This window comes from Undibacterium sp. Di26W, assembly GCF_049340265.1.
In the GTDB taxonomy this organism is placed as follows: Bacteria; Pseudomonadota; Gammaproteobacteria; order Burkholderiales; family Burkholderiaceae_D; genus Undibacterium.
This window is the reverse complement of sequence record NZ_JBMPOR010000014.1, coordinates 1-57,671: the sequence shown is the minus strand read 5'-3', so window position 1 is coordinate 57,671 and position 57,671 is coordinate 1. Positions and strand designations below refer to the sequence as shown.

The following is a 57,671-nucleotide window of genomic DNA, read 5'->3' as shown; positions in this document are numbered from 1 at the left end:
GATATAGCTATCGACATAACCAATCGATACTTTCAACATGCCTGTTTTTGGATGACCTGTCGCCCCTCGAATGGCAACACGGTCCCTGCCAATTTCGGTGATAGTTACACCGGAAAAATCCGCTACTACGTCAGGAGTGAGATAGGCAGCCGGGTCATGAATTTCATATAGCAATTGTTCCTTGCAAGTGGCTGCCGTGACGCTACCGCCCGAACCAGCGACCTTGGTAATGATGACACTGCCATCTTCAGAGACTTCGCCAATTGGAAAGCCCAACCGCGCCAGATTGGCGACGTCCTTGTAACCAGGATCGGCAAAATATCCACCGGTAATCTGTCCTGCGCACTCCAGCAAATGCCCCACCAGTGTGCCTTGGCCAAGGCGGTGCCAGTCGTCCATCGGCCAACCAAATGCATGGATGAGCGGTGCGAGCACCAAGGCAGGATCCGCCACGCGTCCTGTCACGATCACATCTGCACCTTGAGCCAGTGCATCCACAAGAGGTTGCGCACCAAGATAGGCATTCGCTGACAGCAACCTGCTCCCCAATTCTGTTACAAGCGATCCAGTATCGTCGAGATAGTTTCCATCTTGTACAACGGTCAGGACATCATCGCCGGAAACGGCTGCTATTTTCAGTTTTTCCAAGCCTAGCGTTCTGGCGATTTCCTTGATTTTTTCCACGGCCGCAAGCGGATTTGCAGCACCCATATTGGTAATGATCTTGATGCCTTTTTCATTGCAGATGCGTAAAACTGCATGCATCCTGTCCGCGAGCAAAGGATCATAGCCAAGCGTCGAATCTTTCATCTTCAATTGCTGAGCGAGGGCAATGGTACGTTCGGCCAGGCATTCAAAAATCAGATAGTCGATTTCCCCTTTTTCAGCTAATTCGATTGCTGGCTCAATACGATCGCCCGAGTAGCCCGCACCAGCCCCAATGCGTATGTTTTTTTTCATGGTCTTTTTCTTTCAGTTTCGAATGACATCAAAGCGGGAAAATGCCGAAGGTAACGCAGGCAATGGTCATCACGATTGATGCGCCAAACAGGTACTTGAATGTATATTTCTGGTGATCGGCCAAATCAATGCCGGCCAAACCGGCAACCAGAAAAGTGGCCGGTGTCAGTGGGCTGACGGGAAACCCAGTGGTCATTTGTCCAAGCAGTGCGGCTTGTCCAACCTGAATCGACGGTACGCCCAATAGATGTCCGACTTCGGCGATGACTGGCAGCACACCAAAGTAGAACGAATCCGGGTCAAATAACAAGGACAGAGGCATCGATAAAAACCCCAATGCGACGGGGATATGCACCGCCATCTCTGGCGGCACAAAACCAACAGCTGTCTTCGCCATGGCGGTAAGCATGCCCGACTTGGTCATGATGCCGGTAAAGACACCTGCGGCAAACAAAATGCTGGCCATCAGGAGGGCAGCTTTCGCATGGGCATCAACACGTGCCCGCTGCATGTCGACATTAGGGTAGTTAATTATCAACGCCAAAACGACACCAATCATGAACATTACAACCGGATCTACCTTGCCGCTAATCATTACACCAAGGACCGCGACTGTCAGCGCAATGTTGATCCAGAAATTTTTGGGTCGGCGAATCTGTTTTTCTAATTCAGTCAGTTCTTGCATGTGAACGAAGCCGACAGGTGCCCCCTTGGTCAAGCCAAGCCGGATTTCTTCTTTCCGTCCCAGCCAATACGAGACTCCAAAGACATAAGCCAGACCGATCAACTGAATCGGGATCAAAGGCGTAAAGATTTCGCTTACCGGAATATGAAGCGCAGCCGAGGCACGGATCACCGGTCCTGTCCAGGGCAGAAAGTTAACACCAGCTGCAAGCGACGCAACGCATGCCAGAATGCGCTTGTCAATGCCAAGCCGGGTGTACAGTGGAAGCATGGCGGGGATTGTCACGAGAAATGTCACTGCGCCAGAACCGTCAAGATGGATCAACAGCGCCAGCAAGGCAGTGCCGGGCACGATTCGCGTCGGGCGGCTTCCGACGACGCGCAATATACCGCTGATAACAGGATCGAGCATACCCGCGTCGGTGACGATCCCGAAAAACAAAATCGCAAACACGAACATGCCTGCCACCGGCGCTATATTGGTAATCCCAGCAATGATAAATTTGGATGTCCCAAGACCGAATCCGCCGACCAATGCAGCAATAATCGGAATCGCAATAAGTGCCACTAAAGGTGACATCTTTTTGGTGAGGATGACCGCGAGTAAGACTGCGATCGTGATGAAACCGAGCAGTGCCAGCATGTTTGTCTCCGTTATATTAAAAATTGACGATGACTATCTGTGTAGTCAATACAACGATTCTGGCCCAAGCCATTTATATAGTAAAATTGATTTTTGCAATTAATTAACCTGATTTTTCAATTAATTATGCAAGCCAATATTTCGACAAAACTACTTCATGCCTTTCTTGCCCTTGCGGAGGTCAAGCACTTTACGCGCGCTGCTGAGCGCTGCCATTTATCACAATCGGCGTTTAGTACCGTAATTCAAAAGCTGGAAGCGGCGGTTGCCGTGCAACTAGTCGAGCGCGATACGCGCAACGTTACCTTGACGCCGGAAGGCGAATTGTTTGTCGAAGTGGCCCGTGCGCTGGTGTCCGACATAGATGCCGCACTAAGCAATATGGCGGATTACATCGCCCGCCGCAAAGGAAGGGTCTCGATTGCAGCGCTGCCATCGCTGGCGGCAAACGGCTTACCTGGTGTCATTGCAGAGTACAAGACGCAGTTCCCCGGCATTACAGTGCAACTGTTCGATGCACTTTCAGACAAATGCCTGGGCTTACTGCGCGAAGGGAAAGTGGATTTTGCGCTGACTGCGCCGGGTGTGAATCTCTCTGAATTCGACACCAGGACACTGTGTAGCGATCCGTTCTATCTCGTTTGCCGCCGCGATCACCCACTGGCAAAGCGCCGCCGCATCAAGTTGACGGAGTTGGCGGGTTGTGAATTGATCCATTTGGCCAAATCGACCAGCGTACGCCAGCATGTTGATCTGCTCACGCGAGGGGTTGCAGTCACTCATACCGGTCTTGAAGTTGAGCATCTCGCCACGGTCGCAGGCTTGATCGAGCATGGGTTAGGAGTGAGCCTCGTACCGGAATTGACGTTATTTCAGTTCAGAAGCCTTAATCTGGTTGCCATACCGGTTGAAGCCAGGCAATTGGTGCGCCCGATTCTGATTGTCAAACAAAAGGACCGCTCGCTTTCAATTGCGACCAAAGGTATGCTGGATTTGATTGAGCTTCGACTGAAATCCGTCGGGACTTCAAGTTGGCATCGAAGAGGTGCAGAATCGGCCATCCACATATTTCCATGACTTTCCGGTCTTCCTGAGCTTCACCATCGATTCGCGGGACATGATCAGCATCCTGCAGAATCGCTACACAATATAGCAAAGTCGCTGTTTACTCTTCATCACCGGAATGCATTTTGCAAAGTCAAATATCAGTTTTGAATTCTCGTGCGCGTGTCTACACTTAGACAAATCAATGCTGTAAGTATTGCCAGGCCTATGTGCGTTAGATATAGCTGCTGAAAGTCAGCCAATTGCGGCGCATTGTGGCCCACAAATGCAACAGTCGCGGACACCCCAAGCACCGCCCCTATCTGACGCACCGATTGGTTGACTGCACTACCGATACCAAAACGCTCAGGTGCGAGCTGCGCCACTGCGGCGCCACTTAGAGAGGGCAACACCATACCGACTGCGGTGCCAGTCAAGACCATGGCTGGCAGCCAGATACCAAGGAAGTTGGGCACATTCCCTGCAAGAAGGTAGAGCCAAAGACCTCCCGCCGCGTAAAGCACGGAGCCGCCGACAAGCAGCGGGCGGTGTCCGATACGTGTTGCCCGACGCCCCGCAATGATGGCTACTGGTACGACGAGCAAGGGGCCAGGCGACACTGCCAGCCCTGCCATAGGCAGCGAATAATGCCAAATCTGCATCAGAAAGAAGAACAGACCGAAGAACATCATGGCAAATGCAATACCAAACACCAAAGTCGCTATGTTCACATTGCGATAAGTAGGGTCAGCAAACAGCGAAAGATCCAGCGCCGGGTGCGGTGTGTGCCGTGCCCAGGCCACGAAGCCCAACAGAACGCAAAAACCTACGAACATCAACCCCACAACCGCAGGCGAACGCCAACCCAGTGCTTCTGACTGCACGATGCCAAAGGCCAGTAAACCAACACCAGCCATCAACAGCGCCGTACCTGGAAGGTCAAACGACGTATCCATGTTTGCGTTACGCCACTCAGTGAGACGGTTACGGCCGTATACCCAGGCCACCAGCCCCAGCGGTAAATTGATGAAGAAGGCCCAACGCCAACCCAGCGAAGCCACCATGGCTGCGCCCACGCTCGGCCCCAATGCAGCAGCCAATCCACCGACCGCCCCCCACAAACTGACCGCCACCGCGCGTCGTTCGATTGAAAAAGCGCCCAGGACCAGTGCCAACGATGACGGAACGAGCAACGCAGCGCCTACTGCCTGTAGCACTCGCGCGCTCACCAGCACCCCCACGCCCGTGGCAAAGCCGCAGCCTGCCGATGCAAGCAGAAAGAGCATCAGACCAAGCAGGAAGATGCGCCTGCGCCCGTGCGTATCCGACAGCTTGCCGGCGGGTACCAGCAGTGCAGCATAAACAATCGTGTAGGCGTTAAGAACCCATGACATGTCTGCAGCAGTGCTGTCAGGGAAGCCCGCCCGCATTGCGCCAAAGGCAGCAAAAAGCACTGTTGTGTCGATCGAGACCAGAAATACAGCAATGCTGGCTACAAAAAACACAGGCCAGGGCGTGCCTGGTCGTGCGTCATTCATCCCAGCATTCCAAGGTACATCGGCGGTTCTGCGGTCAAACCTGCGTGTACACTGCGCGTCACTTCATCGGCCAACAGTTCGCTTTTTCCCGCTTCCAGTGCGGCAATTGCCAAACGCGCAATCTCGTCGGGGGAAGACTTGGGTCCAGGTACTCCCCGTGCCATGTCGGTATCCATGAAAGCCACGTGCAGCGACAGTACTTCAGTGCCCTGGGCCTTCAGTTCCTGCCGCATCGCATTGCTCAAGGCCCAGGCTGCGGCCTTGGAGGCGCTATAGCTGCCAGTAATACCTGGCAGCGTGGCCCAGCTCAACGCCGAGATCACGTTGATAACAGCACTGCTGCTTTGGGTAGCCATCGTCGGTGCGAAGGCCTGCACCATGCGTAGCGGACCGATTGCATTCGTCTCAAATTGCTGGTGTAACCGGTCGATGACCATGGGGTCGAGCACAGGACCGGAGCCACCTATACCAGCGTTGTTGATCAATAAAGTCACATCACCCAATTCGCGGGCAAGTGCCTCAATCTGATCAGGGCGGGTCACGTCCAGGCGCACCGGCACCACGCCCTCCAACGTGATGGTGGAAGGATCGCGCGCAGCAGCATAGACCTTGGCAGCACCAGCAGCCAGCAGTGCGCGGGCAAATGCAGAGCCCAGCCCCCGATTGGCGCCTGTGACGAGTGCAACTGAACCTTGGATTTTCATGATGATTTCCTTCAATTGGAATAAAAAGGCAGGAGTATTAATGACGCGATGCCAAATGAAGCATGACGTAGTGTTCATAATGACCAACACCGTTCTTCACAATGGGATCTTCCGACGTTAACGAGGAAATATCCTGGTCGTCGGTAATTTGGTAAAGCGAAACCCCGTAGCCACCATTGGCCTCGATCACCGGGCCATGGGCGACGATCAGCCCTTTCTCCAGGAGGTCATTTAAGAAAGCCCCATGCTGTCCCATCAATTTCTTTTCTTCGTCAGACATCGTTGCCAGGAAATCCGCACGCGGCGGAATAAATTTGCACAAATAGTATTTCATCGCTACACCTCATTAAAAATTGGTCACATTGCCGTTAATAATAGGCGATGAAATTTATTTCGCCGTTCTCACGCTGTTCAGTATCGAATTTTCAAACATTTTGGGAACATAGCTTTGCAGGAACAAAATCATGCCCGTCATTTTTCCCACAGGATTGCTGAATCTGGGTTCATTCGTATTGATCAGTTTTGAAATGGTGTTAACAACGGCATCGGGGGCCTCCGCTTCATCCATCCCTTTCTGTGTAGCTGCATTGACTTTTTTCCGGTACGAATCATAGTCGGCGATACTGCCCTTGTTAGCTGAAACCGAATTATTTCCAAGATTGGTTTTGAACCAGACTGGCTCAACCATGCTGACCTTGATATTGAAATGATCCAGCTCAAAACGCAAGGATTTAAAGTAACCCTGCACGGCATGTTTTGAGGCCGCGTAATAGGACAGATTCGGCGGGCCTATCAGACCCACTATAGAACTGACCGTGATGATTTGTCCATGTTTTTGAGCTCTGAAGTATGGCAACAAGGCATTGGTCACTTTAACCGTACCCCAGAAGTTGGTTTCAAACTGCTGCCTGCCAAGTTCAATAGATGTTTCTTCTGCGATGCCGGTAACCATGTAACCCGCATTATTGACCAATACATCTAACTGTTTAGTGTGCTGGAACAACTCTTCAGTGAACGACTTGACAGAATTGTCGTCATCGATATTCAGGCGCAGCAATTTGAATGCCAGCTTCCCGGCATATTTTTCAGGCTCACGGCTGGTACCAATGACATTGAAACCCTGCAGATGCAGCTTATTGGCAAGCATCAGTCCAAAGCCTGACGATGCGCCGGTGATGAGTACTGTCTTTTTCATGTTATTTCCTTTTCTGTTCATATGTTTTTTCCAGATATCATGCGCATAGGCAATCTCGTCACTGGATTTTGACCAACTGTGCTTGCCAATGCTCATGCGGTCATTGCTGCCACTCATTGCCAGACCACTCATTGCTAGACAAGTAAATGCTGCAGCTCACCATTCTTCACCAGTGCCTGCAGCTCACTGGTGCCGCCTATCAGCATACCGTTGGCGAAGATCATTGGAAAAGTAGGCCAGCCCGTCCACATTTTCAACGCTGTACGGCGACGCCAGCCGCTTAAATAACTGCCGTATTGCAAATACCGGTAGGGAATGCCTGCTGCATCCAGTAATTTTCTGGCATAGCGCGGAAAAGGATTCTGCGCCATGCCCACGACCACTAACTGGTGCGTTGCAATTGCTTTTTGCACCTCTTGCACAATATCCAAATGACTACCGGCAATCTGTTCCCGTATATGGCTATGAATTTTTTCTGTTGCGAGTATCTGGCGGTTCATTATTGTTATTCCTGTTTCTCGACGACGACTGAATCATGGTTATAAACTCCTGGTTTTACAAAGTGATGCGCTAATTAGTTTTTCAGAAATGTTTTGATATAACTGGACGCCAATTCAGGATACTGGTCTTGTGGTCCATGTCCTGCATCTGGAAATACAATAAACTGCGTCGTCGGCGCTTTTTTGATGAGCGGGTACCAGTTCTCGAACGAAAATGAAATATCGTGATCGCCAGAGATCACAAGTACTGGTGTTTTAAGAGTGGTATAGGCACCACGGAAATTTTCTGCATCTGCAACAATGGATGCGATGGGGGCAAAATATCGTTGCAATACCTCAGGACGTTCAGGAACCTTGGAGTAGTCCATGCGCTTCGAAATTCTCTCCAGCGATTTCTTTGCCGCTAACCTGCTTTTTTCAGATTTCGGCTCAAAAAATAAAGTGACATAATCCTCAAATCCCAGGTCTTTGTTTGCCTTCATGCCACTTTCAGCAAACTTGGGTTCCATCGCAACTTCATTTTTACCCATAGGATTATTATCAATGAGGATGGTTTTCAGAATTCTGTCAGGGTTATAAAAGGTCACATATTGCGCGACCCAGCCGCCGTAAGACCATCCCATGACATTAAATTTACCGATCTTCAAATAATCGGCAAGCTGAGTCACTTCTGCCGCCAAATCTTGCATGGTCAAAGGCAAAATGCCCTCTGAATAGCCGATACCCGACTGATCAAAAATGATCACTGTATTTTCTTGCGCCAACAAGTCAAGAAACAGGGGATCCCAGGTGTCCAGGGTTCCTCTGAAGCGGTTAATCAGTATGACTGGAGTGCCTTTACCCAATTTTCTGTAGCCAACTTTATGGTCACCAATATGGGCGTACTGTGTTTTGGCTTTTAATGCAGGAGACGATGAAGCTTGTACTGCACTATTTGCTGTCGAAAAGTTCTGTGAATAGCTGGCACTTGCCACTGACAGTAGCGCTGCAGCTAAAAGCGTAGAAACAAGTTTGATGCGTTTCATGTTAATGATTCTCCAAAAAAATATGGTCGGTGTTTGCGTATCTCTGAAGATCGGTTGCGAAGTAGAAACTTGAAAATCTGTGATCCAGCATCCGATTCAGGCTCTACTTTGCCCGCAAAACAGACGATTAACATTAGCTGAACGCGCCAGCTTAGTGGCAGAACGCGCCATGATGATTTAGCTAATCTGGCGCAATTTGCTATTGTGATGGCGTAATCGGCAACATAGAATGCAGATATGAAACAGGACATTAAATCTTCTTTGAGTGGTCGCCGTGGCGCTACGCTGGACTATGCAGTCTGGCCGGGTTGGCGTTTGTTGATGCAAGATGCAGGATTGGCGACTTCCCCGGTGTTGCGCCGCGCGCAGTTACCCGCTGATTTGTTTGCGCGTCAAAACGTTCGCTTGAGCTCGGCTGATTTTTTTAAGCTATGGGAAGCTATTGAAGCTGAGGCCAAATCCCTGGATGCGAACTTGCCAGCCCCATTACGAATCGCCCAGGTGATGTCCTCGGATTGGTTCGACCCGGAACTTTTCGCGGCATTATGCAGCAGCAATATTGGCTGCGCTATCGATAGAATTGCCAAGTATGTGAGATTGATTGCGCCGATGGTGATCAAAATCCAGCGTACCACTTCTCATGCTACCGTCACCATCGATTTTCTGGATCATACAACGCCCCCACCAAGTGTGTTCCTGGCATTCAAGCTGATATTTTTTGTGCAACTAGCACGACTGGCAACACGCAGCAATGTACAACCATTGAGTGTGAGTTTGCCTTACTCGCCGAATCTGGAAGCAGATTTGCTGACCTATCAATCGTATTTCGGTGTTCGCGTGACCAATACACCTGTGACCACCCTGGTATTCGCTGCTGCAGATGTTGAGCGCCCCTTCCTGACAGAAAACCACAAAATGTGGTTGTTCTTCGAGCCCTCTTTGCGTCAACGGCTGACCGACCTGGATAGAACGGCTGGCATGGCCGAGCGAGTACGAAGCACTCTCCTTGAGACATTGCCAGCAGGTGAGGTATCGATGCAGGTGGTTAGTCGGAAACTCGGGGTCAGTACCCGCACATTACAGCGCAAGCTGAAGGAAGAGGGAACTACTTTCCAGCAGACGTTGGACAGCTTGCGCGATTCTCTGGCGCACCATTACCTGCGCAACACGACCATGTCGAGTGCGGAAATCTCATTCTTATTAGGTTTCGAAGAATCCAATTCTTTTACGCGTGCATTTCTGGCATGGACCGGAAAAACACCGCAAACGGTACGAGCTGAAATTTGCTTGGATGACAGTCGTTCGCGTACTGATTCTTCTTGATTTTTACTGAAATTTGACGCAATTTAACATGTAAAAAAGCGTGTACTGCAGGCAAAGTCGTAGCAACCGCCTTTGTCAATTACCGACTATACCGGTATCAATGCCTGGTGCGCATGGCAGGGCCTTCACTTTCTTTGAACTGGGCCAACCGCTGTTACGCGCGGTGCGTGCAAAGACAAAAACTTTGCCATTCAATGCGTATGCTGATGATGTATATCCGGGTAATGCGGATGTTTGTGTCTTACCGGATGATGCTGGTGCGGATGAGCATGCGGCTCGCTGCCATCCCATTCCCTATCATGCTCGTGCAGGTGATGCAGGTCATGGGTATGCTCGTGCGCATGCAGGATAGGCTCATGGGTATGTTCATGTTCATGGTTTTCAGTCAGGTGCAGCCAGATACCTGCCACCATCAAAAATGCTGCCAGCCAGAACATGCTGCCTGGCCGTTCACTCAGCAGCAATAAGGACACAACTGTGCCTACAAACGGTGCTGCCGAAAAATAGGCCCCGGTACGTGCCGCGCCCAGATGCCGCAGCGCCAGTACGAACATGACCAGGCTAAGACCATAACCACAAAACCCGATCAGGCCCACCGACAGCAAGGTGTAAGCATGGGGTAATTGATAGCCGGATAACAGGGCTAGACTCAGATTCACACTACCGGCGATCAGCCCCTTGATACCTGCAATTTGCAAGGCATCACTGGCCGCCACCTTGCGCGTGAGGTTATTGTCAATTGCCCAGCACAGGCAAGCCGCGATGATGGCCAGTGCGCCCCAGGGCACGCCCAATACCGGCATTTGTTCCCAGGACAAAAGTGCACCTGCCACCACTATCAGCAGCATGCCCAGAAAAATGCGCCGGTCAAAATTTTCCTTGAAAACGAACCAGGCCAGCAATGCTGTCAATACGCCTTCCATGTTCAGCAACAGGGAAGTGGCCGAGGCCGGTGTCAGCGTTAAACCGGCCATCAACAACACTGGCCCGGCAATACCACCAGTGAGAATGGCAGCAGCAAGCCAGGGTACATCTGGCCGGGTGAGTGGCACGAATTTATCCTGCTTGCCACGAAAAATAGCCGCACGCACAATAAAAATCAGCAGCAGGCCCAAGCCACTACCCAGGTACAAGACCCCTGCCAGCATGACCGGAGCAATATCGGCGACCATGGTTTTGGCGAACGGGGTGCTGATGCCGAACAAGGCAGCAGCTAGCAATGCGTAAATAACACCTTTGTGCATCAAATTACTTTCATATGCTTTTTTGAAATCTGACACTGATTCATTGGTGCTCTCAATGGCAACCACTACCATGGCTACCGAGGTTACGCACAGGATGTTCTTCTGCTGTTCCCAAATTCTGCAAGATGCCGCAGTCTTTTGTTGCCTGCGTTGTTTTACACAAATTGCGCAAGGACTTTAATTGCAACTCCAGCCCCTTCAGTTCCTTGATACGATGGGCGACATGGCCGATATGCTTGTCCAGCAAGGCATTGACTTCGGAACAATTGTCTTCCGGCACATCGCGGAACTGCAGTAACTGGCGTATTTCATCCAGGGTCATATCCAGTGAACGACAATGCCGTATGAATTGCAGGCGTTCTGCGTGCACTTCGCCATACAGGCGGAAATTGCCTTGTGAACGGTTGGCCTGTGGCAGCAAGCCTTCTTTTTCATAGTAACGGATGGTTTCCACCAGACATCCAGAACGTTTTGCCAATTCGCCAATTTTCAATTCCATTTGCGTACCTCATTCATTTCAACATGAGCAGGACTTACACAAAATCGTCCCAGCAAGCAGCTGCAACGCAGCTGGGGCGGTTTTGCGTCAGTCCAACAGTAGTGCTTGACTCTATACCTGCTACAGGGTGTCTAATGCTCACTATACCCCCTTTTCGGAGCAAGCATGACGAACCGGCATCAACATGAACACGAGCACGAGCATGTGCACCCGCATCCCCACACACATGCAGACACACATGCAGACTCGCATGCACATGGTCATCAGCATGCTCACACCTGCTGCGATCACGGCAATGTCAAGGTAATTGAAGATGTGGCAACAACCACCTCAGATGTCGCCGCCCTGCCTGCCGGCACCTCCACCGTGGTGTATTCCATAGAAAACATGGATTGCCCTACTGAAGAGGGCCTGATCCGCAACAAGCTGTCCGGCATGCCTGGCATCATCAAGCTTCATTTCAATCTCATGCAGCGCAAATTGACTGTCAGCCATACGCTGGAAACCCAGGAGGCAATTCAAGCTATCCTGACATCCATCAGCATGCAGGCGGTGCTGGTAAGTGAGAACGGTCGCAGTAATCAGGATGCGGCAATCGCACCGGCAGCCAATACAAGCAATGCAGCCCGAAAATGGTGGTTGTTAGGTGCCGGTGCAGTGGCGGCCATACTGGCCGAGGTGTTTACCTACGTCGGCAGTTCGGAAATAGCTTCACCAGTCATTCTGTTATCCGTTTTTGCCATCCTTGTCAGTGGCACCAGCACGTATAAAAAAGGCTGGATTGCGCTGAAGAATTTCAATCTGAACATCAATGCCCTGATGACCATTGCAGTCACAGGCGCGGTCATCATCGGTCAGTGGCCGGAAGCAGCGATGGTCATGGTCTTGTTCAGCCTGTCTGAAGCCATAGAAGCCATGTCGCTGGACCGTGCCCGCAATGCCATACGTGGTCTGATGGCGATGACGCCTGAAAAAGCCAGTGTCTTGCAAGCGGATGGTAGCTGGCAAGAACTGGAAGCAAAATCGATCGTCATCGGCACCACGGTCCGGGTCGCCCCCGGTGAACGCATCCCGCTGGATGGTGAACTGAGCAAGGGACAGTCATCCGTCAACCAGGCCCCTATCACTGGCGAGAGCATACCCGTCGCCAAAATTGTCGGCGACAAGGTGTTTGCCGGTACCATCAATGAAACCGGGTCTTTTGAATACCGTGTGACGGCAGCGCAGACCGATTCCACGCTGTCACGCATCATCCATGCAGTGGAAGAAGCCCAGGGTAGCCGGGCACCGACGCAGCGCTTTGTCGATCAGTTTGCCAAGGTGTATACGCCCATCGTGTTTGTACTGGCGCTGGGTGTCATGATTATCCCACCGCTGCTGCTGGGCTTGCCGTGGATGGTATGGGTATACAAGGCACTGGTCTTGCTGGTGATTGCCTGCCCCTGTGCGCTGGTGGTTTCCACCCCGGTAACGGTGGTCAGCGGTTTGGCGGCTGCAGCAAAGGCTGGCATCCTGATCAAGGGTGGCGTTTATCTGGAAGAAGGCCGTAAGCTGAAATCGCTGGCGCTGGATAAAACCGGCACCATTACCCAGGGCAAGCCTGTCGTCACCGACATCAAGCTTCTGACTGGTGAACAACATACCGTGCTGCAGCTGGCAGCCAGCCTGGCGGGCCGCTCGGATCACCCGGTGTCAGGTGCCGTGACCGCACACTGGAAAACACAAGACAATGGCACTGCCGTATTTGAAGTCAGCGACTTCGAAGCATTGACCGGACGTGGCGTCAAAGGTCAAATTGACGGTAAATGGTATTACCTGGGTAATCACCGCCTGATAGAAGAATTACAGATTTGCAGCCCGACGACCGAGGCCGTGCTGTATACAATGGAAGCTGACGGCAAAACAGCAGTGATCATTGCAGATGAACAAGGACCACTTGCCATCATAGCCGTGGCAGATACCGTGCGCGAAAGCAGTCGTCAGGCGATTGCAGATTTGCATGCGCTGGGCATTCGTACCGTGATGCTGACCGGTGACAATGAACTGACCGCAAAAGCCATTGCAAAAGATGTCGGCATTGATGATGCCCGCGGCAATCTGCTGCCAGAAGATAAACTGGCCGCCATCAACGATGAACTGGCAAACCATGGCACGGTTGGGATGGTGGGTGACGGTATCAATGATGCCCCGGCGCTGGCCAAATCCAGCATAGGCTTTGCCATGGGTGCCGCCGGTACCGACACTGCACTGGAAACCGCCGATATCGCCCTGATGGATGATGACTTGCGCAAGATACCGCAATTCATACGCCTGAGCCGACGCACGGCTGCCATCCTGAAGCAGAACATCGCGCTGGCATTGGGTATCAAGCTGGTGTTCCTGATCATGGCCGTGATGGGCATTGCCACCTTGTGGATGGCTGTGTTTGCCGATATGGGGGCAAGTCTATTGGTGATTTTTAATGGGCTGCGCTTAGTACGTGGTGTCAAATAATTGATACAAATATCGCTTTTCTTGCCGGACCATCGACATAAAAAAGCCCAAAAGCAAATGCATGCTTTTGGGCTTTTTAAATCAATTAAATCTACCGGCAATAGCGATTACTCGACCGCCTTTACCATGTCTTCAATGACTTTCTTGGCATCGCCAAACACCATCATGGTTTTATCCATGTAGAACAATTCATTATCCAGACCTGCATAGCCAGAAGCCATGGAACGCTTGTTGACAATGACGGTCTTGGCTTTGTAGGCTTCCAGGATGGGCATGCCGGCGATCGGCGATTTCGGGTCTTTTGCCGCCGGGTTTACCACGTCATTCGCACCCAATACCAGTACCACGTCAGCCTGACCAAATTCGTTGTTGATGTCTTCCATCTCGAACACCTGGTCATACGGCACTTCGGCTTCTGCCAGCAAGACATTCATGTGACCAGGCATGCGCCCAGCCACCGGGTGAATTGCATACTTGACCGTGATACCTTTGTGCGTCAGTTTTTCTGTCAGTTCTTTCAAAGCATGCTGGGCACGTGCAACTGCCAGACCATAACCAGGAACGATGATGACTGTTTCTGCATTCCCGAGCAGGAAAGCGACGTCATCAGCAGAACCGGACTTGACCGCACGCTGCGCCTGGTCACCTGTAGCAGCAGTAGCCGCTTCGCCACCAAAACCACCCAGGATCACGTTGAAGAAGGAACGGTTCATGGCCTTGCACATGATATAAGACAGAATCGCACCAGAAGAACCCACCAGCGAACCAGCAATGATCAGCATGGAGTTATTCAGCGAAAAGCCGATACCCGCTGCCGCCCAACCGGAATAGCTGTTCAACATCGACACCACCACCGGCATATCTGCGCCGCCGATAGGAATGATGATCAGCACGCCCAGTACAAAGGCTATCGCTGTCATGACGACGAACGGTGCCCAGTTTTGTGTCACGCAGAAAGCAATACCGAAAGCCAGCATGGCTATCGCCAGTATCAGGTTCAACTGATGCTGGCCCGCGAAACTGACCGGTGCTCCCTGGAACAAACGAAACTTGTATTTGCCCGACAATTTGCCGAAAGCGATGACGGAACCAGAGAAAGTAATCGCACCGACAAAAGTACCGATAAACAATTCCAGACGATTACCGAAAGGAATAGGCTGGTCTCTTTCGACGATATTGAATACCCATGGTTCAGACACGACAGCCACGGCAATACACACCGCTGCCAGACCGATCAATGAGTGCATCGCTGCGACCAGTTCCGGCATCTTGGTCATTTCTACACGCTTCGCCAGCGTGGCACCAATGCCGCCACCCACCACCACGCCAATGATGACCAGGCCATAGCCCAGACCTGCACCAGCGCTTTCGTTTTTCAGTTTAACGATCAGGGCAATGGTAGTCGCGACCGCGATTGCCATGCCTATCATACCGAAGCTGTTACCCCGGCGTGCCGTGGATGGATGGGACAAACCCTTGAGGGCCTGGATAAAGCAGACGGATGCGATCAGATAGAGCATCGTTACCAGATTCATGCTCATTATTTATCCTCCTTCGGTGCCTTAGGTGCTTTAGGTTCTTTTTTCTTGAACATTTCCAGCATCCTCTGGGTTACCAGAAAACCGCCGAATACATTCACCGCCGCCAGTGCCACGGCAACGGTGCCCATGACCTGGGCCAGTACGCCTTCAGTCAGGCCGGCAGCCAGCATGGCACCGACGATGATGATGGCAGAAATGGCATTGGTCACCGCCATCAAAGGCGTGTGCAGGGCCGGTGTTACTGTCCACACCACATGGTAACCGACGTAAATTGCCAGCACGAAGATGATGAGGTTGGTAAGGGTATGACTAACTTCCATGATGTCCTCTCTTTAATTGGATTGAGACATGCAAATCGCTATGACAGGCTATGACAATAAGCTACCTGGATTACGTCACTTATACTCTTTGATACTGGTGATCTGATTCTTACCATTTACAAAAACGACATTCGGCTTATACGCTTTTGCTTCTTCTTCTGTCATCGGCGCATAGGTACAGATAATCATCAAATCGCCCAGTTGTACGCGACGGGCTGCAGCGCCATTCAGTGAGATTTCACCACTGCCACGTTTACCCTTGATGGCATAAGTGGAAAAACGTTCACCGTTATTGACGTTATACAGCTCTATCTGTTCGTTTTCGATGATGTTGGCAGCGTCGAGCAGATCTTCATCAATCCCACACGATCCTTCGTAGTGCAGGTCACACTGGGTTACAGTTGCGCGATGAATTTTGGCGCGGAGCATATTTCTTTGCATGGTCTTTCTACTTTCTGATACTAAAAAATTCTGAAACCTTAAATCTGTAATCGACTTCTTTATTTCTTTATTTCTTTAAAACTTCGCCAGCCGAGCACACCAGAGTGGCAGCGATGATTTCATCTTCACGGTTGATCGCCAGTGCGGCATCCTTGTCAATGATGAGCTTGAGGAAATCCAGCACATTACGAGCGTACAAGGCCGATGCATCGGCTGCCACCAGGGTCGCTAGATTAGGCTCACCAATGATGTGTACGCCGTATTTGGTGACGGTCTTGTTGAGTTCAGACAAGGGGCAATTACCGCCCTGCTCGACCGCCATATCAACGATGACTGAACCTGGTTTCATGGCCTTGACGGTTTCTTCCGAAATCAAGATTGGTGCCTTGCGGCCAGGGATCAATGCAGTGGTGATGATGATGTCGGCCTGTTTGGCACGTTCATGCACCAGGGCAGCCTGTCTTTCCATCCATGCTGCGGGCATGGAACGGGCATAACCACCTGCACCTTTGGCAATTTCACGTTCTTCATCAGTCTCATACGGCACATCGATAAATTTTGCACCCAGCGATTCAACCTGCTCCTTAACTGGTGGGCGTACATCCGATGCTTCAATCACTGCACCCAGGCGCTTGGCAGTGGCAATGGCTTGCAAGCCGGCGACACCTACACCCATGATCAGTACGCGTGCCGCCTTGACCGTACCCGCCGCCGTCATCAGCATGGGCATGAAGCGTTGATAGGTATTGGCGGCCAGCATGACCGCCTTGTAACCGGCGATATTGGCTTGCGAAGACAAGACATCAAGTGACTGCGCACGGGTAATGCGCGGTGCCGCTTCGAGTGCAAATGCGGACAGGCCGTGTGTGGCCATGGCCGCAATATTGTCTGCGTCAAAAGGATTTAGCATGCCTACCAATACCGTGCCTGATTTCATCAGACTGCGTTCTGCTGCATCCGGTGCACGCACTTTCAAGACCAGTTCGGCACCAAAGGCATCGGCTGCGCTACCAATTTCAGCACCGGCTGCCTGGTAGGCTTCGTCGGTAATGCTGGAAGCCACGCCAGCACCTGACTGCACGATCACCTGATGCTTGGCTGCGACATATTTTTTTATCGTTTCTGGGGTTGCCGCAACACGCGTCTCCCCCGGCCGTGACTCGGCGGGAATGCCGATTTTCATAGATTGCTCCCTGATGTGAATAAATCCGGTGAATAAATTCCGTACTGATAATTCTGTACTGATTTGGCCAAGGGTAAGCTCTGGCCTCAAGACTAATTTTGCCTGACCGGGTTGTATGACAACTTATGCAATTCTTACCCGAATCTTACATTTAATATTCGACAACGATATTACACGCAAAATGTTTTTTAGCACAACCGTTCGTTTTTCTTGATTCTTTGGTTTTTGCGACTTCAATTTCAGGATGCAAGCTGCTTTTCAGGCTCAGGGAATGATTTATTTCTTGATTAAAAACAGTCACTTAAAGAAAACTCTTCAAGCTGCATCAGTTTGGTGCAAATTAAAAAGCAGGAATTTTGCCATCGATAATTGGGCCATAGATAAATTACGCATTAGCTAATTCGCTTTCAAATTTGCTGGATTGCCACACAAAATCTAAGGGCAAAGTAAAATGTCGGACTTACTGGGAAATGCTATGTCTGCCATTTGGAAACCCTCCGTCACTGTAGCCGCAATTATCGAGCGCGACCAACAGTTTTTCATGATTGAAGAAGAAACACCTGACGGTATCCGCATCAATCAACCTGCCGGCCATCTGGACCCGGATGAATCGCTGGAACAGGCTGTCATCCGCGAAACCCTGGAAGAAACTGCACACGCTTTCATACCTACCGACTTGATAGGTACGTATATGTCGCGTTTCATTTCCCCCACAACGGGTGAAGCCGTGACTTATCTGCGCTTTGCTTTCAGCGGTGAACTGGGTGCGGCACAGGACAGGCAACTCGATACCGGCATCCTGCGCACCGTGTGGATGAGCTATGCAGACTTGCTGGCGTCGCAGGACAGGCATCGCAGCCCTTTGGTTATGCAATGCATCAATGATTATTTGCAGGGTAAGCGCGCGCCGCTATCCCTGTTGTTTACCCATCCAAGCGCACTTGGAAACTTGGAACATCAATAATGAGCAAGAAAAAAGTCGTAATCGGCATGTCTGGCGGTGTGGATTCTTCGGTATCCGCCTGGCTGCTGAAAGAACAGGGTTATGAAGTCATCGGCCTGTTCATGAAAAACTGGGAAGATGATGACGATTCCGAATACTGCTCGACCCGTGAAGACTGGATCGATGCCGTCAGCGTCGCCGACGTGGTCGGTGTCGATATCGAAGCCGTCAATTTTGCCAGCGAATACAAGGACCGCGTATTTGCCGAATTCCTGCGTGAATACCAGGCTGGCCGCACGCCGAACCCGGACGTACTGTGCAATGCCGAAATCAAGTTCAAGGCCTTTCTTGACCATGCAATGAAGCTGGGTGCTGATTACATCGCCACCGGCCACTATGCGCGCGTGCGCGAAATGAATGGCCAGTTCCAGTTGCTGAAAGCGATCGATGCCAGCAAGGACCAAAGCTATTTCCTGCACAGGCTGAACCAGCAGCAACTGGCGAATACCCTGTTCCCGCTGGGAGAAATCCACAAGACGGAAGTGCGCAAGATCGCCGAACAACTGCAATTACCCAACGCCAAGAAAAAAGATTCGACCGGCATCTGTTTCATCGGTGAACGCCCTTTCCGTGAATTCCTGAACCGGTATCTGTCCTATAAACCAGGTGACATCCAGACCCCGGAAGGCGAAGTCATAGGTCAGCACGTGGGCCTGAGCTTCTATACCCTGGGACAAAGAAAGGGCATAGGCGTAGGCGGCATCAAATCCCATCAAAATGCCGATGGCAGCAGTGACGCCTGGTATGTGGCGAAAAAGGATGTCACAGCCAATACCCTGTACGCAGTGCAAGGACATGAGCATCCATGGCTGCTGTCAGAGTCGCTGGAAGCCGGACAAGTCAGCTGGGTGGCGGGCCATGCGCCACCCGCAGGCGACCTGTCAGCCAAGACACGCTATCGCCAGCCCGATGTCGCCTGCGAGTTCAACGGTGACGAGCAACGCTTTTCCCTGGACTTCCCGCAGGCACAATGGGCTGTCACTCCAGGGCAATCTGCGGTCCTGTACGATGGGGATGTCTGCCTGGGAGGTGGTATTATCGATACCGCTGCACGCGCCCACACGGCAAGCTGATCAGCAGCTTGCATCCCTGCCAGATAAATGCGTACCGGTATTTGTCTGGCCAGCACACAAAACAGCCCTCGCTATCCCGAATCAGGGCAAAACATGATAACAACCAGGATAAAAGCAGCAAAAGCAGCATTCAAGGCACAGAAATCGATATAAATCATATATAGGCTGGCACCGTCTCTGGCTGGCCATCACAATCTTTCCTCCGGCACACTGATTAGCTTGAGCGAACATGGCTAATTTCAGAACAAAATTTGAAGTGTTTTGTTTATTCTGACAATTCTCCTTAATTGTGCGAATTATCCAAAATATGTGCGGAGAGAGACAATCATCGATTTGACACGATTCATTTCTTTACAATTTAAATCGATGAAATTATATTTACATTTCTACTTCACCAGAAAAGCCAGTCGATATGAATCGTCCTGATACGCAAGCACTAGGTGGTACTGTCAATGCACGCATAGGCAAGGTTTATATGAGCTTGTCAAAAGCACATAGAAAAGCAGCCGACTATGTGTTGTCGAATGTTTTTCGCTCTGCCACGATGTCTATTGATGAACTGGCAAATGCGGTCGGTATCTCTGTTGCAACAGCGAATCGCTTCGCCAGGGCACTTGGCTTTGAAGGTTATCCGCAATTCCGGGCCGAGCTGGTGTATGGTTTTGAAGCCATGCTGGCTCCTATCGACAACCTGCGCAGTGAAATCCAGCGCCCTGCTACCAGTACTGAAATCATTTCCAGCTCTCTGAATGAAGACATGGCCAATCTGGAAGCCACCCGTCGCGGCCTGGCACCTGACCTGTGTAACCATGCCGTACGCCAGATCCTGAATGCGGAAAGAATTTATATCGTCGGCTATGGTGCCAGCGCCTTCCTGGCTGGCCTGATGGCACACAGCCTGGACCCGTTTTGCAACACGGTGCAATCCACCCTGGGTTCTGGCGGGCCATCGAATGTAGCGCGACAATTGTTCAAATATACAGAACGTGATCTGGTCATCGGCATTTCCTTCCCGCGTTATGCCGAAGATGTGGTCACCATCCTGCAGCAATTGCGTGACAAGAGTGTGCCTATCCTGGCCTTGACCGACGCCCCCAGTTCGCCCCTGGCATCGCTGGCGAATGTCACGCTGTATGCGCAGACCAGGCGTAATTTCTCGCCAAATTCCGAAGGCGCTGCACTATGCCTGATTGAAGCCATTTGCAGCGCCGTCGCCCATCAGGCCAAAGCGCCGGTGCATGCGGCATCGGAAATGACCAAGTTCATGCTGCCATGGCTGTATCAGGAACCGAATGCCACCAGCCGCAAATCCCAGGCAGCCGCTGCCAGCAAAATCATAGACATGGATCGCCCGGCCTGAGGCTGGGTATGCATCATGAATACCAAAGCCCCCGCCGCCATCGCCATCCATGGCGGTGCTGGCACTATCTTGCGCAGCTCACTGACTGCCGTGCAGGAACAGGCTTACCTGGCTGCCCTGCATGACATCGTCACCGCTGGTGCCAGCGTACTGGCCGATGGTGGCAGTGCACTGGATGCCGTCACTGTGGCTGTCAGCCTGCTGGAAGACTGCCCCCTGTTCAACGCCGGTAAAGGTTCGGTCTATACCAGCGCTGGGCAGGTAGAAATGGATGCCGCCATCATGGATGGCCACAATCGCCGCGCCGGAGCGGTCGCCTGCGTGACAACCCTGCGCAATCCTGTGCGAGCAGCACGCATGGTGATGGAACACAGCCCGCATGTGTTAATGGTAGGGCCGGGTGCAGAAAATTTCGTCCGCCAGCATGGTGCGCAAATCGAAGACGCTGCCTACTTTCATACCGAGCAACGTTATGTGCAATTGCTGCGCGCGCGACAAGAAGCTGGCATCCTGCTGGACCACGATGCCGAAAAACTGGCCACAGCATCAAATACAACATTAGGCACAACGCCAGACACAACACCGGAAGTAGCACCACTTGATCCGGATAAGAAATTCGGTACTGTCGGTGCCGTCGCCCTGGATGTGCACGGCAATCTGGCAGCAGCCACTTCCACGGGCGGCATGACCAATAAACTGCCAGGGCGTGTCGGTGACACTGCAATGCTGGGTGCCGGCTGCTATGCCGACAACCGCAGCGCGGCCCTGTCGGCCACCGGCACCGGTGAAGCGTTCATGCGCAGCCTGGCCTTGCACGACATCGCCGCACAAATGAACTACGCCGGCCTGAGCCTTGAACAAGCCGCCCACAAGACAGTGATGGAAAAACTGCCGCAATTGCAGGGCCAGGGTGGCATCATAGGCATAGACAGGCAGGGCAATATCGTCATGCCCTTCAATACCGAGGGCATGTACCGCGCCAGCATGCGCGTTGGGGATGCGCCGTTTATAGGCATCTACAGCGATTTTCAGAAACTGTAGTTTTCAGAAGCGGTAGTTTCTCCCTCCGATTACCGGAAACAGTTATTCAAAGTACACCTATACTGCGGATGTCTTCACCTAATGGACTCGTGAATCATGCAAAATCTTCCTAAAATTGGCCTGGCATTAGTAGTTATTGTCATCCTGTTTCTCTTGAATCCCTTTGCCACCATCCCGGCCGGCCATCGCGGTGTGCTGACCACGTTTGGCAAACCTTCGGATGAGGTATATAGCGAAGGTATTCACTTTGTCTGGCCGATTGCGCAAAAACTGAACAAGGTATCGGTCGCCATCCAAAAAGGAGAAGGCGACGGTGATGCCGCATCAAAAGACTTGCAAACCGTACACACCAAGATTGCCATCAACTATCATGTAAGACCAGATGCCGTGGTATCGGTCTATCGTGATCTGGGTAACGAGCCTGGTGAACGCATCATCATCCCCAGCGTGCAGGAAGCAGTGAAAGCAGTCACCGCCAGGTTCACGGCCGAAGAACTGATTTCACGCCGCTCACAAGTACGCGATGAAATCGTGCTGGCACTCAAAGAACGCATGGCAAGACATGGCTTGATCGTGGATGAATTTTCCATCGTCAATTTTAATTTCAGCAAAACCTTCAATGAAGCGATCGAAGCCAAAACTACCGCCGATCAGCTAAAAATGAAGGCCGAACGCGACCTGCAGAGGATAGATGTGGAAGCCAAACAGAAAGTATCGCGCGCCCGCGCCGAAGCCGAAGCACTGGCCCTGCAAAGGCAACAAGTGACGCCAGAATTATTGCGCCTGCGCGAAACCGAGAACCAGGCGAAAGCGATAGAAAAATGGGATGGCCGCCTGCCCACGACGACGGGTGGTGCAATCCCCTTCCTCAATATCGGTAAATAATTTCGCACCTGATTGTTAACAGAGCTCAGCCATGTCCGAACAAAAGTCTTCCGCCCGCTTCACGCTGTTTTGCATACTCTTGCTGTTGGTGTGGTACATGCTCGACACTCCGATGGACCTGAACGTTGACTGGGATCTGGAAGACTTCGACATCTTCTCTAACTCCGGCATCTCGCTGGCTGGCATCGCCGTCGCCATCATCGCCGCCGTCTTCGCCATGATCATGGCTGGCCTGGTCATCGCCGGGATGTCGTTTTTATTGATAGGCATAGCTGTACTGATAGGCGGCCTGTTCCTGATGGTGTTCTCACCATTCTTGTTACCACTGGTGCTGCTGTTGATTGTGGTGAGTATTTTTAAGAGGAAGTCGCGGTAGTTTGAAATGTGGCGTGATCAGCTCCGCTTGAGTCCTGTTGCTCCTAAATATTTTGGCGAAGCGTTTTTATTCACCCTATTCGTTGAGTTACGATTGCAGGCCGGGATAGTGAGGTTCTCTGTAGATTGAAATTCCCTCTCCTTCAAGGAGAGGGTTAGGGTGAGGATGGGGTTCTGTCGATAAGCGGTGATCATATGTCTTCGCTCCAGCGCAGGCAGGAAGCCACCGGGCTGGCGCTCCAACGGCGTTCGTTATATGGTGTACTTTGATTGAAACGATTGCCCTTTGTAGAACCAAGCCGGGTCTCGGCCCGGCGGCCGAAATACTTTCTTTGCTTCGCCAAAGAACGTATTCAAAGAAAGGCGACCGCAGACTCGCCCTTCGGGTGCTTACGCTGCGCTTCAGCATAATTTGTGCGTCACAAAAAATGGGAAGATCCGCAACTCGCTTCGCTCAAACATCGGATCTTCTTTTTCCATTTTCTGTGACGCACAAATTACATCGTCCCAAGCGGATTAAAGTCAAAGTCCACGTCAAGAACAACTGCAACAGCAAAGTCAAAACCACCGTCAACACAACCACATTCACATTTATTTGAATGCCGTCGATCAACCGTGGTGTTGGGGTTGCCGCTGTTTTTGACTTTGTTGTTGATTTTGACGTTGTAGTTGTCTTTGACTCTCTTCCGCTTGGGACGAAGCCATTTGTGTAGTGCAGAAAATGGAAAAAGAAGGTCCGGTGTCTGAGCGTAGCGAGTTTCGGACCTTCCCATTTTTTGCACTACATAAATGGGCACTCCCGCAGGGAGCGAGTCTGCGGTCGCCTTTCTTTGATTCCTTTCTTTGGCGAAGCAAAGAAAGGAATTCGGCCGCCGGGCCGAAACCCGGCTTGTGTCTACGGAGAGCAATAGCCGTAATCAAAGTACGGCAAATCAGCAACGACACTGGGCTCCAGCCTGCGCTGGAGCGACGACATATGATCGCCGCTTATCGACAGAAACCCATCCTCACCCTAACCCTCTCCTTGAAGGAGAGGGAATTTCAATCTACAGAACCGCGCTATCCCGGCCTGCATACCACACGTAACACCCAGTACAACTGGCAGAATGTACTTACACCGTCTCAGCAGAAATAACCTGCGCTGCCGCATTGACGACCGCAGCAATCCGCCCCACATCCCGCAACTGCGTCGCCGACATCCCTTCCTTCTTCAGCAATTCAAAATGCGATTTCACGCAGAAATGGCATTTGCCGATGATGGATGCCGACAAGGCATACATCTCGAAACGACGCTTGTCGACACCGCCATTGGTGGCATAGGCATTCATGCGCAACTGGGCCGCCTGGGTTTTCAGGTCGGCATCATCGGCCATTTCGACATACGGATACCAGACATTATTCATGCCCATCAACGCCGCCGCGGTCAGCGCTGCATTGATTTCTTCTGGCGTAATGGCACCACTGGATTTGATGGCTTCAATGATCACCGTGCTTTTTGCGGCAAAGGCTGCTGCCAGTGCCACGCCGACTGCATCATTACCTTCCAGGCTGGAACGGGCAATCGTGCCATCGATGTTCAGACGGATATCCTTGGCATAATCAGGGATACGACTTTTAATTAGATTCAAGAATTCCATAGTATTTACCTATCAAAAAGTGGTTTTAAAACCCGCCGGAGCGGGTTTATTTTACATCTACAGTGCTAGCCTGAATTACAGAGTCGCACCGCCGACTGTGCGGTTGCATGGGCACAGTTCATCTGTTTGCAGACCATCCAGAATACGCAGGATTTCAGTTGGGTTACGGCCAACGTTCAGGTTGTTGACAGAAACGTGCTGGATAACATTGTCAGGATCAACGATGAAAGTCGCGCGCAGTGCAACACCGGCGTTGACATCACGTACACCCAGCATGTCAACCAAAGAACCAGTTGCATCGCCGAACGCATAGTGGTTCAGTTTGTCCAGGTCTTTGTGCTCACGACGCCATGCCAGTTTGCAGAATTCGTTATCGGTAGAGCCACCCAGCAGGATTGCGTCACGGTCAGCGAAGTCATTGGTCAGCTTGGCAAATTCAACGATTTCAGTTGGGCAAACGAATGTGAAATCTTTTGGGTAGAAATAAATGATTTTCCATTTGCCGGGGAACGAAGCTTCAGTGATGTCTTCGAACGCGGACACGCCATTTTCTTCGTGATGATTGAAGCCTGGCTTAGCTGCTGGGACTTTGAATGCGTCGAGTTTTTGACCTACGGTTTTCATTAAATTCTCCTGATTTGACATAAAAGTGGACAAGGCATCCACAACGGATCGAAGCATATCACTATGAATTTTAAATATCCAATAGATTTTAACTACCATTCATTTAGTTAAAAGATATCTGATACCGCTGCTGTACATCCCTGGATGTCAAGCTCAGCCCACCCTGTCGTCACGGCGTTTGACGCCAGCCAGAAGGGTGAACCAGAACACGGTACCCTTGCCAACTTCAGTCTCAAAACCGATCTCGCCACCCATTTTTTCGACAAAGGTCTTGGTGATGTTCAAGCCCAGTCCGGTACCGCCCTGCTGCCTGGTATTGGTGCCGTCGGCCTGCGCAAATTTTTTGAAGATCTGCTCCCTGAAGGCGGGAGATATACCTGCCCCTTTGTCGCGGACTTCGACTTTATAACTGCCGGATGTTTCAGAGATATGAATTTCGACTTCATCGCCCGTGGGTGAAAACTTGGCTGCATTCGACAGCAGGTTGGCAAACACCTGCATCACCCGCACGCTGTCGCCCATGGCCCAGGCCTGGTCCGGGTGGCTCATGACGCGGTAGCGCACCTGGAATACCTGGGCATAGGCGGCATTGGCTTCAATCGCTTGCCGGGTGGCGGCGACCAGATCAAAACGTTCGATATTGATGATCATCTTGCCGGATGCCAGCTTTTCCATATCCAGGATGTCATTCACCAATACTCCCAGACGCTGGCAGTTTTTGTGCGCAACTTTAATCAGTTGCATGACTTTGGGTGCCAGATCACCAGCAACCCCGTTTTCCAGCAAACCCAGTGCACCACGTATCGATGTCAACGGGGTGCGCAGTTCATGGCTGACGACAGAAATGAATTCGGACTTGATGCGGTCAGCCTTGCGCTGTTCGGTCAGGTCCAGCACAAAACCCACCCATTCCTCAAACGAGCCTTCAAGCTGTGCCAGGCCCACCATGACAGGAATGCGCACCCCATCCTTACGTATCACTTCACCTTCATAGGGTTTGGCCTGGCCATGCAGGCGCAGTTCCTGCAGCGCTTTATCATGGCTGGCATGGCTCTCTTGCGAGGCTTTGTCGAGCCAGTTCATACCCGCATCGATAAATTCCGAACGGGTCACACCAACCAATTGCAGCAAGACATCATTGGCTTCTGTCAGTTTGCCATTCAGGTTGCCCTGCATGATGCCGATGAGGCTGGAGTTAACCAGGCGGCGCAGCCGTGATTCGCTGACCAGCAAGGCTTCCACCATGCGTGATTTTTCTTTGCTGGCCTGCTGTGCCACATCGCGTGCCGCCATCAGGCTGCGTTCGGCTTCCTTCATCTGGGTAATGTCACGCAGGCTGAATACCCGTCCGATGCGGCGATCACGCAAGAACTCGGGTTTGGAAACGCAGACAAAATAGCGACCGTCTTTCAGGGTCAGCAAATCTTCCGTTTCCAGATTGGGATCATCCTTCACGCTTTGCAGGTTGAGGAAAAAACTGTCGGCATCCTGCAAGCCCGCTTTCAGGTAAGCGAATAGCTGGGTTTCGTCACGGCCTGCCAGCAAGTCATCAGGCAAATGCAACATGGCGGAAAAACGCTGATTGAGGTTGATGATATTGCCGTGCAAATCGACCGACAGGATACCTTCTGCAGTAGCGTCCAGCGAGCTTTGCAATTGCGCGATCAGGTGCACCTGTCCTTCTGCAAGCTGACGCCTGTGGGTGATGTCTTCAGCATGAATGACAAAATAATCCTGTCCCTGATCACTGAAAACAGACACTCTCTTTTCCACCGGAAAAGAAAGGCCGCTGCGCGTCAGCCATTCACTCTCGGCCACGATGGCTTCGGCGTCCATGGCATCGACATGTAATCCTTCCCAGAAAAACACGTCCTGCAAGGAACATTCTATATACGCCAGTGCCTGTCCCAGCAAGTCAGCCCGTTCATAGGACAACATGTGGCAAGCCGACTGGTTGGCGTCCACCACCATCATTTGCTGTTTGTCGACGACGAGTATGGCGTCACGGCTATGGTCTATCATATGCCGCAGCAAACCATTGCTCAACGTCGATGAGGGCTGTGACATACTGGTGTAGGCGATTTCCGGTTAACGTGCGCCAGGCAGGGGTTTGCTCTGGGTCTTTTTCGACTGCGAATCAAAATAATAATTCACCCGCTTGCGCGGATTCAGGTATTCATAAATGGATCTTGGCAACAGCCCGGGCCGGATGCTGGCACTGATGGACAGTTCTTTGCTCTCTTCAGCCAGATCCAGGATGATCGCGTCTTCCTTGGGTATTTCTGCATCATACATCAGCACACGCGGGCGCAAAGGCTTGCCGACATTCACATTCATCACCAGACCAATAGCTTCGTTCGACAAGCGCACCAGTGTGCCAGGTGGATACACGCCCAGGCTCTTGACCAGCGTTGCCATCACCGCCTGATCAAATTGCGTGCGGCGGTGGGCATACATGGTTGACAGTGCTTCATGCGGTGTCAGGGACAAACTGTGATCATTATGATTGCATAAATTATCATACACATTGGCAATTGTCACGATACGGCTGGCCATCCGTATGGCCTCACCCTTCAAATGATGCGGATAACCACTGCCATCCATGAATTCATGATGCTGGGCAATCACATCCAGCACCATCGCGGGCAGACCAGCCTTCTTTCCCACTTCCACTCCATACTGGGGATGCAGTTCATAGAAATTCTGTTCTGGCTTGGTCAGGGCTGTGGTTTTATTCAGGATATGTTCAGGCACATTTACCTTGCCCAGGTCATGGAACAGGGAAGCAATGCCGACGATCCTGATTTGTGCCGGCGAGCATTTCATTTCATGCGCCAGCATCATGGCCAATACCGACACGTTCAAGGTATGGAAATACATTTCTTCACTACCCGCCGTCTGCTGTATCAGATGCATGACGGTATCGGTGTCGCTGAGAAATACTTCGGCCATGCTGTCCACCAGCTTGCCAGCTTCCTGTATGGTTTCTTCTGGTTGCGAAAAAATCAGTTTGTTGATGCTTTTAACGACCGTCGCCGCCTTGACGAATTTTTCTTCACAGCGAGCTATTTCTTCCCGCTGCTTTTGCAATTTTTCAAAGCGCGCACGCTTGGCATCGATAATGCTGGCGTATACCTGGCCAGCCGGTACGGCTGCTGCCGTTGCTGCAGGTACCGGCGCTGCTGCCCTGATGACTGGGCTGGCCGACAGGGGATCCGACTTGGACGGAATATACCGCACATGCCTCAGCTTCAGACCCATGAGTTCGTCGATCTGTTGCTGGCTGGTGATCTTGAACGAGTTCATGGGAAACGAATGTTCAAACCAACTCAGATCGAGTTTAATGAACATTCCTATCCTGACCTGATCAATCACAATTAACTGGCTGTCATCGGACATGGGGAAACAATTATAGATATTTCCTCTGACGATAGCATATGCACCCTGCATTTGCAAAAAGTTGAAATTTAGAAATATTTTGATGTAGCCAAGCAAGCGCGTACAGAAAAACCTGCTTTATCCAAATGCAACGTTATAATCGCTGACTTGAACTTTTTGAGAGTGAACCAACGTGTCCGATCGTCTCGCCGTCCTGCCGCAGTATCTGTTGCCAAAACAAGCATTGACCGTATTTGCCGGAAAAGTTGCCAATGCCAAAGCAGGCACACTGACTACTCGCCTGATACGCTGGTTTGTTGGCCGGTATCAGGTCAACATGAATGAAGCAGCGAATCCGGACATCAGCAGCTATGCCAGTTTCAACGAATTCTTCACCCGCCCGCTGCGCGCCGACGCCCGCCCGCTGGCCAGCAGTGATTTGCTGAGTCCGGTGGACGGTGCCGTCAGCCAGTTTGGTCCTATTACCCAGGGCCAGATATTCCAGGCAAAAGGCCATAGCTATTCGGCCACTGCGCTGGTAGGTGGTGACGCCAGTTTGGCAGCACGCTTTGAGAACGGCAATTTTGCTACCCTTTACCTCAGTCCGCGTGACTATCACCGCATCCATATGCCTTGCGATGGTCGTTTGACGCGCATGATCTACGTGCCGGGAGCCTTGTTTTCAGTCAACCCCACCACAGCACGTGGCGTGCCCGGCCTGTTTGCACGTAATGAACGTGTGGTCTGCGTGTTTGAATCTGCCTTCGGCCCCTTTGTATTAACGCTGGTCGGTGCCACCATTGTGGGCAGCATGGCCACCACTTGGCATGGCGTGGTCAATCCACCACGTAGTGCAGAAGTGCGTGAATGGCGCTATGACGATCAGCACGATCAGCAAATCGTGCTGAAAAAGGGCGAAGAAATGGGCCGCTTCCTGCTTGGCTCCACGGTAGTCATGTTATTCCCGCAAAATAAGCTGGCATTCAATCCAGATTGGGCCGAGGCAAAATCCATCTGCATGGGTGAAGCAATGGCCAATCTGGAAAGCTGAGATAGTCTGCGTCTTCCCATTACGCCTGGTAATACAAGCTTCACATCCATTCCCGATTAGCAATCCTGTCTGGCAGCATCCACTGCCAGACTACCGTTTCCACGTGATGCCTTCCAGGCAAACACCACTCAATCCTCCCCGACTTGGTCCGACAAATTCTGCTTTTTACCCAGGATCGTTGTCGCACATCAAATACTGCATAAAAAACGCTTGCCAAATGCAGACGAATATTTAATAATCTAAATAAGAATTGTTATCGTTTAGATTTGCAAGGTTAAATATGAGTACTAATGATGCTATTCAAGACTTGAAACCGGAACCAGGACCGATTGCTGCCCAGCCGCAAAAGCTCATACCCCGTCTCAAGAGCGCTGATCTGATGCAGCAAAAACGCGAAGTTGAAATTGATCACGAGGGCCGGATTTATCGCCTGCGTATCACGCAACTGAACAAGCTGATTCTGACTGCCTGAAGCCGTTATTGACCGATGGAGCGAACTATGCCGGATGAAACGCTGCTCAATGATGACCCGTCTGCATTAGCGGACAAGTCCAGGCAACCAGAATTACTGGTTTCAGCGGTCTTGCATCTGATGTCGCATTACACGGTCAATAGTACGCAAAAGGATGCAGAGCTGACCAGGACCCGATTGGCATCTGTCATAGAACGTCATTTGAAAGTACTGGCCAACTTACCGGATCTGGCACCGGTGCTGAAGGCAACATGTCAGCAACTGTCAGAACAATGGGCCAGCCTGGTGGAGAGAACATCTCCACAGCAAAACAAAATGCACAAGCTGAGCTGGCTGCTGGCTGGTACCCGAAGAGATTTGAATTAATGGAGCTGGTTTCATGATTGTCTGTGTTTGCAATAATGTCTCTGAGAAGAAGATACACCAGGCGGTTGCCATGGGCGTGACCACCATGTCCGAATTGCGCGAGCAACTGGATGTAGGCACCTGCTGTGGCAAATGCGCCGGTTGCGCCCGCAAGGTCATGCGTGACTGCATGGACAGCAATGCCAACAAATCTTCCGGCCTGCAAAATTTCATCCAGCAATTACATTTTAAGCCCAGCGCACAGCCTGCCTGACAGCCATCATGTCTACACTTACACTCAGTCATCATACCGACCCCGCCCCGCTACCCAAATCGCGGGTCGTTTCTTTCACCTGCATCGTGCTGGCGCATCTGGGATTATTCTATGCACTGGAACACGGCCTGATTTCGCATGCGGTGCAGATACTGCCGAAAGAAGTGATACTGACCATGATACAGCCGCACGTCAGTAAGCCAGAACAGGCACCGGCACCGATCCCGACCAAAAAACTGAGCACCCTGCCGCCACCCATACCACTGGTGCCGCAAATCACTCCCGTTGTTGATATCCCGGCAGAGCAACATCAGATCACGGTACAGCCCTCACCCCAGGTGCCCTCACCGGTAGCTGCAGTTGCCGCCAAAGCAGAACCCGGCAATTCCATGGCGCAGCCGGCAGCACCAAAACAGATCAGCGCCGTTGAATACCTGCGTCCGCCACAGGCAGATTATCCGCATATGTCACGCCGCATGGGCGAAGAAGGCAAAGTCACCTTGCGGGTACTGGTGAATGAGAAAGGTATCGCCGAAAAAGTGGATATCCAAAAATCTTCCGGCTCCAACCGTCTGGATGAAGCCGCCAAGACTGCCATCATGCGCGCCATTTTCAAACCTTACCTGGAAGATGGCAAGGCTTTGACTGTGATTGCCACAGCGACGATCAGTTTCAGTCTGAATACTTAGAACCTGTTTACGATCTTAAGCGCGAACGTGATCGGGGCTCATGCGCTGCTCAAAATGCTCATGTACTTTAGTACATTCCGCTTTTTGCGCTGCGTTTTTGTTACCCTTACTCCCGCTGACGCTCGCTACAGATCGTAAACAGGTTCTTGGACGCTGTTGCAAGGATTTAAGGGTCGTGGTCAAAATCAGCTCCTGAGATCTCCCCATCCCAGGCAGCATTATTCTGACCTTAAACGGCGACGACAGAGGCAGACTGCATTATTTGCAGTTCTTGCCTCTTTTTTTATGTGCATGCACTATGATGTCACTATGTTCAAAAGCAATTTAATGCGGAAGGAAAGCCATGAAAGGCGATGCGAAAGTCATCAAACTCTTGAATGCTCAGTTAACCAATGAATTGAGCGCCATTAATCAGTATTTCCTGCATGCACGCATGTACAAGCATTGGGGCTTTGAAAAAATAGCCAAGAAGGAATACGCCGAATCCATAGGTGAAATGAAGCATGCTGACAAACTGATAGACCGCATCCTGATGCTGGGTGGACTGCCAAACCTGCAAGCCCTGCACAAGCTGATGATAGGCGAAGACACCAAGGAAATGCTGCAATGTGACCTGAAGCTGGAAAGCGCTGCACAAAAAACCGTCAAGGAAGGCATCGCCACTTGTGAAGCAGCAGGTGACTATGTATCGCGCGACTTGTTCCAGACCATCCTGGAAGATACGGAAGAACATATAGACTGGCTGGAAACGCAACTGGAATTAATAGAAAAAATCGGTATCCAGAATTACCTGCAATCACAAATGTCCGAAGAAGAATAAGCCAGGCACCACGCTGGGGCACAACAAGTACAACAAGCACAACAAGAAGTAAATAGCTGTATTCCGTTTACCGGGATGCGTTGCTGAAAACAAGAAAGGATGAGGCTTACGCTTCATCCTTTCTTGTATTTATTTGATGCCTGGCGCAAATTTATTCCGGCAAGGTATCCTTGAACGACGCACGTTCCGACAACTTGTCGAATAATTTGGCGAGATTGGGATAGTCACCACGCCAGTCAATTTCCGGGAAGCGGAAGCTCAGCCAACCCAGGGTACAGGCAACGCAAATATCTGCCAGCGTCAAATGGGTGCCGGAACAAAACGGCGCATCGCCCAGACCACTGGACATGGATTTCAGGCCAGCCAGGACCTTGCTCATTTGCCTGTCCATCCATGCCTGGCTTTGCTGCGCAGCTGGGCGCTGGCTTTTTTCCAGGCGAATCAGGACGGCGGCATCCAGTATGCCATCTGCCAGGGCTTCCCAGCATTTGACTTCGGCGCGTTCGCGCCCGTGCGCGGGAATGAGCTTGCCAACCGGCGTCAAGGTATCCAGATATTCTACGATGACGCGAGAATCAAACATGGCACCGCCATCCTCCATCAAGAGACAAGGCACTTTACCCAAAGGATTTGATTGCTGAATAGTGGTGTCCGGCGCCCACACGTCCTCTTGCAGGAACATGTAGTCAAGTTTCTTTTCCGCCATGACAACGCGGACTTTTCTTACAAAAGGACTAGGAATGGAGCCAATTAGTTTCATAGGAATGTGATAGAAGGTTTAGCCCGGATTATAACATCCACGTATGGAATCCCATGCAAAACGAGCTTACTTGCATAGAGGCAACAAGTACGTGTTTATGCTGTTTAAAACAAATCAAATGGTAAAATCACCTATTCGGCACAAAAACCTGTTTTTAAGCTACAAAAATTAACGTTTGCAATACAACAAATGTTTGCATAAGTTAAATTATTATTGTTTTTTGCGCAAGCCTTTCTGTTTTTCTTCTACTTTTGTCCATCATGTCCCTATCTTCACTTTCTGCTCTCTCCCCGCTCGACGGTCGCTATTCAAGCAAAGTGGATGCCTTGCGCGCCACCCTGTCGGAAGCCGGCTTCATGCACCATCGTGTCAAAGTCGAAGTGTCCTGGCTGCAAGCCCTGGCACTGGCTGGCTTCGATGAGATCAAGGCGTTTTCCCCTGCGGCCATTGCCCTGCTGGATAAACTGGTTGCTGAATTCTCTGAAGCCGATGCACAGCGCATCAAGGACATAGAAGCTGTCACCAATCACGATGTCAAAGCGGTCGAATACTGGTTGAAGGAACAAGTCAAGGATGTGCCGGAACTGGTTGCTGCCAGCGAATTCATCCACTTTGCCTGCACGTCTGAAGATATCAACAATACCTCCCACGGCATGATGCTGAAAACTGCACGCAATGATGTCATGTTGCCGTCCCTGCGCAAGCTGATCACCAGATTGACGGAGCTGGCACATGCCAATGCCGACGTGCCCATGCTGTCACGCACCCATGGTCAGGCAGCCAGCCCGACTACCCTGGGTAAGGAAATGGCGAACGTGGTGGCCCGTCTGCAACGTGCCATCAAACGCATAGAACAGGTTGAAATCCTGGGCAAGATGAATGGCGCGGTCGGCAATTACAATGCCCACCTGTCCGCCTACCCGCAGCATGACTGGGAAAGTTTTTCCAAAAACGTGATTGAACAGCGCCTGGGCCTGACTTACAACCCTTACACCATACAGATAGAACCGCATGACTACATGGCTGAGATGTTTGATGCCTTCGCCCGCGTCAATACCATCCTGCTGGATTTGAATCGCGATATCTGGGGTTATATCTCGGTCGGTTACTTCAAGCAAAAAACCAAGGCTGGTGAAATCGGTTCTTCCACCATGCCGCACAAGGTCAATCCTATCGACTTTGAAAATTCCGAAGGTAATCTGGGCCTGGCCAATTCTCTGCTGCGTCACTTGTCTGAAAAACTGCCGGTGTCGCGCTGGCAGCGTGACCTGACCGATTCCACCGTGCTGCGCAATATCGGCGTGGCCTTTGGCTACACATTGTTGGCCTACGACAGTTGCCTGCGTGGCTTAAACAAACTGGAAACCAACCCTGAACGCCTGGCTGCCGACCTCAATGCAACCTGGGAAGTGTTGGCCGAACCGGTACAAACCGTGATGCGTCGTTATGCGGTTGAAAACGCTTACGAACAATTGAAAGAACTGACGCGCGGCAAAGGCATCACCAAAGAAGCCCTGCAAGAATTTGTCGAAGGTCTGGCGATCCCACGCGACGCCAAGGATTTGCTGCTGGCAATGACACCGGCAAATTACATCGGCATCGCTGCCAAGCTGGCGAAAGCGATTTAATTGCCGCTGGCTGAAAAGACCTAAAAGCTCACCACAGAGACACTGAGGGGGCACAGAGAAAGTCGAGGATAACTTCAGACATGTCTCTTGCTTTTCTCTGTGCCCCCTCTGTGCTCCTCGGTGTCTCTGTGGTTAATGGTCTTGAACTTATTTCTGCGAACGGAACGGGAACATCAGCTGTTTCACGAAACCGTCCGGCATATAGTCGCCCTGCACGCCATATTTTTCCGGGAAACCCTTTTGCCCCTTGATCGCCGTACCAAACAAGTGATCGAGGAAGGCATAATGCGCGGCGTAATTTTTGTCGATGGCGACATCGTCCGATGAATGATGCCAGTGATGGAAATCCGGTGTCACGATCAGGTATTTGACCGGCCCCCACGGCAGGTGCACATTGGCGTGATTGAACACTGCCTGGAAACCGACCACGATGATGTACCAGTCCATCACAGTCTTGTCGAACCCCAGTACGTACAGGGCACCAAGTACGCCCACCCGCGTGACAATCAGCTCAAGTATGTGTTGACGTGAGCCGGCCAGCCAATCCATGGTCTTGGCAGAATGGTGGACTGCATGGAAGCGCCATAAAAATGGAATCTCATGATAGGCCCTGTGGGTCCAGTACTGCACCATATCCGCTGCCAGGATGCACAATAGCAATTGCGGGAAGAAATAAATCGACTGCACAAATGCGCGCACGCTGTCATGCGCCATCCAGCCAAACAGTTTGTGGATGGCGAAATTGACGGTTAACAAAGCCAGGCCAACGATGAAATGATTGACGGCGAAATGCACCATATCGGTTTGCCATTCGCGCCTGAAAATCAACTGTCCCTTATACAGTGGGAAGATTTTTTCTATCGCCACAAAAATGATGGTGGAACCCAGCAGATCAAGGATAAACCAGTCCAGGCCTATGTAAGGAGTATGGTCCGGGAAATCGGCCACCGGCACATGCGAGCCCCCCAGTGCCAGGCTGGCCAGCACCAGCATGCCGGCAATCCCATTCAAACCACGTCGACGTTTGAACAAGACATTGAGCAGACTGATAACGCCGGACAACAACAAGGCAGCAAACAGGATATGACGGATCAAATCGGGTGAATACTTTTGCCTGAGTTCGGGCGTGGTCAGGTATTGCGGAAAATGAAAGGCCAGCACCCCAAGCAGGCACAGAAAAGCCAGTGTCAGTGCCAGTACACCACTGGCCAGCCCGGTACCCGGCTCCAGCGGCCCGCTTTGATCCAGCAAATCCGTGGTCTCACTGACGGCATTGCTGACATTTCCCAGGACAGACTTGGCAGGCGCCACCAGTTTTTTTTCCAGAGTTTCAGGTTTCATGATAGCCGTGATGAAATTAATAACATGGGCCTATGATAATGGACTTGCCTGATCGCCCGTAAAAAAGATTGCTGCAATATGTAAGGCAATCCCGCGGTACCCCTCTGGAAGCCAGCCATCAAGTTGGTAAAAAGTATGTCAAATACAGCTTATTTTTGCAACAAGCTCATACTATGACTAATATGGTGTAATTCCTTGCTGCCGGAAAATAAACAGCACTTCAGCAGACTTTACTTTTTTTTGCTATATTAGTTCTACTTAGAACTAATTATCTCTTTCATCAGAGGAGCTCCTATGCCGGTAACGCAAAAATATTCCAATGTCAGCATTCTGTTGCACTGGCTCATCGCACTATTGATTGTTGCTGCTTTTGCACTTGGCACCGTCATGACCGACATGAAGTTCAGCCCGACCAAATTGCAATATTATTCTTACCATAAATGGCTGGGCGTAACGGTGCTGGCACTGGTTGCCATTCGTCTGCTGGGCCGTCTGTTTGGCAAAGCACCACCTTACCCGGCCAATATGGGCAAATTACAGGCACAGGCGGCCAATGCTACCCATATCCTGCTGTATATCCTGATGTTTGCCGTGCCCCTGTCCGGTTATTTTTATACGCTGGCTTCCGGCTACCCTGTAGTGTACCTGGGTCTGTTTCAATTACCGGTACTGATGGGACCTAACCCGGAACTGAAAGAAACGCTGAAAGAGCTTCACGAAACTTTGAACTATGTGATGCTGGCACTGGTCTTGTTGCATATAGCCGCTGCACTGAAACACCATTTCATCGACAAGGATGGACTCTTGTATCGCATGCGTCCCGGTCATTAATTCACTTTTATCAGGAACACCTATGTCATCACGCTCCATGAAGAAAATTTTGCTGTCCAGCGCAGTCGCACTGGCCATCATCACACCGGCCATGGCCGCCATCATGAAACTGGACAATGCCAAGAGCGCCGTCAATATCGTCTTCAAGCAAATGAATGTGCCGGTCGATGCCAAGTTTAAAAAATTCACGGCCAATATCGACTATGACGCTGCCAAGCCGGAAGCATCCAAGGCGACGGTTGATATTGATGTCACCAGTTTTGATCTGGGCGACGCTGAATACAACAAGGAAGTCTTGAAAAAAGAATGGTTTAACGCAGCCCAGTTTTCCAAGGCCAGCTTCGTTTCCACTTCCATGAAGGCAGGTGCAGCCGGCAAACTGGATGTCGTCGGCAAGCTCAGCATCAAAGGTAAAACCATGGATGTCAGCTTCCCGCTGAGCGTCAAAAAAGAAGGCAATAATCAAGTGTTTGACGGTAGCCTTCCTATCAAACGTCTCGCTTTCAATATCGGCGAAGGCGAATGGAAAGATACAGGCATGGTTGCCGATGAAGTACAGATCAAGTTCCACGTAGTCACCACCCCGTAAGCCCCGACGTAACACCAAAAAGATTACGTCGAATTTTTTATATTTATTTTTCAGACCAGGAGTAATACATGAAAATCACCCAACTTATCGCCGCCGCTTTGCTGATCAGTGCAGCACCTGCTTTTGCACAGACTTACAACATCGAATCCAACCATACTTACCCAAGTTTTGAAGCCGACCACATGGGTATTTCCGTATGGCGTGGCAAGTTCACCAAAACAACAGGCAAGATCGTTCTTGATCGCGCAGCGAAAACCGGTACAGTGGATATCACCATCGATGCCAGCTCCATCGATTTCGGTCACGAAAAAATGAATGAACATGCCAAGTCCAAAGACTTGTTCAATGTTGCACAATTCCCGACAGCGACTTACAAAGGTACATCCATCAAGTTTGACGGTGACACCCCAGTTTCTGTCCAGGGTGAACTGACCTTGCTGGGCGTGACCAAACCAGTGACACTGACCATCAACAAGTTCAAGTGTATCCAGCATCCGATGTTCAAGAAAGAAGCTTGCGGTGCTGATGCAACTGCTGAATTCAAACGTACTGACTTCGGTATGAATTTTGGCGTTCCACGTTTTGCACCTGAAGTAAAACTGGCGATCCAGGTAGAAGCGATCAAGGCTGACTAAGTTGTAAATTTGCTCTCTGGTTTGATCCGCCGAGGTGGATCAAACCTCAACATTTCCACTAATTTTTATGGGTGAACGCTTCCTGCGCAGCATACGATTACTTTCCGAATGCATGCAATTATTTGAGCAATCCTCAACAAGGACGGTGCGCAAGCTCGGCTTTACGCATTCTCAATTCGACATTATTGCCACCCTGGGCAATACCCCTGGCATGACCTGCAAGGAACTGGGTGAAAAAACCCTGATCACCAAAGGCACACTGACCGGTGTACTTGACCGCCTGGAACAAAAAGGCCTGGTACAACGTGACCGCAGCAACGATGACCGACGACAATTGTTTGTCAAACTGACGCCCTGTGGCGAAGCCACCTTCGACGATATTTTCCCCAAGGTAGTACAACGCGGCAAACTGCGTTTCAACACCTATACCGAAGCAGATTACCTGCAACTGGAAACCGCGCTAGGAAAGTTGAAGCAACATCTGCTCGACGACAGTCATTGATGGCAGAATAAGCGCTGCGGAACGTCTGCACACTGCTGTATGCCTTCCCAACTCATTTCTTACCAAGCTAACAGGGATTTGATGGCCACCCTCTACCCGCATGAAACAGCGCGGATAAAGGGATGTGCGCGTGCAGATATCTGGGGCGTGTTGACCTGGCAATATTGCTCATGTGAAAGAATTAATTCAGGCTGTCACCAACGATAGGGCCTTTACCACTGAACCTGTCCAGTGTCAGATAAATCACCGGTGTAATGAACAGCGTGATCGCCTGCGAGAAGATCAGGCCACCCACCACCGCCAAGCCCAAAGGCTGACGCAATTCGGCACCAGCCCCCAGACCCAATGCAATCGGCAAGGCACCAACCAGCGCGGCCAGTGTGGTCATCATGATGGGGCGGAAACGCTGGATGCAGGCTTCACGTATCGCCTCGGGCGGTGTCATGTTGTGATGCCTTTGCACATCCAGCGCGAAGTCAATCATCATGATCGCATTTTTCTTGACGATACCTATCAGCAGCAAAATACCTATGGTTGCAATCAGCGTCAGGTCTTCACCGAACATCTGCAAGGTCAGCAAGGCACCCACCGCTGCCGATGGCAAACCAGCCAGGATGGTGATCGGATGTATATAGCTTTCATACAGCACACCCAGCAAGACATAGATGACCAGCAAGGCTGCCACGATCAGTATCACCTGACCGGATTGCGAATCCTTGAACACTGCAGCATCACCACCATAGGTGGTAATGATGGAAGCCGGCAACTTGATTTCTTCGCGATATTTGTCTATGCGATTGGTGGCGTCACCCAAGGCCGTACCCGGTGCCAGATTGAACGACACAGTAACCGCCTGCAACTGGCCCACATGGTTGATGGCAGTCGGCCCGACGGTACGCTTGACCGTGGCCAAGCTGGATAAAGGAACCAGGGCGCCGGTATTGGCACGGACATAAATACCGTTGATGGCATCTTCATCCTTCTTGGCATCCGGTGCGACTTCCATGATGATCTGGTAGCTATCCACATTGGTGTACATGGTCGATACCTGACGCTCACCAAAAGCGCTGTACATGGCCGAACGTATGCTGTCCATGTTGACGCCTAAAGCATTGGCACGATCACGGTCGATATCGACACTGGCCTGCAAGCCTTTCAGTTGCGAATCCGTAGTGACATCCTTGAAACCGGGATCAGTGCGCAATTTTTCTTGCAGCTTGATCGCCCAGTCGCTGAGTGAGCTGGCTTCCACGCTTTGCAGGATGTACTGGTACTGGCTCTTGCTCGGGCGTCCACCCAGTTGCAAGTTTTGTGTGGGACGCAAAAATACGGTGATACCTGGCACTTCATTGAGCTTCTTGCGCAAGCTGTCCACCACATCCTTCATGGGCTTGCGCTCATCGCGCGGTTTCAGGTTAATAAACATGCGGCCAGTATTTTGCGCACCGCCACCGCCGTTAAACGAGGTTGCTGTTGCCACATTCGGGTCATCGCGTATGATTTTGGCGACCCTGTCCTGCAACACCACCATGGCAGGGAAAGAGGTTTCTTCTGCTGCTTCGGTCGAGACGTTGATCTGGCCTATGTCTTCCTGCGGAAAAAAACCTTTGGGAATGATATTGAACAGATAGGCGGTCGCTGCAAACGTTGCCAAGGCAATCAACAATACGGCACCACGATGACGCAAGGCCAGATCCAGGCCTCGCGTGTAAGCGCGCAGAGATGAATTGAAACTGTTTTCAAACACCTGCAGCATGGCTGCCACGACTTTGGGTGGTTCTTTCAGCTCATGTTCGCTTTTCAGGAAACGGCTGGCCAGCATGGGTACCAGCGTCAGCGAGACAAAGGCTGAAGCGGCAATCGCCAGGGTAACAATGACGGCAAATTCATGAAACAGCTGGCCGATCACACCAGGCATGAAAAAAATCGGGATAAACACCGCCACCAGCGAAGTGGAAATGGAGATGATGGTAAACCCGACTTCACGCGAACCCTGCAATGCCGCCTTGAATGGCGGTTCGCCATTTTCAACGTGACGCATGATGTTTTCCAGCATCACGATCGCATCATCCACCACCAGCCCGACGGCCAGTGTCAACCCCAGCAGTGACACATTGTCCAGCGTATAGCCAAAGCCCCATAACAGGCTGATAGCCCCCACTAGTGACACCGGCAGTGACAAGGTAGGAATGATGGTTGCGACCATGCGACGCAAGAACAGGAAGATCACAATCACTACCAGGAAAATCGTCAGCAGCAAGGTCAGGTTAACGTCATGCAAGGCATCGCGGATGGAGATCGAGCGGTCATTCACCAGGTTCATCTTGACCGACGCCGGAAGCTGCGCCTTGAAGCCAGGCAAGGCTGCCTTGATAGAATCCACCACCTTGACGGTATTCGCATCGGTCTGTCTTTGAATCGCCAGCGTGATCGAACTTTCTCCATTGAAATTGGCGGCAGTTTTTACCTGTTCATAACTGTCTTCCACCTGGGCGACTTCACGCAGGCGCACTACCTGGCCACCCTTGTTGCTGACCACCAGATCGGCAAATTCCGCAGCGCTTTGCAGTTGCTTGTTGGCCAGCAGCGTCAGGGTCTGCTTGTCACCGTCCAGTGTACCGACCGGTGTATTTGCATTCGACGTCTTGATCGATGCCGACAGTTCATCCAGTGTCAGGTTGCGTGCTGCCAGCGCATCCGGCATCACACGTATGCGCACGGCATACCGCTTGATACCAAAAATATTCACCTGCGCCACCCCTTCCAGCGTCGACAGGCTGGGGGAAATCAGGTGTTCTGCATAACTGGTCAGTTCAGACAGGCTGAGTGAAGGTGAGGTCAGGGCAATGAACAACACAGGCGCATCGGCCGGGTTCACCTTGCGATACGACGGTGGCGATGTCATGTCCACTGGCAAGGAGCGGGTCGCCCGCAGCAAGGCCGCCTGCACGTCCACCGCAGCCGCATCAACATTGCGGTTCTGGTCGAATTCCAGGGTCAGTGAGGTCGAACCCAGGGTATTACTGGAACTGATGATGGACAGGCCGGGAATGGTCGCAAACTGCTTTTCCAGCGGCAGCGCCACCGACGTCGCCATGGTTTCCGGACTGGCACCCGGCAAGTTGGCATTGACGCTGATCACCGGCGTGTTATAGCTAGGTAAAGCCGCAATCGGAATGTAACGATATGCCAGCACACCTGCCACTACAATCGACAGGTTCAGCAATATCGTCATGACCGGACGACGTATGAACAGCTCGGACAGATTCATGATGCACTCGCTGCGGAAGCCGATGTCACTGGTATCGCTGGTGCTTGGGTCGGTGCACTACCGGAATTGGAAACACCAGCCGAGGCACCAGCCTTGGCAGACTTGCCGCCCTTGCCGGAGCCACCTTCTTTGCCATCATCCTTGTCATCGCCATTGCGTTCCTTGATGGTGCCACCAGGGCGCAGATTCTGTTTGCCGTCCAGCACCACTTTGGCACCGGCCTCTATCCCGGTTACCACGGCATCATCGCCAAAACTGTTGGTCACAATGACAGGTTTCACGATGGCCTTGTTTTCGGCATCGACCACATACACGGATTTGCCCCGGGCACCAATGACGATCGCATCTTGCGGCACCACGACGGCATCTTTCAAGGTCTGTACGCTCAATTCCAGGTTCACGAAAGCACCCGGCCACAGTTTCATTTCCTTGTTGTCAAATACCGCCTTGACCTTGATGGTGCCAGAGGCAGCATCAACCGCATTGTCGACAAACTGCAACTTGCCTTTGAACCTGGCATTGTTATCCGGCAGACTGGCCAGGACAAAACTGTCAGCGCGTCGCATGCTTTCCAGTGCATCTGGCAGATTACGTTGTGGCAAGGGAAAAGTGATCGCTACCGGATCCATTTGGGTAATCGTCACCAGTGCTGGCGAGGTCGCGCTTGGCTGCACCAGCGAACCGGGGAAGACACTGATGATGCCGGTACGGCCAGCAGACGGGGCCACGATGCGGTTGTAACTGAGGGCAACGCGGGTGGCCGTAACTGCCGCCTTGTCAGAAGCCACGACGGCTTGTTGCGTATCGACCAGAGTCTGGCTGGCATCCACTGCGCTTTGTGCAACAAATTTCTTCGCTACCAGGTCTTTGCTGCGCGCCAACTGACGTTGATTGTCGGCCAGTGTCGCCAGATCCTTGTCCAGCTGCGCCTGGGCCTTGGCCAGATTCACTTCATCCGCGCGGCTATCCAGCGTGAACAACACGTCACCGGCACGCACAAACTGCCCTTCCTTGATATGCACCTTGGCAATGGTACTGGTAACTTGCGGACGTATATCTACTGTATTGATTGCCGACACAACACCGTTGGCAGTCAGGCGTACCGGGTAATCACGTTTTTGTGCAATCACGGTAGATACTGTCACCGGACGATTTTGCCCACCACCGTTCGCATTGCCAGCATTGGCAGCTTTGCCGGACGCCGTATTTTCAGCATTTGCCGCGGCAGAAGATTTCCATACCTTGTAAGAGACACCAGAAGCTGCCGCTATTGCCGCGACGATGATCAGGGTTTTGAATTTACTCATATTATTTTTATCCAGTGCAGGGACGCCAAGAAGTTATTGCAAAATCAGGCTGACAAACTGCCTCCATGCCAAATTGACTGCCGCGTAAGCACAAGCGGTCTGACCATTTTTACCACTTGCCATGCGGATGGCGGTGAGAGAAAGACATTTTAAATTGCAATTGCTTCTAAGACTCAAATCAACATCAAAAGTTCAGAACCGAAATGCTAGCAAAGAAAAAGCCAGCACACAGGCTGGCTCTCATTTTAGATACCTTCCGTTACATGGAAGCGACAGAGCTCCTGCGTTTCAAACAACTGCGCCATCCGTATCATCTTTTTCTTTGACCGGCTTGATCAGGTCTTCCCGTTTCACACCCAGCCACATTGCAATCGCGGCTGCCACAAACACAGAAGAATAAATACCGAAGCAAATACCTATCGTCAGTGCAACTGCAAAATAGTGCAGTGTCGGGCCGCCAATCAGTAGCATCGACAATACCATCATCTGGGTACAGCCATGCGTGATGATGGTACGGGAAATGGTACTGGTGATGGCATTGTCAATCACTTCAGTTACCGACATCTTGCGCTGCTTGCGGAAATTTTCACGGATACGGTCAAAAATAACCACCGATTCATTCACAGAATAACCCAGCACCGCCAGTACCGCCGCCAGCACCGACAAATTGAATTCCCATTCGAAAAAAGCAAAGAAACCAAGAATGATAATCACGTCATGCAAGTTGGCAACGATGGCCGCTACTGCGAATTTCCATTCAAAGCGTATGGCCAGGTAGATCATCACACCCAGCACCACAAACAGCAAAGCCATCAAACCGTCATGTGCCAGTTCGTCACCGACCTGGGCACCGACCAGTTCTACCCTTTGCAATTTCACCGGTTCATTCTTGGCAGCGTCCTGGCACACCATTTTTTCAGAGCTTGCGCCACTTTCAGCACTGCTCGTTACTTTGGTCAGACTGCCGTTTTCCATTTTGCACAGTGCTTCAAACACCACGTCAGAGACAGGGGCTTTGGCATCTTTCTTGGTTTCCGGCAAACGGATCACCACGTCTTGCGCGCGGCCGAAAGGCTGCACTGGAGAATCTTCAAAACCCAGGTGTTCGACTATTTTTCGAATGCCATCAACGTTCGCCGCTTTCGGGTAAGTCACTTCCATGACCGTACCACCGGTAAATTCAACCGAGAAATGCAAGCTCTTGTGTACTAGGAAAAACACGGCAGCCACAAAGGTCAGTGCAGAGATGACATTGAATATCAGCGCGTGGCGCATGAAAGGAATGTCTTTTTTAATGCGGAATAATTCCATGATGTAGTCCTGTATTCTTGTTTGGCTGAGCGCTTATTTCACAGCATCTTGTTTTGGCTTCCAGATCTGGCCAATAGAAATGGACGACAGTTTTTTCTGCTTGCCGTACCACAGGTTAACCACACCACGCGATACAAACACGGAAGAGAAAATGGAAGTAACAATACCCAGGCAATGCACGACAGCGAAGCCGCGAATTGCGCCGGAACCAAACACCAGCAATGCCAGACCTACGATCAGCGTCGTCACGTTGGAATCGAGAATGGTCGCCCAGGCATGATCAAAACCTTCTTCTATGGCTTTCTGCGGTGTTTTGCCAGCCCGTAGTTCTTCCCGTATCCGCTCATTGATCAGCACGTTGGCATCAATCGCCATACCCAGTGCCAGCGCGATCGCAGCAATACCCGGCAATGTCAGCGTCGCCTGCAAGCGGGACAGCAAGGCCACCAGCAATAACAGGTTGACCGACAAGGCCAGCACGCTAAAGAAGCCGAACATCATGTAATACGCCATCATGAAAATCGCAATCGCGGCAAAACCATACAACGTGGAATTGCGGCCCTGTTTGATGTTTTCCACACCCAGTTGCGGGCCTATGGTGCGTTCTTCGATGATTTCCATCGGAGCCGCCAGCGAACCGGCGCGCAGCAACAGTGCCAGATCACCTGCAGCAGCGGTGGAGCCCATGCCGGTAATGATGAAACTGTTACGCAATTCGTCATTGATGGTTGGCGCGATCAGGACTTCACCCTTGCCTTTTTCAAACAAGACTATCGCCATCCGTTTGCCGATACGGGTGCTGGTAGCCTGCGCCATCTTGCGACCACCATCGCCATTCAGGTCAACACTGACTGCTGGTTGCTGATGCTGGTCGAAACTGCCTGTCGCATTGGTAATATCATCACCTGTGATGACCGGGTCCTTGGTCAGGATCAGGTTTTCGCCACGATTGGATTTGAACATTTCAGAACCAAATGGCACTGCCGTATTGGCGTCAACCGGGCCAATCACACTGTCGTCCAGCAAACGCACTTCCAGCGTCGCCAAACGATTGATGATGCTTTTGGCACGCGCCACGTCCTGCACGCCTGGCAATTGCACAACGATACGGTCAGCGCCCTGCTGCTGAATAATCGGTTCTGCCACACCCAGCTCATTCACACGCTTGGACAAGGCAGTAATATTTTGCTTGATGCCTTCTGCCACCACATCTTTGAGTGCCTTGGCCTTCAGGCTGACCTGCAGATTGAATTCACTGGTATCCGTGCTTGCCACGTCCAGCAAATCCACATCGTTCATGCGGCTGACCAGTACCGTTTTTGCTTTTTCACGCGCCTCTGCATCACGGAACCTGATCTTGATCTGATCGCCTTCACGACTGATACCGGCGTGACGTACATCCTTGTCGCGCAAGGTGACGCGGGTGCTGGACAGTAAGCCCTGAAGGCGTTTGTTCAATACTGCCTTGGTATCCACCTGCATGAGGAAATGCACACCACCGCGCAAATCCAGACCCAGGTACATAGGCAGGGCATTCAGGCTTTGCAACCAGTTTGGGGTATTCGACAAGAGGTTGAATGCCAGCGTATAGGACTGATCGGTTGGATCAATATTCAATTCTTTTTCCAACAAGGCTTTGGCTTTGAACTGGGTATCCGTGTCTTCGAAACGCACCCGTATCGTGCCTTGCACGCCGTTGTTTTCGTACACCAGGCCCTTGTTTTTCAAACCGCCTTTTTCCAGTGCCTTTTCTACGGCAGGCATCATGCTGGAGTCAATTTTGAGCGTGGCCTTGGCGCTGCTGATCTGTACCGCGGGTGATTCGCCAAAGAAATTCGGGGCTGTATACAGCGCACCCAACACCAGCGCGATCAGAATCAGTAGGTACTTCCAGAGTGGATAGCGATTCATAATGGGAAAAATAATTGGAAGCTAAAAAGCACAACGCAGCCCGGAGTAGTAGGACTGCGTTGCCTGTGTTCGCTGATTACAGCGTTTTAATCGTGCCCTTGGGCAGCAACATCGTAATGGCTACTTTTTGAACCACGATTTCTGTATCTTCAGCCACCTCTATGGTGACATACGCATCAGTGACCTTGGTCACTTTGCCCAAAACGCCACCGGAAGTGATGACTTCATCATTCTTGGCCAGCGCATCCATCATGGAACGCTGTTCTTTCTGACGTTTCATCTGTGGACGTATCATCAGGAAATACAGCACCACAAACATCAGAATAATCGGCAGGAAACTCATCAGGCCACCGTCAAGAGCGGTACCAGCAGATTGCGCGTAAGCGTTGGAAATAAACACGTTCAGACTCCTGTCATTTTAATAATACTTAACCCGTTTTGCGACACAAAGGTGAATACAATTTGTTGCAATCACTGGTATATAGCGCCAAAAGCTTAATTTTCAATTAGCAAAGCTCTGTATTTTAGCACTGCACGAAGCAATTGCTTTCAATTGTCAGCATATACGGGATGATTCATTGCCAGGGAAGGAGAAAAGCAGCTTGTCGCCTTAACAAATTGCCATTAAGACTACCAATTGATGCGGGCAACGTTGTAGCGTTGCCCTTTTGATCATTACCGTTGAAAGGCTTTGCCGTTTACTGTCAGCTTGCCCTGCGACCATTCGAGCTTGGCATTGAGCAGCTTGCCGTTGCGATTAATGTAACCCTGTTCGACAAAACTGGCGATTTGCTGATTCATGGCATCCAGCGCGGCTTTCTGCATTTCCGGGTCTTTTTGCGAGGCACCACCCAGCTTGCTGACCAGGACATCCGTCAGGGTAATATCCAGATTACCCTGCACCTTGGGGTACAGGGCCATGATATTGCTGATATCGGTGACATTGGCATCCACCAGTTTCATCCCGCCGGTCAGTTTTGCCTCACCATCGCTGGTGACGATGCTGATACGTTCCAGGACCAGTTCCGGCTGGCCATTGATGATGGTCGGTCCCACCTGCTCCCATACAGCTTTCAGGGCAGCCATTTTTTCTGGATCGGCGGTGGCACCGGAATAGGCGGCAGAAATCTGCGCAATGGAAGGAGCATGCAGGTGCTTCACACCATAGTCGTAATGGAAATTGCTGAATTCAAGCTGATCAAACATGAACTTGCTGACCCCCAGCCTGGCAAACACGGACAAGAAATCATCTTTGATGCTGGCATCGGTGTTCAGGCTTAACTGCTGCATGGAAAAGCTTTTTTTCGGATCTGCCTTGTCGCTGAAACTGATACCAGCCAGTGTCGTCTCGGATTTGCCTACATATAAAGGACCGGTAGGATAGGCCTTGCTGGCATCCCCCTTGATGCTGATCGCGCCCATCTTGAATGACTGACCTTCCAGACTATCCACCGTCAAACCGGGTGCATTCAGGCTGACACGGAAATTTTTATACTCCTTGTCAAAATCCACATCCATATTCAAACCCTGCCAGGCCAGTTTGTCGCGATCCCGGTCCGTAACGGTAGAGAAAGCCGGGCTGGACAAGGACACATGTCCAGCGCCGCCATAGGTCAGGGTGGAGCTGATTTGCAAAGGATCGGCATTACCAAATATTTTTTCCAGTTGTGTCTTGCTGGCCGGGTCCAGCACCAGCTCGGTCTTGATGGAGGCTGCACCGAAGCTGCGCAAGCCGGGGAAAGGGCCATGCTGGATACGGCTGACAAAACGCAGTTGTATCACTGGTAGCTGTTCGCCCCTGGCAGCCTGGGCAATCTGTGCTGCCTGCGCTGCCGGGTCAGCACCAGTATTATCCCCCCCTGCACCTGGCGGGGCCGCTGGACTTGGTTTGGAAATACTGGCCAGGTTAAGTTCCAGGGTGACATCTTCGACAGAAGAAAACACGCCCCGTTGATAATCCTGCTTCACCAGTTTGATGAAAGGCGTCTGCGCGGGCTGGTCTTTCGACGTCATGAATTTGGCAGCCACACGTTTCCCTGTGTACCAGGATGCGGCAGGATAGGCCCCAGCCAATACCGCCACCAATACCATCCAGCGTGCACTAATTTTCACAGACTTCCCCCGTAGCGGCTAAAACGCCTATCATGAATAAGAGCGGAAAGTGTAACAAGCTTCATTTCGCTTGTCATTGTTACACACTCAAATACATGTATTGCCCTGCGCCAAAACCACACTTGTGCATGCTTATGTATGCTTTATGAGGCGCTTCTTATCGTCGCCAATGCCAGTTCAGAGCTGTTCAGGGCGCCTTCGACAAAACCCTGGTAATCGGAATAAGCCTCACCAACGATATGGATATTCTTGGCGCCACTGCCAAAGTCAAAGGCCTTGAACACATCCATGACTTTCCATGAGCGCACCCCAGGTTGCCAGCCATGGTTAGCGGCGCCGTACGGTGCCCTGGCCCAGTCGCGGATACCATAGGTGACAATCGAATTCTTGATATGTGTGCGGGTCTCTTCCAGCGATTTTTCTTCAAACATGTGCTGGGCCTGGTCCGTCAGTTTCAAGCCTGATCGCTTGATATCAACCAGGCGCTTCACATCACGTGCCACAAATAGCGAAAAGGCATCGACGATTTTGACGTTCTGGTCAATTTCGGCCCGGTCATGGCGCTCAGACTCCATCACATAATGCTTCCAGAATTCTGTCGACGGACGGTCCATGTACAGCAAGACCATGCCATGGCCATCCTTGTCCTTGCCTTGCTGGCGGCGGAAATAATGAATCTCGCGGGTAGGCAGGCAGCTTGCATACTGTTGCGGCCTTTGGGAATAATCCCACCACGGTGAATCTGTTACGAAGAACAGTTTCAACATCGGGAAGCCATTCACCGCATCGAGTTGCGAAGCCACATGTTCGGGCAGGCAGGATGCCAGTTTCACCAGCGGCATTCTTGGCAATGCCAGGATCAGTCTGTCGGTCTGCAACTGTATATTGCCGCTTTTGGTACGCACTTCCAGTTCCAGCAGGGGCTGGCCCATGGCAACCTGCCTGAAGCTGGTCAGCATATGGCCGCCAGCCAAAGTGACATTGCTGAGATTACGCAATTTCGCCATCAGGCTTTCTGTCAGTTTGGCCGTACCGCCATCGACACTGGCCAACTGCTGGCCGACCGTCTTCAACGCGCGTAGCCACCAGATAATCCATTCGATGGCATTCAGGTTTTCCGGAATCATGTGATAGAAAGTCCCGGTATCCCTCAGCTTGGTTAACGCCAGGTGACTGAGTACGCCTTCGGCCGACAACGCATTCCAGAAACCCATGCTCCACAACGGCTGACCATTGAGTTGCGCATGTTTGCGCATGCGCTGGTAATCGGCTTCGGTCTGATTGTCGATCCAGGCCTGGTCTTGCGGGTCTTGCCCCATCACCAGCATGATGCCGCGTTTCAGCAATTGCAGGGAATTGAGGCCCATTTCTTCCACCGGCAAGTCATAGGTGGGGGCGTTGACTTCTTCGCCTTCAGGGCCACTGAACTCGGTCAATCTGACGCCGAGGTCACGGCACAGTTTATCGAAGCGCGGTTGTAAGGTGGGCTCGAATCGCATCGGTCCCCACTCAGCAATGAAACCGTCGAGATCTTCGGTTTCTATGCGCCCACCCCAACGATCTGACGATGCCTCCAGCACCACCACTTTTTGCCCGGCCTGAGCCAAGCGCCAGGCGCAATACAAACCGGAAATGCCGCCGCCGGCAATAATAACGGGGTGATAATTATTCATAGATAGGACTTACGCAAAATCGTCCCAGCAAGGCGCAGCGACGAAGACAGTGCGAATAGTACGGCAAGGCGCTGTAACACAGCTGGGGCGGTTTTGCATAAGTCATAATAGGAAACCTTTTTAATTTTGCGCGGTCTTTGCACGCTTTATATGTATAAAATCCATTTCATCAATAATGGTGAAATGGATTCTGGTGTTGAGCCCAACTTGATCAGTGAAGGAAACTGTCGCTTAAAGAATTAAAATCCATTACGTCTCGCTGCTGCTGCACGCGCACCTTCTTCACGCTGCAATCTTTCTTCCTCGTCCGCAATTCGTTTTGCACGCAAGGCGGCTTTTTCCTCATCAGCTTTTTTCTTGGCCGCATCCTCTTCTTCTTTACGCAATCTGCTCAGATATCTCTCATTAAACTCATCACTCTTTTTCTTCCAGTCTGCGTGCTGCTTGCTTACCTCAGCCGCTGAAGGAGTGTCTTCTTTATTAATGATGACTTCCGTCGCACTTTTCGCGTTTTTGTCACAGGGTTTGTCCATATAACTGGTTCTGCCATCTGCTGACACACATTTGTAGACTTCGCGCCCCTGTGCGAATGTCGCAAAACACAGGGAAAGCGTGAAAATAGCGAATTGATTGCATTTCATAGTGACTCCATGAATTGAACGACATTCCCTGACATGTGGCAATTATGCAGATTGGCATTACATATGGCGCAACTTATTCTGTCTGCAATGCATGCGCCGTGTCAAACGCCACGCGCCCGGTCAGCATGGAATTGCGCGACAAACTCGGGAAAGCGTTCATCATCCAGTGCCTTGCGGATATTTTTCATCAAATCCAGGTAGTAGTGCAGGTTGTGGATGGTGTTCAGGCGTGCACCCAAAATTTCGCCAGTACGATGCAAGTGATGCAGGTAGGCGCGCGAGAAGTTCTTGCAGGCGTAACACTCACAGGTGGCATCCAGCGGTTCTTTTTCTTCCTTGTAGCGCGCATTCTTGATCTTGATATCGCCAAAGCGGGTGAAGATCCAGCCATTGCGTGCATTACGGGTCGGCATGACGCAATCAAACATGTCTATGCCATTGGCCACACCGGCCACCAGGTCTTCTGGCGTACCGACGCCCATCAGGTAATGCGGTTTGTTTTCTGGCAGCTTGGGGCCGACATGCGCCAGCACGCGCATCATGTCTTCTTTCGGTTCACCGACAGACAGGCCACCGATGGCAATGCCGTGGAAATTGAGTTCATTCAAACCAGCCAGCGATTCATCACGCAGATGCTCAAACATGCCACCCTGAACGATGCCGAACAAGGCATTCGGGTTTTCACCCTGGTTGAATTCATCGATGGAACGTTTGGCCCAGCGCAAGGACATGCGCATGGATTTGCCGGCTTCTTCTGTCGTTGCTGGTCGGCCATCGATTTCATACGGCGTGCATTCATCAAACTGCATGACAATGTCAGAATTCAGGGCGCGCTGGATTTGCATGGATATCTCTGGCGACAAAAACAAACGCTCGCCGCTGATAGGCGACGAAAACTTGACCCCTTCTTCGGTGATCTTGCGCATCGCCCCCAATGAGAATACCTGGAAACCACCGGAGTCGGTAAGGATAGGCTTATCCCAACCCATGAAATCATGCAGGCCACCAAACTTGTTGATCACCTCCATGCCCGGGCGCAGCCACAGGTGGAAGGTGTTGCCCAGGATGATGTGGGCATCAATCTCTTTCAATTCCAGCGGCGACATGGCCTTGACTGAACCATAGGTACCAACCGGCATGAAGATAGGCGTTTCGATTTCACCATGGTTGACTTTGACACGACCGCGACGGGCAGCAGTGGTTTTATCTTTTTTGATCAGTGTAAATTCAAGCATGGTCTTCCCCGGAGGAATTGGTCAACAGCATGGCGTCGCCATAGCTGAAAAAACGGTATTGATGGGCAATCGCGTGCGCATAGGCAGCGCGGACGCGACCATAACCGGCAAATGCCGATACCAGCATCATCAACGTGGATTTTGGTAAGTGGAAATTAGTGATAAGCCGGTCCACGGTTTTAAATACATAACCTGGCGTGATGAACAAACGGGTGTCATCGCTGCCTGCCCGCAAGGCACCGTTTTGCGAAGCTGATTCCAGTGCACGCATGCTGGTGGTGCCAACAGCAACCACTTTGCCACCTGCAGCTTTGGTTGCTTGCACAGCACTGACGGTGTCATCTGGCACGGTATACCATTCGCTGTGCATCTGGTGATCTGCCAGGTTTTCTGTGCGGACAGGCTGGAAAGTGCCCGCCCCCACGTGCAGGGTCACGTAGGCCAGCTTGATGCCTTTATCCTGACAACGCTGCAACAAAGCCTGGTCAAAATGCAGACCAGCCGTAGGCGCAGCGACTGCACCCGGCACGCGGTTATACACGGTCTGATAACGCTGCTCGTCAAAGTCATCGGCATCATGCTCGATATACGGTGGCAAAGGCAGACGGCCATAGGTTTCCAGCAAAGTGAAAATGTCGGATGGGAAGTGCAGGGTAAAGAATTCGCCCACACGTTCACCAACGACCACATCAAAACTATCGGCCAGACGTATTTTGCTGCCCGGCAGCGGTGATTTGGATGCGCGCATTTGCGCCAGTACGCTGCGTTCCTGCTCATTGTTTGAGAGTACACGTTCGACCAGCATCTGTATCTTGCCACCGGTTTCCTTGACGCCGAAAAAACGCGCCTTCAGCACACGGGTGTCATTGAATACCAGTAAATCACCAGCTGACAACTGGTCTATGACGTCGGCAAAATGCCGGTCTGTCAATTGATCACCGTCGACATGCAGCAGGCGCGAGGCCGTGCGGTCGGGCAAGGGTGTTTGCGCGATCAGGGTATCGGGCAGGTCAAAATCGAAATCACTCAGGGAATAGCGCATGCAAGTATCAGACATCAGACAAAAATCGGGGTAAACCGCCAAAAGCCATAGAAAGCTGCTGCATACTGTATAAAATATCAGTAGAATATGCAATATCAGGTAAAAACTGTTCCAATTGACAATATTCTTTGACGACAATATCTTGCTTCATCATGAATCCAGACACTCTCGAACCAATACGGACACAGTTTTCCAGCTATCATCCTTACACAAAAAATAAGCTAACGGCAAAACCCACCATTTTACACCCCATGGCCGCTGAAGACCAAAGTGCAAAAACAAACGCTGACAATGCGCCTTCCGGCCTGCATGAGCCTGCTATAACAGCATCGCCAATAGAAACCGAAAAAACCAGCACAAAAACAGCAGCAAAAAAATCCAAAACAACTGCCAGCAAGGTGAATAACGGCAGCAGTGCCAGCAAAATAAGTGAAAAACTGGCCAAACTGGGCTTGCGCAAGGACATGGATTTTGTCCTGCACCTGCCCATGCGTTATGAAGATGAAACCGAAATCGTCAACATGCGAGACGCCTCTTTCCGTGGTGGCAGCAGCGTGCAGGTAGAGGGCATAGTCAGCGAATGCGATATCCAGTACCGCCCGCGACGCCAGTTAGTCGTCACCATCGCCGACGATACCGGACAAGTGGTACTGCGCTTCCTGAATTTTTATGGTAACCAGACCAAGCAGATGGCGGTTGGCATACGTATCCGCGCCAGGGGCGAATTGCGGCATGGCTTCTTTGGTGCAGAAATGGTGCATCCACACTATAAGGTCGTCAATGAAGGCGCGCCCCTGCCTACGGCGCTGACGCCCGTCTACCCATCTGGCGAAGGGCTGCCGCAAGCCCTGCTGCGCAAGGCCATCGTCAATGCCATGACGCGCGTCCACTGCCACGACACCCTGTCCCCTGCCCGGCTGAGCGCACTGGGCCTGCAAGATTTTGAAAGCAGCATACGCATCCTGCACAACCCGCCATCTGAGGTTGACCAGTACAGCCTGATAGAACGCGAGCATCCCGCCTGGGAACGCATGAAGTTCGATGAACTGCTGGCCCAGCAACTGTCACTCAAGCGCGCCCAGATCAGCCGTCGCAGCAAAGGTGCGAATGCCCTGCCGCTGGTCGGTGAACTTAGCAATGCCTTCTTGCTGAACCTGCCATTCTCGCTTACCAAAGCCCAAGAAAAAGTATTGGCCGAGATACGCGCCGATTTGCGCGAAGCCTTTCCCATGCAGCGCCTGTTGCAGGGCGACGTAGGCAGCGGCAAGACCATCGTTGCCGCCCTGGCAGCAGCACAAGCAATAGACAATGGCTTTCAGGCCGCCCTGATGGCCCCGACAGAAATCCTGGCAGAACAGCATTTCAGGAAAATTGCCGCATGGCTGGAACCGCTGGGCGTCAAAACCGCCTGGCTGACCGGCAGCCTGAAGAAAAAAGAAAAAGACGCCGCCAATGCCCTCATCACTTCTGGTGAAGCACAACTGGTGATAGGCACCCACGCCCTGATACAGGACAGCGTGCAATTCAAAAAACTGGGCCTGGTCATCGTCGATGAACAACATCGCTTTGGCGTCAGCCAGCGCCTGAACCTGGCCAACAAGACCGAAGCTGGCAAGGTGCCGCATCAATTGATGATGTCGGCCACCCCCATCCCGCGCACCCTGGCCATGACGTATTATGCCGATCTGGAAGTGTCAGTAATCGATGAACTGCCGCCAGGCCGTACACCGATAGTCACCCGCGTGATAGACCAGAACCGCCGCGACGAAGTCATCGCCCGTGTGCAGGCGGCAGGCCAGGAAGGCAAACAAGTCTACTGGGTCTGCCCGCTGATAGAAGAATCCGAAACCCTGCAATTGCAAACCGCCACCGACACCCATGCCATGCTGGCAGAAGCCCTGCCAGAACTGCGCGTGGGCCTGGTGCATGGCCGTCTGAAACCGGCAGAAAAACAGGCCACGATGGAAGCCTTCATCCGCAATGAAAGCCAGGTACTGGTGGCCACCACGGTGATTGAAGTCGGCGTCGATGTACCGAATGCCAGCCTGATGGTCATCGAACATGCAGAACGTTTTGGCCTGTCGCAATTGCATCAGTTGCGTGGCCGTGTAGGCCGTGGTGCCGCCGCCAGCGCGTGTCTGCTGCTGTATCAGGGTCCACTGGGTGGCACCGCCAAACAAAGACTGGCCACCATGCGCGAAAGCAATGATGGCTTTGAAATCGCCCGCAAGGATCTGGAACTGCGCGGCCCTGGTGAATTTCTCGGTGCACGCCAGTCTGGCGAAGCCATGTTACGCTTTGCCAATCTCGAAACCGATCAATGGCTGGTAGAAAAAGCCCGCAACCTGGCCGACGATTTGTTGAAGAACGACCCCGCCACCGTCATCGCCCACCTGGAACGCTGGCTCGGTTATAAAGAAGAATTTTTACGCGTTTAATACGGAATAGACATGCTCACCATCACCAACGTAGACCTGAACAACCCCACCCATGCAGCAGACCTGGTCCGCATGCTGAATATGTATGCGCTAGACCCCATGGGCGGCAACGAAGCCTTGTCCGACTATGCCAAGGCCAACCTGATCAAAGAATTAAAGCAACGCAACACCGTCCGCGCCATCCTGGCTTACGTTGACGACCAGGCTGCCGGTTTCGCCATCTGCATAGAAGGCTTTTCCACCTTCGCCTGCAAGTCTTTGCTGAACATCCACGACTTTGCCGTCCACCCCGACTTTCGCGGCCAAGGCGTGGCACAGGCCATGATGCAGCACCTGAGCACCTTGTCCGAACAACTGGGTTATTGCAAGATGACGCTGGAAGTATTGGAAGGAAATACGCGGGCGCAAAACCTGTATCGTTCTGAGGGCTTTGCGCCTTATGAGTTGAATCCTGAGTTTGGTGGGGCGATTATTATGCAGAAGAAGATTGCTTAAGAAGTAGCAATACCGCCAATAGCCAGCGTCGTGCGGCAAGCTCAGCCAATATGCTCCGTCGATACAACCAGTGCTTGTTAACAGACAGGCCTCGTCATTAATATATCCTTTAGCAGCTCAATTCTTTATCTCCATTTCCCCTACATTCCCAACCGGTGTAATTCAGGAATTTAATATGCAAACGATAGAACGACCAGGGATAGATTTAAAATGGTCCAAAAGCTGGAAGGCTGATTGTAAGAATTTACAGGGCTGGTACGACCAAATGAATCAATCCACACTTGATAATTTGAAACATTACGCTGAATCTGGTAGTCATCCGAAAGATGTTCTTCGAAAGGTCCGTGAATACAACCCGCCCTATAAAAACTGGGAACGATTTTCACTTAGCAACGACTTGTCAATTTATGGATTATTGCGTTTATTCGAATTGGAAAAGAATGGTATGTCAGGCATTCCCTTTGATACCAATTTGGCTTTAAACGCATTTGCAGCATTTTTAACTGCGCGAACAGTTGAGTTTGAAACACACAATAAGGCCCAAATACGCCTTGGCAAACCCATGTCTAATTTGCAAATGGAAGAAGTTTTGTATTGCGCACTTGGCATGGTGATTGGTTGCAAGGAAGAATCTGCAAAACTCACGCGGATGTATATAGCCGCTTACTACAAAGGCTGGATAGAAGATACTTGGCGTTATCCCATATTTGCTTTTATCTTGCGTTTGTTGGCTGATTATCTGGGGGAAGACCCGCTAACTATACATGGCGCACCCACCGAAGAACCGATTTTTCAGGCGTTGTTCGAGCATTGGAAAATACCTGATCCAGAAGACTTGGCACTGATTTGTCTTGCTGCCTGCGACTATCATACGCGCAGCTGTAAATATGATACGGAAGGTGAGTTTTATAGTGGGCGGTGGACTCGTCTACCGATTGAGATATTGCTATTGTTTAAAATGCGCCAGCTGTCCGGTTTGCAAAATCCTAAGCTAGATCATCCACTAATGAATACGCCACTTGGTGTATTGCCTGAAGAAGTAAGTTTTCAGCCCAATGCCTTAATTCAGTGCGTGCGCGAGCGCATGATATTGGATGGCTATGACGAAGATGCTATCTATGCGGAAAGCTGCAAGGATTAATGCGTTTATGGATTAGAAGCATGAAAACATTGCCCATATCTTGATGAAAGGTGCTGAATGCGCCAGACCATTGGCAAGATCATAGCGATGATGCGTATTTTCCAGTTGTTGATTCTATGAATAATGCGCAATTCAACGCCAGCTTCTATCAAAATTCTTGCCTCAAAAATTAATGTACATCTGGGATTGAATATGCAAACGATAGAACGACCAGGTATCAACCTGAAATGGTCCAAAAGCTGGAAGGCTGATGCAAAAAATATGACGAGATGGCGAGATAGTCTTGGACCTGAAAATATCTTGGAACTGGAGCACTATGAGCTTCCCTCGGTAATTAGTTCACCATCAGGTGACTGTCATGCAGCCAGATTCTCTTGATTTTGTTTCTTCATCCAGTCTTCCAGATATTGAACCGGCGAGCGATAACCTAATGTTGAGTGCTGG

General features: G+C 51.4%; 55 protein-coding genes (1 of these 55 running past the window's edge). 23 read left to right on the top strand and 32 right to left on the bottom strand.

Annotated features, from left to right (window positions below):
• A protein-coding gene (locus tag ACO0LM_RS16850; protein WP_423038408.1) for an acyclic terpene utilization AtuA family protein crosses the window boundary here: on the bottom strand, window positions 1-960 show its 5' portion. The gene continues 381 nt to the left of window position 1, outside the view; 960 of the gene's 1,341 nt are visible here — the first part of the coding sequence; its start codon is at window positions 958-960; its stop codon lies off the left edge, out of view.
• A 28-nt stretch (window positions 961-988) separates the two neighbouring features.
• Window positions 989-2,287: a CitMHS family transporter gene (locus ACO0LM_RS16845; protein WP_423038407.1), complete on the bottom strand. Its 1,299-nt coding sequence runs from the start codon at window positions 2,285-2,287 to the stop codon at window positions 989-991.
• Between the two features lie 126 nt (window positions 2,288-2,413).
• On the opposite strand from ACO0LM_RS16845, the gene ACO0LM_RS16840 reads away from it, so the two are divergent.
• Window positions 2,414-3,364, top strand: coding sequence for a LysR family transcriptional regulator (locus ACO0LM_RS16840; RefSeq protein WP_423038474.1), 951 nt, complete (start codon window positions 2,414-2,416; stop codon window positions 3,362-3,364).
• Window positions 3,365-3,492: 128 nt separating this feature from the next.
• On the opposite strand, the gene ACO0LM_RS16835 is transcribed toward ACO0LM_RS16840, so the two are convergent.
• The 6 genes from ACO0LM_RS16835 to ACO0LM_RS16810 form a co-directional block, all read right to left on the bottom strand.
• On the bottom strand, window positions 3,493-4,869 hold the full coding sequence (locus tag ACO0LM_RS16835; protein WP_423038406.1) for an MFS transporter: 1,377 nt from the start codon (window positions 4,867-4,869) through the stop codon (window positions 3,493-3,495).
• Window positions 4,866-5,573: an SDR family oxidoreductase gene (locus ACO0LM_RS16830; protein ID WP_423038405.1), complete on the bottom strand. Its 708-nt coding sequence runs from the start codon at window positions 5,571-5,573 to the stop codon at window positions 4,866-4,868. The genes ACO0LM_RS16835 and ACO0LM_RS16830 overlap by 4 nt, the downstream gene beginning before the upstream one ends.
• 37 nt (window positions 5,574-5,610) lie before the next feature.
• Window positions 5,611-5,907, bottom strand: coding sequence for a YciI family protein (locus tag ACO0LM_RS16825; RefSeq protein ID WP_423038404.1), 297 nt, complete (start codon window positions 5,905-5,907; stop codon window positions 5,611-5,613).
• 54 nt (window positions 5,908-5,961) lie between these two features.
• Complete coding sequence (locus ACO0LM_RS16820; protein ID WP_423038403.1) at window positions 5,962-6,768, bottom strand: SDR family NAD(P)-dependent oxidoreductase; 807 nt, start codon at window positions 6,766-6,768, stop codon at window positions 5,962-5,964.
• 134 nt (window positions 6,769-6,902) lie between these two features.
• The gene (locus tag ACO0LM_RS16815; protein WP_423038402.1) at window positions 6,903-7,268 is read right to left on the bottom strand and encodes a glutaredoxin domain-containing protein; all 366 of its coding nucleotides are present in this window, start codon (window positions 7,266-7,268) and stop codon (window positions 6,903-6,905) included.
• Window positions 7,269-7,342: 74 nt separating this feature from the next.
• Entirely contained in the window at window positions 7,343-8,293 is a 951-nt protein-coding gene (locus tag ACO0LM_RS16810; RefSeq protein WP_423038401.1) for an alpha/beta fold hydrolase, read from the bottom strand.
• Window positions 8,294-8,530: 237 nt separating this feature from the next.
• Between ACO0LM_RS16810 and ACO0LM_RS16805 the strand changes: the two genes are divergently transcribed.
• Window positions 8,531-9,616 carry an AraC family transcriptional regulator ligand-binding domain-containing protein gene (locus tag ACO0LM_RS16805; RefSeq protein WP_423038400.1) on the top strand — a complete coding sequence of 362 codons (1,086 nt, stop codon included), beginning with the start codon at window positions 8,531-8,533 and terminating at the stop codon, window positions 9,614-9,616.
• Window positions 9,617-9,807: 191 nt separating this feature from the next.
• Here ACO0LM_RS16805 and ACO0LM_RS16800 read toward each other — a convergent pair whose 3' ends face one another.
• On the bottom strand, window positions 9,808-10,860 hold the full coding sequence (locus ACO0LM_RS16800; RefSeq protein ID WP_423038399.1) for a DMT family transporter: 1,053 nt from the start codon (window positions 10,858-10,860) through the stop codon (window positions 9,808-9,810).
• 52 nt (window positions 10,861-10,912) lie between these two features.
• Window positions 10,913-11,359, bottom strand: coding sequence for a Cd(II)/Pb(II)-responsive transcriptional regulator (gene cadR, locus ACO0LM_RS16795; RefSeq protein ID WP_422973161.1), 447 nt, complete (start codon window positions 11,357-11,359; stop codon window positions 10,913-10,915).
• A gap of 165 nt (window positions 11,360-11,524) precedes the next feature.
• On the opposite strand from cadR, the gene ACO0LM_RS16790 reads away from it, so the two are divergent.
• Window positions 11,525-13,852 (top strand): heavy metal translocating P-type ATPase, encoded by a 2,328-nt coding sequence (locus ACO0LM_RS16790; RefSeq protein WP_423038398.1) that lies wholly within the window; start codon window positions 11,525-11,527, stop codon window positions 13,850-13,852.
• 107 nt (window positions 13,853-13,959) lie between these two features.
• On the opposite strand, the gene ACO0LM_RS16785 is transcribed toward ACO0LM_RS16790, so the two are convergent.
• From ACO0LM_RS16785 to ACO0LM_RS16770, 4 genes are all read right to left on the bottom strand, one after another.
• Window positions 13,960-15,393 (bottom strand): NAD(P)(+) transhydrogenase (Re/Si-specific) subunit beta, encoded by a 1,434-nt coding sequence (locus ACO0LM_RS16785; RefSeq protein ID WP_423038397.1) that lies wholly within the window; start codon window positions 15,391-15,393, stop codon window positions 13,960-13,962.
• The gene (locus ACO0LM_RS16780) at window positions 15,393-15,713 is read right to left on the bottom strand and encodes an NAD(P) transhydrogenase subunit alpha (protein WP_422988675.1); all 321 of its coding nucleotides are present in this window, start codon (window positions 15,711-15,713) and stop codon (window positions 15,393-15,395) included. Before ACO0LM_RS16780 ends, ACO0LM_RS16785 begins: the two co-directional genes overlap by 1 nt.
• 75 nt (window positions 15,714-15,788) lie before the next feature.
• Window positions 15,789-16,154 (bottom strand): aspartate 1-decarboxylase, encoded by a 366-nt coding sequence (gene panD / locus ACO0LM_RS16775; protein ID WP_110255112.1) that lies wholly within the window; start codon window positions 16,152-16,154, stop codon window positions 15,789-15,791.
• Window positions 16,155-16,221: 67 nt separating this feature from the next.
• Window positions 16,222-17,337 (bottom strand): Re/Si-specific NAD(P)(+) transhydrogenase subunit alpha, encoded by a 1,116-nt coding sequence (locus tag ACO0LM_RS16770; RefSeq protein WP_422988677.1) that lies wholly within the window; start codon window positions 17,335-17,337, stop codon window positions 16,222-16,224.
• A 475-nt stretch (window positions 17,338-17,812) separates the two neighbouring features.
• Here ACO0LM_RS16770 and ACO0LM_RS16765 point away from each other — a divergent pair, with 475 nt between their 5' ends.
• The 6 genes from ACO0LM_RS16765 to ACO0LM_RS16740 all read left to right on the top strand — a co-directional run bounded on the left by ACO0LM_RS16765 (window position 17,813) and on the right by ACO0LM_RS16740 (window position 23,075).
• Window positions 17,813-18,301, top strand: a complete 489-nt coding sequence (locus ACO0LM_RS16765; RefSeq protein ID WP_422988679.1) for an NUDIX hydrolase — start codon at window positions 17,813-17,815, stop codon at window positions 18,299-18,301.
• Window positions 18,301-19,413, top strand: coding sequence for a tRNA 2-thiouridine(34) synthase MnmA (mnmA, locus tag ACO0LM_RS16760; protein WP_423038396.1), 1,113 nt, complete (start codon window positions 18,301-18,303; stop codon window positions 19,411-19,413). The genes ACO0LM_RS16765 and mnmA overlap by 1 nt, the downstream gene beginning before the upstream one ends.
• A gap of 412 nt (window positions 19,414-19,825) precedes the next feature.
• A complete protein-coding gene (locus tag ACO0LM_RS16755; protein WP_422988683.1) occupies window positions 19,826-20,773 on the top strand; it encodes a MurR/RpiR family transcriptional regulator in 948 nt (315 codons plus the stop codon).
• Between the two features lie 15 nt (window positions 20,774-20,788).
• Window positions 20,789-21,814, top strand: coding sequence for an isoaspartyl peptidase/L-asparaginase family protein (locus ACO0LM_RS16750; protein WP_423038395.1), 1,026 nt, complete (start codon window positions 20,789-20,791; stop codon window positions 21,812-21,814).
• A gap of 96 nt (window positions 21,815-21,910) precedes the next feature.
• Window positions 21,911-22,699 (top strand): prohibitin family protein, encoded by a 789-nt coding sequence (locus ACO0LM_RS16745; RefSeq protein ID WP_422988687.1) that lies wholly within the window; start codon window positions 21,911-21,913, stop codon window positions 22,697-22,699.
• Between the two features lie 31 nt (window positions 22,700-22,730).
• Entirely contained in the window at window positions 22,731-23,075 is a 345-nt protein-coding gene (locus ACO0LM_RS16740; protein ID WP_423038394.1) for a hypothetical protein, read from the top strand.
• A 496-nt stretch (window positions 23,076-23,571) separates the two neighbouring features.
• Here ACO0LM_RS16740 and ACO0LM_RS16735 read toward each other — a convergent pair whose 3' ends face one another.
• The 5 genes from ACO0LM_RS16735 to ACO0LM_RS16715 form a co-directional block, all read right to left on the bottom strand.
• Window positions 23,572-23,847 carry a hypothetical protein gene (locus ACO0LM_RS16735; protein WP_423038393.1) on the bottom strand — a complete coding sequence of 92 codons (276 nt, stop codon included), beginning with the start codon at window positions 23,845-23,847 and terminating at the stop codon, window positions 23,572-23,574.
• 339 nt (window positions 23,848-24,186) lie between these two features.
• Window positions 24,187-24,711 (bottom strand): carboxymuconolactone decarboxylase family protein, encoded by a 525-nt coding sequence (locus tag ACO0LM_RS16730; protein WP_186950911.1) that lies wholly within the window; start codon window positions 24,709-24,711, stop codon window positions 24,187-24,189.
• 75 nt (window positions 24,712-24,786) lie between these two features.
• Window positions 24,787-25,335, bottom strand: coding sequence for a peroxiredoxin (locus ACO0LM_RS16725; RefSeq protein WP_110255121.1), 549 nt, complete (start codon window positions 25,333-25,335; stop codon window positions 24,787-24,789).
• A 153-nt stretch (window positions 25,336-25,488) separates the two neighbouring features.
• Window positions 25,489-27,402: a PAS domain S-box protein gene (locus tag ACO0LM_RS16720; protein WP_423038392.1), complete on the bottom strand. Its 1,914-nt coding sequence runs from the start codon at window positions 27,400-27,402 to the stop codon at window positions 25,489-25,491.
• A 21-nt stretch (window positions 27,403-27,423) separates the two neighbouring features.
• Window positions 27,424-28,734, bottom strand: a complete 1,311-nt coding sequence (locus ACO0LM_RS16715) for an HD-GYP domain-containing protein (protein ID WP_423038391.1) — start codon at window positions 28,732-28,734, stop codon at window positions 27,424-27,426.
• 172 nt (window positions 28,735-28,906) lie between these two features.
• On the opposite strand from ACO0LM_RS16715, the gene asd reads away from it, so the two are divergent.
• The 6 genes from asd (at window position 28,907) to bfr (ending at window position 32,364) form a co-directional block, all read left to right on the top strand.
• On the top strand, window positions 28,907-29,764 hold the full coding sequence (asd, locus tag ACO0LM_RS16710) for an archaetidylserine decarboxylase (protein ID WP_423038390.1): 858 nt from the start codon (window positions 28,907-28,909) through the stop codon (window positions 29,762-29,764).
• A 280-nt stretch (window positions 29,765-30,044) separates the two neighbouring features.
• Window positions 30,045-30,236, top strand: a complete 192-nt coding sequence (gene hemP, locus ACO0LM_RS16705; protein ID WP_423038389.1) for a hemin uptake protein HemP — start codon at window positions 30,045-30,047, stop codon at window positions 30,234-30,236.
• Window positions 30,237-30,263: 27 nt separating this feature from the next.
• Window positions 30,264-30,602: a hypothetical protein gene (locus tag ACO0LM_RS16700; protein WP_423038388.1), complete on the top strand. Its 339-nt coding sequence runs from the start codon at window positions 30,264-30,266 to the stop codon at window positions 30,600-30,602.
• Between the two features lie 13 nt (window positions 30,603-30,615).
• Window positions 30,616-30,855 carry a (2Fe-2S)-binding protein gene (locus ACO0LM_RS16695; protein ID WP_423038387.1) on the top strand — a complete coding sequence of 80 codons (240 nt, stop codon included), beginning with the start codon at window positions 30,616-30,618 and terminating at the stop codon, window positions 30,853-30,855.
• An 8-nt stretch (window positions 30,856-30,863) separates the two neighbouring features.
• Window positions 30,864-31,544 (top strand): TonB family protein, encoded by a 681-nt coding sequence (locus ACO0LM_RS16690; RefSeq protein WP_423038386.1) that lies wholly within the window; start codon window positions 30,864-30,866, stop codon window positions 31,542-31,544.
• Between the two features lie 343 nt (window positions 31,545-31,887).
• Window positions 31,888-32,364 (top strand): bacterioferritin, encoded by a 477-nt coding sequence (gene bfr / locus ACO0LM_RS16685; protein WP_423038385.1) that lies wholly within the window; start codon window positions 31,888-31,890, stop codon window positions 32,362-32,364.
• A 151-nt stretch (window positions 32,365-32,515) separates the two neighbouring features.
• Here the strand turns inward: bfr and ACO0LM_RS16680 are convergent, their stop codons facing one another.
• Window positions 32,516-33,124 carry a glutathione S-transferase C-terminal domain-containing protein gene (locus tag ACO0LM_RS16680; RefSeq protein ID WP_423038384.1) on the bottom strand — a complete coding sequence of 203 codons (609 nt, stop codon included), beginning with the start codon at window positions 33,122-33,124 and terminating at the stop codon, window positions 32,516-32,518.
• A 260-nt stretch (window positions 33,125-33,384) separates the two neighbouring features.
• On the opposite strand from ACO0LM_RS16680, the gene purB reads away from it, so the two are divergent.
• Window positions 33,385-34,752, top strand: a complete 1,368-nt coding sequence (purB, locus tag ACO0LM_RS16675; RefSeq protein ID WP_423038383.1) for an adenylosuccinate lyase — start codon at window positions 33,385-33,387, stop codon at window positions 34,750-34,752.
• Window positions 34,753-34,899: 147 nt separating this feature from the next.
• On the opposite strand, the gene ACO0LM_RS16670 is transcribed toward purB, so the two are convergent.
• The gene (locus ACO0LM_RS16670) at window positions 34,900-36,093 is read right to left on the bottom strand and encodes a sterol desaturase family protein (protein WP_423038382.1); all 1,194 of its coding nucleotides are present in this window, start codon (window positions 36,091-36,093) and stop codon (window positions 34,900-34,902) included.
• A 294-nt stretch (window positions 36,094-36,387) separates the two neighbouring features.
• Between ACO0LM_RS16670 and ACO0LM_RS16665 the strand changes: the two genes are divergently transcribed.
• From ACO0LM_RS16665 to ACO0LM_RS16650, 4 genes are all read left to right on the top strand, one after another.
• Window positions 36,388-36,924, top strand: coding sequence for a cytochrome b (locus tag ACO0LM_RS16665; RefSeq protein ID WP_423038381.1), 537 nt, complete (start codon window positions 36,388-36,390; stop codon window positions 36,922-36,924).
• Window positions 36,925-36,961: 37 nt separating this feature from the next.
• Window positions 36,962-37,513 carry a YceI family protein gene (locus tag ACO0LM_RS16660; RefSeq protein WP_423038473.1) on the top strand — a complete coding sequence of 184 codons (552 nt, stop codon included), beginning with the start codon at window positions 36,962-36,964 and terminating at the stop codon, window positions 37,511-37,513.
• Between the two features lie 68 nt (window positions 37,514-37,581).
• A complete protein-coding gene (locus ACO0LM_RS16655; RefSeq protein WP_422988717.1) occupies window positions 37,582-38,148 on the top strand; it encodes a YceI family protein in 567 nt (188 codons plus the stop codon).
• A 112-nt stretch (window positions 38,149-38,260) separates the two neighbouring features.
• Complete coding sequence (locus ACO0LM_RS16650) at window positions 38,261-38,650, top strand: MarR family winged helix-turn-helix transcriptional regulator (RefSeq protein WP_423038380.1); 390 nt, start codon at window positions 38,261-38,263, stop codon at window positions 38,648-38,650.
• Window positions 38,651-38,831: 181 nt separating this feature from the next.
• On the opposite strand, the gene ACO0LM_RS16645 is transcribed toward ACO0LM_RS16650, so the two are convergent.
• From ACO0LM_RS16645 to ACO0LM_RS16595, 11 genes are all read right to left on the bottom strand, one after another.
• A complete protein-coding gene (locus ACO0LM_RS16645; RefSeq protein ID WP_423038379.1) occupies window positions 38,832-41,921 on the bottom strand; it encodes an efflux RND transporter permease subunit in 3,090 nt (1,029 codons plus the stop codon).
• Window positions 41,918-43,228, bottom strand: a complete 1,311-nt coding sequence (locus ACO0LM_RS16640) for an efflux RND transporter periplasmic adaptor subunit (protein ID WP_423038378.1) — start codon at window positions 43,226-43,228, stop codon at window positions 41,918-41,920. Before ACO0LM_RS16640 ends, ACO0LM_RS16645 begins: the two co-directional genes overlap by 4 nt.
• Before the next feature lie 288 nt (window positions 43,229-43,516).
• Complete coding sequence (gene secF / locus ACO0LM_RS16635; protein WP_423038377.1) at window positions 43,517-44,539, bottom strand: protein translocase subunit SecF; 1,023 nt, start codon at window positions 44,537-44,539, stop codon at window positions 43,517-43,519.
• Between the two features lie 33 nt (window positions 44,540-44,572).
• Entirely contained in the window at window positions 44,573-46,450 is a 1,878-nt protein-coding gene (gene secD, locus ACO0LM_RS16630; protein WP_423038376.1) for a protein translocase subunit SecD, read from the bottom strand.
• Between the two features lie 76 nt (window positions 46,451-46,526).
• Window positions 46,527-46,793: a preprotein translocase subunit YajC gene (gene yajC / locus ACO0LM_RS16625; RefSeq protein ID WP_422988747.1), complete on the bottom strand. Its 267-nt coding sequence runs from the start codon at window positions 46,791-46,793 to the stop codon at window positions 46,527-46,529.
• A gap of 332 nt (window positions 46,794-47,125) precedes the next feature.
• Window positions 47,126-48,562 carry a YdgA family protein gene (locus ACO0LM_RS16620; protein ID WP_423038375.1) on the bottom strand — a complete coding sequence of 479 codons (1,437 nt, stop codon included), beginning with the start codon at window positions 48,560-48,562 and terminating at the stop codon, window positions 47,126-47,128.
• 143 nt (window positions 48,563-48,705) lie between these two features.
• Window positions 48,706-50,235, bottom strand: coding sequence for a flavin monoamine oxidase family protein (locus ACO0LM_RS16615; RefSeq protein ID WP_423038374.1), 1,530 nt, complete (start codon window positions 50,233-50,235; stop codon window positions 48,706-48,708).
• Window positions 50,236-50,474: 239 nt separating this feature from the next.
• Entirely contained in the window at window positions 50,475-50,876 is a 402-nt protein-coding gene (locus ACO0LM_RS16610) for a DUF4124 domain-containing protein (protein WP_423038373.1), read from the bottom strand.
• Between the two features lie 101 nt (window positions 50,877-50,977).
• Window positions 50,978-52,111 carry a tRNA guanosine(34) transglycosylase Tgt gene (tgt, locus tag ACO0LM_RS16605; protein ID WP_423038372.1) on the bottom strand — a complete coding sequence of 378 codons (1,134 nt, stop codon included), beginning with the start codon at window positions 52,109-52,111 and terminating at the stop codon, window positions 50,978-50,980.
• A complete protein-coding gene (gene queA, locus ACO0LM_RS16600) occupies window positions 52,104-53,153 on the bottom strand; it encodes a tRNA preQ1(34) S-adenosylmethionine ribosyltransferase-isomerase QueA (RefSeq protein ID WP_423038371.1) in 1,050 nt (349 codons plus the stop codon). The genes tgt and queA overlap by 8 nt, the downstream gene beginning before the upstream one ends.
• 7 nt (window positions 53,154-53,160) lie before the next feature.
• Entirely contained in the window at window positions 53,161-53,307 is a 147-nt protein-coding gene (locus tag ACO0LM_RS16595) for a hypothetical protein (RefSeq protein ID WP_423038370.1), read from the bottom strand.
• Between ACO0LM_RS16595 and recG the strand changes: the two genes are divergently transcribed.
• The 3 genes from recG to ACO0LM_RS16580 all read left to right on the top strand — a co-directional run bounded on the left by recG (window position 53,306) and on the right by ACO0LM_RS16580 (window position 57,227).
• Window positions 53,306-55,591: an ATP-dependent DNA helicase RecG gene (recG, locus tag ACO0LM_RS16590; RefSeq protein ID WP_423038369.1), complete on the top strand. Its 2,286-nt coding sequence runs from the start codon at window positions 53,306-53,308 to the stop codon at window positions 55,589-55,591. The genes ACO0LM_RS16595 and recG overlap by 2 nt on opposite strands.
• Window positions 55,592-55,603: 12 nt before the next feature.
• Window positions 55,604-56,086, top strand: a complete 483-nt coding sequence (locus ACO0LM_RS16585; protein ID WP_423038368.1) for a GNAT family N-acetyltransferase — start codon at window positions 55,604-55,606, stop codon at window positions 56,084-56,086.
• 175 nt (window positions 56,087-56,261) lie between these two features.
• Entirely contained in the window at window positions 56,262-57,227 is a 966-nt protein-coding gene (locus tag ACO0LM_RS16580; RefSeq protein ID WP_423038367.1) for a hypothetical protein, read from the top strand.
• Window positions 57,228-57,671 lie beyond the last annotated feature (444 nt).

Bases quoted from the DNA above. Each gene is read 5' to 3' on its own strand.
- ACO0LM_RS16815 (WP_423038402.1), bottom strand. From the start codon at position 7,268: ATGAACCGCCAGATACTCGCAACAGAAAAAATTCATAGCCATATACGG.
- ACO0LM_RS16785 (WP_423038397.1), bottom strand. From the start codon at position 15,393: ATGAGCATGAATCTGGTAACGATGCTCTATCTGATCGCATCCGTCTGC.
- ACO0LM_RS16725 (WP_110255121.1), bottom strand. From the start codon at position 25,335: ATGAAAACCGTAGGTCAAAAACTCGACGCATTCAAAGTCCCAGCAGCT.
- secF (WP_423038377.1), bottom strand. From the start codon at position 44,539: ATGGAATTATTCCGCATTAAAAAAGACATTCCTTTCATGCGCCACGCG.
- ACO0LM_RS16770 (WP_422988677.1), bottom strand. From the start codon at position 17,337: ATGAAAATCGGCATTCCCGCCGAGTCACGGCCGGGGGAGACGCGTGTT.
- panD (WP_110255112.1), bottom strand. From the start codon at position 16,154: ATGCAAAGAAATATGCTCCGCGCCAAAATTCATCGCGCAACTGTAACC.
- ACO0LM_RS16670 (WP_423038382.1), bottom strand. From the start codon at position 36,093: ATGAAACCTGAAACTCTGGAAAAAAAACTGGTGGCGCCTGCCAAGTCT.
- ACO0LM_RS16755 (WP_422988683.1), top strand. From the start codon at position 19,826: ATGAATCGTCCTGATACGCAAGCACTAGGTGGTACTGTCAATGCACGC.
- ACO0LM_RS16835 (WP_423038406.1), bottom strand. From the start codon at position 4,869: ATGAATGACGCACGACCAGGCACGCCCTGGCCTGTGTTTTTTGTAGCC.
- ACO0LM_RS16580 (WP_423038367.1), top strand. From the start codon at position 56,262: ATGCAAACGATAGAACGACCAGGGATAGATTTAAAATGGTCCAAAAGC.
- ACO0LM_RS16825 (WP_423038404.1), bottom strand. From the start codon at position 5,907: ATGAAATACTATTTGTGCAAATTTATTCCGCCGCGTGCGGATTTCCTG.
- ACO0LM_RS16665 (WP_423038381.1), top strand. From the start codon at position 36,388: ATGCCGGTAACGCAAAAATATTCCAATGTCAGCATTCTGTTGCACTGG.
- ACO0LM_RS16745 (WP_422988687.1), top strand. From the start codon at position 21,911: ATGCAAAATCTTCCTAAAATTGGCCTGGCATTAGTAGTTATTGTCATC.
- ACO0LM_RS16730 (WP_186950911.1), bottom strand. From the start codon at position 24,711: ATGGAATTCTTGAATCTAATTAAAAGTCGTATCCCTGATTATGCCAAG.
- ACO0LM_RS16805 (WP_423038400.1), top strand. From the start codon at position 8,531: ATGAAACAGGACATTAAATCTTCTTTGAGTGGTCGCCGTGGCGCTACG.
- ACO0LM_RS16750 (WP_423038395.1), top strand. From the start codon at position 20,789: ATGAATACCAAAGCCCCCGCCGCCATCGCCATCCATGGCGGTGCTGGC.
- ACO0LM_RS16765 (WP_422988679.1), top strand. From the start codon at position 17,813: ATGTCTGCCATTTGGAAACCCTCCGTCACTGTAGCCGCAATTATCGAG.
- ACO0LM_RS16810 (WP_423038401.1), bottom strand. From the start codon at position 8,293: ATGAAACGCATCAAACTTGTTTCTACGCTTTTAGCTGCAGCGCTACTG.
- ACO0LM_RS16615 (WP_423038374.1), bottom strand. From the start codon at position 50,235: ATGAATAATTATCACCCCGTTATTATTGCCGGCGGCGGCATTTCCGGT.
- mnmA (WP_423038396.1), top strand. From the start codon at position 18,301: ATGAGCAAGAAAAAAGTCGTAATCGGCATGTCTGGCGGTGTGGATTCT.
- ACO0LM_RS16655 (WP_422988717.1), top strand. From the start codon at position 37,582: ATGAAAATCACCCAACTTATCGCCGCCGCTTTGCTGATCAGTGCAGCA.
- ACO0LM_RS16830 (WP_423038405.1), bottom strand. From the start codon at position 5,573: ATGAAAATCCAAGGTTCAGTTGCACTCGTCACAGGCGCCAATCGGGGG.
- ACO0LM_RS16715 (WP_423038391.1), bottom strand. From the start codon at position 28,734: ATGTCCGATGACAGCCAGTTAATTGTGATTGATCAGGTCAGGATAGGA.
- queA (WP_423038371.1), bottom strand. From the start codon at position 53,153: ATGCGCTATTCCCTGAGTGATTTCGATTTTGACCTGCCCGATACCCTG.
- ACO0LM_RS16680 (WP_423038384.1), bottom strand. From the start codon at position 33,124: ATGAAACTAATTGGCTCCATTCCTAGTCCTTTTGTAAGAAAAGTCCGC.
- tgt (WP_423038372.1), bottom strand. From the start codon at position 52,111: ATGCTTGAATTTACACTGATCAAAAAAGATAAAACCACTGCTGCCCGT.
- ACO0LM_RS16640 (WP_423038378.1), bottom strand. From the start codon at position 43,228: ATGAGTAAATTCAAAACCCTGATCATCGTCGCGGCAATAGCGGCAGCT.
- purB (WP_423038383.1), top strand. From the start codon at position 33,385: ATGTCCCTATCTTCACTTTCTGCTCTCTCCCCGCTCGACGGTCGCTAT.
- ACO0LM_RS16790 (WP_423038398.1), top strand. From the start codon at position 11,525: ATGACGAACCGGCATCAACATGAACACGAGCACGAGCATGTGCACCCG.
- ACO0LM_RS16585 (WP_423038368.1), top strand. From the start codon at position 55,604: ATGCTCACCATCACCAACGTAGACCTGAACAACCCCACCCATGCAGCA.
- ACO0LM_RS16735 (WP_423038393.1), bottom strand. From the start codon at position 23,847: ATGGGAAGGTCCGAAACTCGCTACGCTCAGACACCGGACCTTCTTTTT.
- ACO0LM_RS16740 (WP_423038394.1), top strand. From the start codon at position 22,731: ATGTCCGAACAAAAGTCTTCCGCCCGCTTCACGCTGTTTTGCATACTC.
- ACO0LM_RS16650 (WP_423038380.1), top strand. From the start codon at position 38,261: ATGCAATTATTTGAGCAATCCTCAACAAGGACGGTGCGCAAGCTCGGC.
- yajC (WP_422988747.1), bottom strand. From the start codon at position 46,793: ATGAGTTTCCTGCCGATTATTCTGATGTTTGTGGTGCTGTATTTCCTG.
- ACO0LM_RS16700 (WP_423038388.1), top strand. From the start codon at position 30,264: ATGCCGGATGAAACGCTGCTCAATGATGACCCGTCTGCATTAGCGGAC.
- ACO0LM_RS16820 (WP_423038403.1), bottom strand. From the start codon at position 6,768: ATGAAAAAGACAGTACTCATCACCGGCGCATCGTCAGGCTTTGGACTG.
- cadR (WP_422973161.1), bottom strand. From the start codon at position 11,359: ATGGAATTGAAAATTGGCGAATTGGCAAAACGTTCTGGATGTCTGGTG.
- ACO0LM_RS16695 (WP_423038387.1), top strand. From the start codon at position 30,616: ATGATTGTCTGTGTTTGCAATAATGTCTCTGAGAAGAAGATACACCAG.
- ACO0LM_RS16720 (WP_423038392.1), bottom strand. From the start codon at position 27,402: ATGTCACAGCCCTCATCGACGTTGAGCAATGGTTTGCTGCGGCATATG.
- recG (WP_423038369.1), top strand. From the start codon at position 53,306: ATGAATCCAGACACTCTCGAACCAATACGGACACAGTTTTCCAGCTAT.
- secD (WP_423038376.1), bottom strand. From the start codon at position 46,450: ATGAATCGCTATCCACTCTGGAAGTACCTACTGATTCTGATCGCGCTG.
- ACO0LM_RS16690 (WP_423038386.1), top strand. From the start codon at position 30,864: ATGTCTACACTTACACTCAGTCATCATACCGACCCCGCCCCGCTACCC.
- ACO0LM_RS16660 (WP_423038473.1), top strand. From the start codon at position 36,962: ATGAAGAAAATTTTGCTGTCCAGCGCAGTCGCACTGGCCATCATCACA.
- ACO0LM_RS16780 (WP_422988675.1), bottom strand. From the start codon at position 15,713: ATGGAAGTTAGTCATACCCTTACCAACCTCATCATCTTCGTGCTGGCA.
- ACO0LM_RS16595 (WP_423038370.1), bottom strand. From the start codon at position 53,307: ATGATGAAGCAAGATATTGTCGTCAAAGAATATTGTCAATTGGAACAG.
- ACO0LM_RS16645 (WP_423038379.1), bottom strand. From the start codon at position 41,921: ATGAATCTGTCCGAGCTGTTCATACGTCGTCCGGTCATGACGATATTG.
- ACO0LM_RS16610 (WP_423038373.1), bottom strand. From the start codon at position 50,876: ATGAAATGCAATCAATTCGCTATTTTCACGCTTTCCCTGTGTTTTGCG.
- hemP (WP_423038389.1), top strand. From the start codon at position 30,045: ATGAGTACTAATGATGCTATTCAAGACTTGAAACCGGAACCAGGACCG.
- ACO0LM_RS16800 (WP_423038399.1), bottom strand. From the start codon at position 10,860: ATGCACAAAGGTGTTATTTACGCATTGCTAGCTGCTGCCTTGTTCGGC.
- ACO0LM_RS16845 (WP_423038407.1), bottom strand. From the start codon at position 2,287: ATGCTGGCACTGCTCGGTTTCATCACGATCGCAGTCTTACTCGCGGTC.
- bfr (WP_423038385.1), top strand. From the start codon at position 31,888: ATGAAAGGCGATGCGAAAGTCATCAAACTCTTGAATGCTCAGTTAACC.
- ACO0LM_RS16840 (WP_423038474.1), top strand. From the start codon at position 2,414: ATGCAAGCCAATATTTCGACAAAACTACTTCATGCCTTTCTTGCCCTT.